Below are 54496 nucleotides of genomic sequence, written 5' to 3' on the forward strand. Positions count from 1 at the left end.
ATTTCTTTCCGGGGCTTTTGTGCCTAACGCAAGGAAACGCTGCACGTTTTGTTTGGAGATTTTAGTTCTGCTCGTGCGTTTCCCGCAAGTTTTCGAAAACGCACGAGTTGGCTTTCAGGGTGCAAAGTTCATTTTTAGCGTTTCCAAAAACTCGCGCTCTGGAAAGTTTCTCTGAAGGTGTTCGATATGCAGATTCATTGCTCGCGCGCCGCTCGCAATTTTTGTGAGTTTTTTAGAAAAACAAAAGAATGTCATTCCGAATTTATTTCGGAATCTCGTTTCCCTGAATTCCGTCAGAAAAATCTTAAGGCTCATAAACGTCTGCATAATCGGAGTCGTTGGCTGTATTTCCAGCGATTGTGACGGAAGTTGTTTTTTCAAGAAGGTTTGTCGTATTCATAAAAATTCCGCCCCCACGACCATAGCTTTCGTTTTCTTCGTTTGTTCCGATTGCCTGGTTTCCTGTTATCTGTGTGTTTCCGTTCAGCACGAGTCTTCGCTTGCTTGAGATTCCGCCGCCTTTAAGGGCCGTGTTATTTTTTATGCTTCCGCCGTTTATTGTTACGCTTCCAGCTGTTGTGCCGCCAGCATAAATTCCGCCTCCGCCGTCAAGGTTCGTTCCGCTAAAGTTAATATTTGCTTTATTTCCTTCGATTGAGCCTGCACTCATTGTGAACGAATCGCTTGAACCGCCTAAGCGTATTCCTCCGCCGTCTTTTAAGCAGCCGTTGTAGCCGATTTTTCCGCCGCTCATTTCGATTACGGTAGAAACGTCGGAATCGTAGTCTTGCGTATAAATTCCGCCGCCGTGATTATTCGCATAGTTGTACATTATTCCGCCAGAAAAAGCCGAGTCCTTTGTGGAATCATTCTTGTAGCCTATGTAAATCTTGCCACCCAGTGAAAATATTCCGCCGCCATGAAGGGCTGCCGAATTTCCGTAATTTGCTTCCGTCGCATTTGTTGACTGATTTTTGTCGCCAACAACGGCAGAATCTGCAAAGAACACTTTTCCGTTATTGTTGTAAATTCCGCCGCCGGAACCGCCAACGTTGTGCCCGCCAACACTTGCGATTAGAGCTTTGTTGCCAGTTATTGCACTGCTTCCTAAAAGGTACAGGTTGCCTTCATTAAAAATTCCTCCACCAAAAGCACCGCTTGTAACGTTGTTGCTTACTTCGCAGTCGGTTAGCGTTACGTTTACGCCGCCTGTAATGTTGATTCCGCCACCATTTACGGAGCAAGCCGTTGCGCCTGTGATTTTTATGTTCGAGAAGTTTATTTTGTGCAGGGGCGTTCCCTGTACTGTAACGACTGATTTTGTAGTGTCGCTTGCGGTAATCGTTTTTGTCTGTCCGTCGTAAGATTCTATGTTGAGAATTACAGAGCTTGAAAGTGTTGATAAATCAATCGTTTCGTTCTGCGCCGTTGATAAGTCCGAAAGCAAGCGGATTGTGTATTCTTGTGCGTCGTTCGAGTTTTTTATTGCTTCCACCGCGCTAGTCAGCGAGTCAAAAGGTTCGCTCTCGCTTCCGCTGCTTGAAGAGCTTCCTGCAGAAGAAACAGAGAGCTCTTTTTCTTTGTACGCCACGTTTTGTTCGTATGAGTCGGATGCCAATCCCGCTGCGTCATAAAAATTGTAGTTCACTGAGAAATTCTTTTTTTCTGACCACTTTACGCCGGTTTTTATGTAGAAAAGTCTTCCTCCGCCCACGCAAGAAATTCCGTTCAAGCCGGTCGGAGCTGAGTCTGTGATTGTCCAGCTTTCTCCCGAAGCCGATTCCATTGAGTTTGAATTTGGATTTACCGAAAACTTGTGGAAAGTTGTGCCGTCGCTCACCGTAAAAAGATTTGTGTCCGTCGCAAAAGACGGCGGTGTTTCAACGCATAAAACAAGTTCCTCGCCGTACATTCCCGATTGTGCGTTGTAGATGGGCTGTGGCGGGGAATTGCAGCTTAGGTTCAGCGTATAAATGTCTTCGATTGCGGCCGTGCCTGTTTCTGACTTTCGGCTCAGAGTTATTTTTGGGGAAATGTCTTTTATTTCAAGACTGTCTGGCTCGGTCAGTATGGAAGCAGGGTAGGTCACGGTTATTTTTCTTGCATCCTCGTCAAAATCAATGTCCGCGTTTATGTCTGAATTTGAAAAAGATACGTTTGCCTCAAGTTCCAGATTCTTTGGGTTGTTCACATAAAAGTAGACTGAATAATCTGCGCCCGTTGGAATGTTTTCGTAGCCGGAAGTGCCTTTTGTGTGTTCGCCAGAAAATTCTACTGAGGAAATTTGAGCTGAATATGCATATCGTGGAAAAAAATCTTCGGGATTATTTATCTCGCTGGAACAAGATATAAAAATGAGATGTGCGAAAAACAATACAAAGAGAGAATACTTAGTAAAAAATCTCAACCTTAAACTCCTTAAGGCCAAAAGAGATTTTTACCAAACAAATTTGTATCAGTCTTTGCTTCTAAAAAAGGACGCAGCGTTCTTAAGCAGGCAGAAATTTTCCAAGCCAAAAACTAATTTTGAGTTGCTTGATAAAAATAACTTTTTTGCCTTATAAATAAACGCCAATTTTTTTTTAGAACTTTATACCAATTAAAATGGCAGGCTCAACCGTGCCATTATGCGTATCGATATTATAGCACGTGTTGCATGAAAGTCCAGCAAAAAATCCTTTAAAAAACAAAAATTTTAAAGAAAATCCTGCGTCAATGGCTAAGCCCGTTGAATTCAAATTGAAGCTTGAATATGAGCCGTATGGTGTTGAAAAATCGTAGACAAAATCCCTAAAGACTTGAACTCCGCCGCCGGCATAAAGTCCAAGCAAAAGAAAATTGATTTTTTTCTGCCATTCAAGATTTGCGTAAAAACTCATAAGCTCGCCTGTGAGCGTGTAGGATTTTATTGTTCGTTCAACTGAATTTTCTACTGGCGAATAATCCGCAATAATGCCAAGCCCGAAGTTGCCGAATTTTGTTCGTAGCGGCAAGAACGAGATTTGCGCCGTGAATGAAGGAAAAATATAGGGTTTTCCAAAAAATTCCTCGTACATCATCGCTTCGGTATATTCTTTTCCAATAATCTGGTAGGGAACGGAAAGTCCCAATGCAACGTCAAGGTTAAATTCAAGCCCAAAATCAGAATCCTGTTTTTCTTCGGATTCATGAATTTCTTCTTTTTCACTTTCTTCCGTAGGCTCGCTGGACTCTGGAAGCTCTTTTTCTTCCTGCGGCAATTCTTCTGGAACTTCGTTTGCCTGTTCTTTTTGCGGAAGTTCTTGTGGAACGGGCGGAGAGATTTTTTCTTCCGGGGCGTTAGTGGCTTTTGAAATCTCTTTTTTTAAACTCAGCGTAAGCCCGCTTTTTTTTGCGTAAAGCCCGCCCGGATTTTTTATGATGATTGTAAGCGGCAAACTTTCCAACGGTTCATCGTTTGTCTGCGATTCCAAAAGAATTTTCCACAGCTTTGTAAAGTCAAAATGAACTTTTATGTTCTCGCCGTTTTCCGAAGCCATTTTTACGGAACCGCTCACCGAGACGTTCGTGTTTTCGTCCTCAAAAATAAGATTCACTTCCGAGTTTTTGAGCAAGTTTTTTCCAAAAATGAAAATTGAATCTGATTTTTTGCCGGAAGTTTTTTGAAAAGAAAAATCAGTTTTTTCAAAATCTAAAATTTCTGGCTGAACGGCTTTGTGAATCGTAAAATTCTGCCAGTTGGATTTTTGCTCCATTTGGCCGAGAATGTTGAACAACGAAATTCTGTAGCGGTAAGAGCCTGACTTTAAGGAAAGTTCGCAAGAATTTTGGTTCAGCTTTTTTGTGAGAATCGTGTTGAATTTTTTGGGTGCAATTTCTTCCTGCACTTCTATAAGATAATACCCTATGTTTTGTACGGCACGCCATTCGAGTTTTTGCGTAAAACGAAAATGCCCGTCCTCTTCGTAAAGGGAATAATGCTTTTTTCCTTCGCTTTGCGTTTGTGCAAAAATATTGAAGGCCAAAGAGAGAAACATGCACAAAAAAAGTTTTATTTTCATTCTTCCCCTATAAACCGTAAAGCTCCCCTGTGTCCGAAAGTTTTATGGAATCCAGTGCCGGCAAATCGATTCTGAATTTTGTCCACGGCGACTGGCTCTTTAAAGTTGTTTTGTTCCGCTCGATTTTTTGAACGGCTTCTACTTGCCAGGTAAAAGTTCCGTTCGAAAGCAATTTTAGGTTCGTAAACTTGTAGTTTGTGGAAGTTCCTGTATTTTTGCTTACAATCTTCTTTTTTCCTTTTCGGATTGTGATTATGTAGTACGAAGCATTTTTTACGGGCTTCCAGCTAAAGGAAATTGCCGAAGTTTTTGCAAGTTCGCTTGCCTTAAAGACTTTGCTCGGCTTTGGCAAAACCAAGACCGGCTTTTCTAGGTTCGGGCGTTTTTTTATGGAAAAAGTCTGCTCGGCACTTTTTAAGTCGTATCCGTCGGAAGTTTTTCCTTCGAGCTTCCAAACATAATTTCCGCTTTCAAGCACGTCGGATTTAATTCCGCTTTCCGCATTTTCCACGGTTTTTATGTCCTGAACTTTTCCGTTTGAAAGAACTTTGCCCAATGTAAATACAAGTTTAATATTATTTTCATCTGTTTGCCAGTTAAAATCAAAAGTTCCTGCGTTGTCGTCGAATATTGTTTCGCTTATAGCTTCGCCGTCCAACGGACTTAAAAGTTCGATTTTTCCGAGTTTCCGAATTTCAATCTTGTTTTTTGAAAGTTCTCCAGAAAATCTTGTAGAAAGTTCTGATTCCTCGGAGTTTGCCTGAACCGTCCAAATGTATTTTCCGGTTTTGAACGAAGACAAGTCCAGGTCAAGTTTGTTTCCTTTTACCGAATTATTTTCGAAAAGAGCCTGGTTTGTGTTTTCTTCCTCAAAAATCTTGAATCGGTAGGAATCTGCGTTTTGTATGCTTTCCCACGAAAAATGCACGTTCTCGCCGTCTTGCACGCCGACTTTAATTTCGCCGTCCTGAACGTATTCGTCCATTTTGCTCTTTGGGGCTTTAAAACTTGACTGAACAAAAAAAGTTCTTGCCTCGGAATATTCGGTTTTTCCTTCGTTTTGCGTGCTGATTCTCCAGTAGTAAGTTCCTTCCGAAAGTTTTTCTAAAAGAATGCACGAAGTTGCGCTTTTTGAGATGCTTGGCAGAAGATTTTTAAAATCATCGCTACTTGAGAATTCGACTTTTGTGAGTTTTTTGTCTGTCGCGTTCGTCTTCCAGGAGAACGTAACGTCCTGCAATCTTGCGGATTCGATTTTGTAATTTTCTGGAGGAAAAATCAACTTTTGGCTAAAGCGCTTTGGGGCGAGGGTAAAACTATTGACTTTTGAATCATCGGAAGTTTTTCCGTGAAGGTTTGTGTAGTAAACTTTCCAAAAAAGAGGCGCGTTTTTTTTCTGATATTTTTGGAGCTGTGACAAATCCACGGTGCAATAGTTTTCGCTGGATTTTATTTTGAATTCACGCGTCATAAATTCCGGGTCGCCTGCAAGTTCAAGCGTATATTCTTTCGCGTCGGAAATGTTTTTCCATGAAAAATTCAAAGTTTTGCTTTCGAATGTTTCTATTTGGCTTTTGTTTGGCGGGTAGAGAAGTTTTACGCTGGCAAGACCGTCTTTTTTCTGAATCGAAAATTCACGCACTTCGCTCTCTGTTTTTTCTGAGGCGATATTGTCGGCGTAAAGCGGAACGATTTTCCAGAACCAATTTCCGTCGGGGATTTTAGGCAATATAATAGAAGAATCTTTCACCAAAATTGAATATTCTGGATTCTGCATGTCTTCTTTGCTAGCGATTTTTAAAAGATACGATGAAGCCCATTTTTGTTCTATCCAGGAGAATTTGATTTTTGATTCATCCGAAAAATATTCTGCCTTGTATTTGTTCGCAGGAACCAAAAGCGTAACGGGCGAGGCTTCTACGATATTTATTTTGCTTTGCGCCGCATATTTTGGTCCCGTTTTTTTTGAGTAGATTCGCCAGTACGTGTTTTTGTGCGGAATGATTTTTTGAGTTTCCGAAAGATTTTCTAGGCTGAACGAAGTGACTTCCGTAAAATTCCGGTCATTCGAAAAATCAAGGATAAGGCTGTCGTCCTCCGTCAAATTCTCAACTTTCCATTTGAACAAAACAGAAATGTCCGCGGAGTCGAGCGAGAGAATTTTTTCGTTCGGGAGCGGGGACGAAACGCTTATAAACGGAATTGACGAGACTTTCTGCAAAAAATCCTTATCGCCTTTTTCAAAAAAGACTGAACGTTTTTCGAACAAATCTTCGATTTTGCCGTCCTCGGTTGCTACGAGCGCATGACCGTCAAGAAGATGCACGTTCGTTACGGCGGTTCTTCCGTCAACCGTGGCGGAGAGCGTGGAACCTGCCTCAACGTCAACGAGTGTGCCGCCAATGCGAACTTTTACGGTGGCTGACGAGGCTTTTACGGTCACTCCGCCGCTTGCCACGTCAACAATGAGCTGTCCGTTCTTGGAAAAAATCTGAATGATTGAATTTTCGTAAAGCTCGATTGAGTCCTCGTCGTTTTCTATCATGCGCACAATCGCTTCCGAAAGCTCTGCCGTGCGGATTGTGTCTCCGTTGTACAGCGGCGAGTTTTGCTTTAGGCGGTCCCAAACTTCGCGTTCTATGAATTTTCGTTGCGCATTTTTGTGCTTAAAAGTGATTGCCGCGATTGGTTTTTCGTCTTTTGTCATAACCTTGTTCAGGTCATAAAAAAATAACGCCAGGTTGCAGGCGCTTCCAAGCAGAAAGAACAAAACTATGAGGACGGATTTTATGGTTTCTTTAGCCCTTGATTTTGTATTTCTTTTCTGATTCATTCGGATTTACCTTTGACCAGTCTGGCTGTGCGATTCCAAGCAGTTTTCTCACGTCCGAAAGCGTTTTTGGTCCGTCCATGCCCAGTTCCGGATTGATTTGTGAGTTTTTGAGATTTACAACCGCATACATGTTTATTGGCTCAGTCTTGCCCTTTACGTTTACGGAAGGCATTTTTTCTACGATAACGTAATCCCTGATTAGATTGTACGTGTTTTCAGTAATGAGGATATCCGTGCCGAACGGCTTGTTCAGTGCCTCCGTTCGGGAAGCGAGATTTACGGCATCTCCGATTACCGTGTATTCCATTCGCTCCTTTGAGCCAATCTGACCCGCAATAACAGGGCCTGTGTTGATTCCGCAGCCGATTTTGATTATCGGTTTTTTGTCTCCTCCGCGTCCCTTGTTGAATTCCATGAGAGCCTTACGCATCATCAAAGCCGCCGTTACGCAGCAGAGCGCGTCTTTTTGAACGCTGCCAGAAGATGCCGGTGCGCCCCAAACGCACATAATCGCGTCGCCAATATATTTGTCTACGATTCCGTTCGTTTTGGTCACGCAGCTTACCATTCTAGTCATGTACTGATTCAAAAATTCAACTACTTCCGACGGAGTGAGTTTTTCAGAAATCGCTGTGAACGAGCGAATATCAGAAAAGAATACCGTGACTTCTTTTGTCTCGCCTCCGAGCGTAAGATTTCCTTTTAAGGCCTTTTCTGCAATATCTTTGTTTATGAATTTTCCAAATGTGTCCTTCAGTCGTTCGCGTTCTGCAAGCCCGTGGCTCATTTTTACAAAGCTCTTTGTAAGAACCGAAATTTCGTCGCGGGTTTTTGAGATTAGCTTTATGTCGTAATTTCCGTTTTCAACTTCTCCCGAAGCTTTTGTGAGCTTTTTTAGCGGAACGGTGATTGATTTTGAGTAAATCCAGATAAAAAGCAGCGCCAGAAAAAACACTGAACCTGCAAAATAGATGTTGCGCTGTGTCATGTTCACGACGTTCTCGTAAATTACCTGCGTGTCGATTGTGGTGATTACGCCAAAGTATTCTTTTCCGTCTTTGTCAGTGAACGAAATCTGCCTTTCGCTGGAATCTGCATCTTCGAGCATTTGTGCAAAAATCGGTGACTTTGAGACGTTTGCTCTCACTTTTGTAAGTTCATCGTTCGGGTGAACAAGAATGTCTCCGCGCATGTTCACGATGTAAGAGACGTTCGTGCTTAAAATCCCGAATGTCTGCGAGAGAGAATCCACGGAAGTAAGAACCACGAGCGTTTGTTTTAAGCCGTTCTCGTGCCAGGGATACAAGAACGCAAGGCTCGGACATTCAAGCACGGGGCGGGGATTTAGGACAAAATTCTCGCCCTCGGCCGATTTTCTTATGAATTCTTCCTCGTCCTGAATAAACAAATGAATTTTTTCGATTGAAAGTTCGTTTTGATTCAGAAATTTCTTGTTCGGAAATTCAATGGCAAAGTCCAATTTTTCGTCCGCAGTTACAAGAAAAATTCCCGCCGTATAGTCATTCTGCTCAAAAAAATAAGCGGAGGCCTGTTGAATTGTGCTTTCGTCATTTCCCACGTTTGAGGCGACGTTCATAAAAAGAAAAGCGTTGGATTTTACCTGCGAAAAAAAACTCTCGGCAGCGGCGGCAGAGCGTCCGTTCACCGTAAAATTGTTGCTTTCGCCTTTTCGCTTAACGTCATAAGTGTCAAAATAATTGACCATATACGTAATGATTCCGAGCGAAATTATTACAATCAGGCCGATTATAAGCATGAGCTTCATGCCGATGGGAAATCTTACTTTGGGAATAGTATTTTTTGCAGCAGCCATAATTAGTCTCTCTTTTTTATTTTAGACTATTTTAATGAATACGTCATTAAAGATTTTTAGAATGTTTGCCGCACCCAAATTCAGCCCAAGAGTGAATTATTAGGTCGAATGTAGAGTTTTTACAAAGCCGTCATTCCGAATTTAGGAAACACGTCTGAAAGTCGGTATATGGCTGTCAAAAAATTGGGTACGAAAGAATGCCTGAGGGAAGAAAAAAAGATGCTGTTTGGGAAAATATGCAAGATATAAAAGACTCTTATGCAATGCTTCCTTATGATGATTTCGCAGCAAAAATTTGTGGTGAATTGCAAGCACGATGTGAAAAGGCGGGAAAGCCTGCTCCTTTTTACGACAGCCAGATTGCCGCCACTGCAATCGCAAACGGTATGGTTTTAATCACCCACAACATCGGAGACTTTGCCACCATATGCGAAAACTCCATGCTAAAAGTTGAAGACTGGTGGGGCTGATACGGAAGACATGACGATGACTCTTTGGGGTGTTGAACAAAATCCACTTCTCTTATAAGATGAATCTAAAATGACATTTTTTGATTTTTTGTCATTTTCAAAACGAATTGTGGTTTGCACAAAGTTTTTACTATATAATAGAAGATACGCTTGTTGCGTCAAGGAGTGATAATTATGGCTAAGAAGTATGCTTTCCTTTTTCCTGGACAGGGTGCTCAGGCACCGGGAATGATTAAGGATGTTGCTGAGAATTCTGCTTCGGCAATGAAAGTTATTGATGATGTTTCAAAACTCATCGATGTTGATATGAAAAAACTCATGTGGGAATCTGATGCTAAGGAACTTAGTCGTTCAGACAACTCACAGATTGCAATTACGACTGCTTCCCTTGCGATTATGGCAGCCCTCAAGGACAAAGGAATTGAGCCTAGCGCAGCAATGGGATTCTCCCTCGGTGAGTTCCCTGCTTTGTATGCCGCAGGAGTTCTCTCGTTTGAATCAGTAATCAAAGTTGTTCGCCAGCGCGGACTCATCATGCAGAAAGTTTGCGAAGAAATCGCCGCAGAGAATGCTGGTCACGCACCTGGAATGAGCGCGATTCTTGGTCTTCCTCCAGAAAAAGTCGTTGAGATTGCAAAAGGAATCAAAGATGCTTACGCCGCAAATATGAACTCAGTTAAGCAGACCGTAATTTCCGGAACTTTTGACGCTCTTGCAGAGGCTGAAAAAGCTGCCACAGAGGCTGGCGCACGCCGTGCAGTTCGTCTTGCTGTTGCAGGTCCGTTCCATTCACCGCTCATGCAGAAAGCCGCTGATGAATTTGAAAAGGTTCTTGCAGACGTAGAGTTCGCAGACCCAAAAATCCACTTGTTCTCAAATGTAACCGGAAAGGCTGTTGAAAAAGGTTCTGAAGCAAAATCAAGCGCAGTTCTTCATTTGACACACCCAGTTCTTTGGACTGACGAGGAAGCCGTTCTTGCAAACATTATTTCTGTTGAGGGCGGACAGATGGAATGGTCTGTTCTTGAGCCAGGACCGGGAAAAGTTCTTTCAGGACTTTGGGGACAGACCGAATTCGGTTCAGGAATGCCGGCTTCTCCGGTAAACACTTGGGAAGTTATTTCTGCACTTTAATCACGGAGAATAAGATGGCACTTTTGGAAAATAAAAAAGCACTTGTTACAGGTTCGTCTCGCGGAATTGGTCGCGGAATCGTAGAAAAATTCTTGAACGAAGGATGCGAAGTTTGGGGACTTTGTTCAAAGCCTAGCGCAGCCAAAGAAGATTTGGAAAAACTTGCAGCAGAAAAGGGCGTAAAGTTTCACGAGATTTATGCTGACGTAGGCAATGCCGAAAACGTTACTGAAGTCGTAAAAGCAGCCCTTGCTGAATCACAGGGATTTGACGTGCTTGTAAACAACGCCGGAATCACTCGCGACGGACTTTCGTTCAGAATGAAGAAAGAGGACTGGGACGACGTTATTAGAATCAACCTTACATCGGCATTCCTTATTAGTCAGATTGTCTCAAACGACATGATTAGAAAGCGAAAAGGTTCTATTATCAACATGTCTTCAATCGTCGGAATCCACGGAAACGGCGGTCAGGTAAACTATGCGGCTTCTAAAGGCGGTCTCATCGCGTACTCAAAATCGCTTGCCGCAGAGGTTGGTGGAAGAGGTGTTCGCGTAAACGTAATTGCACCGGGATTTATTGCTACTGATATGACAAACGTTCTAAAAGAAGATATTAAGAGTGCGATGATTGAGCGTGTTCCTCTAAAACGTGCCGGAACGCCAGAAGACATTGCCAACACTGCATTGTTCCTCGCTTCTGATTTGAGCACCTACATTACGGCTCAGGTAATCGGCGTTGACGGCGGAATGGGCGCATAAATTAAAATACGCTGATTTTATAATGGCAGAATGGTCTTTTTTAAGGGCTGTTCTGCCGTTTTTTTTTGATTCATTCACGTTTTGTAAAATTTAAAAACAAAAAAGCCCTGCCGGAAGAAAATTCCCCGGCAGGGCTTTCAGTTATCTTTTAGTTAAGAAAAACTTATGCTTTGTTCAAGCGGCTTTCGAGGTCGTCGAGAATAGCTGTAAGTTCTTTTGGAAGGTGTGAACCGAATTTTGGATAGTGGTTCTCACGGATATCCTTAACTTCTTTCTTCCATCCTTCAACATCAACTTTTGTGATTTCTGGAAGAGTCTTCTTGTAGTATTCTGGGAGACCTTCTGTGTTGATAGCACCGTCTTTTGGCATGTATCCGATTGGTGTGTCAACGTAGTTGTCTTTTCCGTCACAGCGGTCGAAAATCCAAGCGAGAACGCGTGAGTTGTCGCCGTATCCTGGCCACATGAATCCACCTGGGAGTTCAGCGTTGTTCTCGTCCTTGCGGAACCAGTTAACGTAGAAGATTTTTGGCAAGAGGTTCTTGTCTTTTGCAGCGTTTCCAACGTTGATCCAGTGCTGGAAGTAGTCGCCCATGTTGTATCCACAGAATGGGAGGATAGCGAATGGGTCGCGTCGGATTTTACCAACTTCGTCTGCGTTGATTGTAGAAGCTGCTGTAATCTCTGAACCTACGATAGAGCCGAGGAATACACCGTGCTCCCAAGAACGTGCCTGATGTACGAGAGGTACAGTTGAAGGGCGGCGTCCACCAAAGAGGATTGCAGAAATCGGTACACCCTCTGGATTCTCCCACTCTGGAGCGATACATGGACACTGGTTAGCAGGTGCAGTAAAGCGAGCGTTTGGATGAGCAAATTCCTCACCTTTTGGAGATTTGTCTTTTGGAAGAGCGTCACGTGTCTTGCCTTTCCAATCAACGAGTTTGCCCTTTGCTGGGTAACCAATCTGTTCCCACCAAACGTCTCCGTCCTCAGTAAGAGCACAGTTTGTGAAGATTGTGTTCTTTGAAGCAGAAACGAGAGCGTTCTTGTTAGACTCAGCAGAAGTTCCCGGTGCAACACCGAAGAATCCAGCTTCTGGGTTGATAGCGTAAAGACGTCCGTCTTTTCCGTATTTCATCCAAGCGATATCGTCACCGATTGTCTCAACTTTCCATCCTGGGATTGTTGGGATAAGCATAGCCAAGTTTGTTTTACCACAAGCACTTGGGAAAGCACCTGTTACGTATTTAACTTCGCCCTGTGGGTTTGTGAGCTTCAAGATGAGCATGTGCTCAGCGAGCCATCCCTCTTCGTGAGCGATTACAGAAGCGATTCGGAGAGCGAAACATTTCTTTCCGAGAAGAGCGTTTCCGCCGTATCCTGAACCGTAAGACCAGATGAGGTGCTCTTCTGGGAACTGAGAAATGTATTTCTGTTCAACTGGAGCGCAAGCCCATACCCCGTTGTCTTTCTCGCCGTTGTTGAGTGGCTTACCAACTGAGTGGAGACATGGAACGAAGTTGTCGTCGAGGTACTGCCATACTTTCTCGCCTGCACGAGTCATAATGTGCATGTTGAGTACAACGTATTCTGAGTCTGTCAGTTCAACACCGCACTTAGAGATTGGTGAACCGAGAGGTCCCATGCAGAACGGAATAACGTACATTGTGCGTCCGTGCATACATCCTTTGTAAAGACCTTTCATTGTTGCTTTGAGCTCTACTGGGTCAATCCAGTTGTTTGTTGGACCAGCTGCTTCCTGTGTTTTTGAAGAGATGAATGTTCGTTTCTCTACGCGAGCTACATCTGATGGGTCTGAGCGGAAAAGGTAGCTGTGTGGTTTTTTAGCCAATGGAGTTGCGAGACCTGCGTCTACGCAAACTTTTACGAGGCGATCGTATTCTGCAGTTGAACCGTCGTAGATTACAACGTTGTCTGGTTCACACATTGCTTTGCATTCTTCAATCCAAGCTTTAATCTTGGCATTTTTAATGTCGTTAAGTGTCATTTTGTATCTCCTAAAAAAGATTATGAGTTGATTATATTTCATTTTTTTTTGAAAGACAACGCTAAAGGATTGCCGAAAATCAAATTTCTTTTCTTTGATAAAAAAATGTTAGCATCTTAACTAAATTTTTTTTTTAACGTTCTGTTTATGTGATTTTTTTTCTTGTGGATAAAATAATATTAAGGTTAAATTTAATATATGAAAAAGTTTTTGACTTGTCTTTTTGTGTTGCTAAAAGGGCTTTCTTTGTTTGCCGCAGAGAATCCGAGGCTCCTTACGATTGATGATGCAGTAAAATTGGCTCTTGAAAATAATATATCTATAGAAAGAAATCAGATAACTTTGAGGGGCCTTGAGCGTGCCAAAAATCATTCCTGGAATTCTGTAAGTCCTAGCATTTCGGTCGGGGCTTCGGCTGGAGTTCCTATTGATGCGCTGAGTGATTCTGAATCAAAATATTCTGCAAAAATTGATCTTTCGGCATCTCTTTCCCTTTCTTTGACCGCAAACCTTTACACTTCTGTTCAGACCGCAAAACTCAACTACGAGCTTGGAAAACTTTCTTTTGACGATGCCGTGCGTTCCGTTGAGCTGAGCGTTCGTCAGACTTTTTACGGGCTTTTGTACGAAAAAGAAAACATCAGCGTTCAGGAAAAAAATCTCTCGACGCTTCGTACACAGTACAGTTCGAATGCGTCAAAGTACAATGCAGGCCGGCTGAGCGAGATTGATTTGCTTTCGAGCGAAGTGAGTTATAAAAATCAGATTCCTACGGTTGAGAGCGCGAACACCGCGTATTTGAATGACCTTGCTTCGTTCAAGCAGCTTTTGGGCTTGGAGCAGTCTGCGGAGATTGAGCTTTCGGGAAATTTGGACGAAATGATTCGGCTTGAAGAAATTTCTCTTGATGGAATCGAAATTTCTTCTTCAAAAATCAAGAATCTTGAGAAAAAAATCGAGGCCGGAAAAAATGCTGTGCTTTCGGCAAGATTTTCGGCTTACGCTCCAAGTCTGAATGCCAGCGTAAAATTTAGCGACGGTTCGTGGTACACGGGCTATGACGGTACGGCACCAGACGCAACAAAAAGCACGAGTCTTACTTTGAGCGCTTCAATTCCACTTGACGGAATCCTTCCGTGGAGTTCTAAAAGTGACAGCATTGCCTCGGCAAAGGATTCCCTTGAAGATTACGAGCTTCAGCTAAAAAACGTGCGGACGGACTTGCAGCTTTCTGTGGATTCGGTTCTCCGCTCAATAAAGCAGAGCCAGTCGGCAATAAAGTCAAAGCAGGCGAACGTAAATCTTGCCCAGCGTTCATACAATCTTACATGGAATGCGTACACGCACGGAACGAAGGATTATCTTGCGGTGCAGACTTCTCTCAACTCGCTGTTGTCTGCCCAACTTTCGTTAAAAAACGAGATTTACAATCTTATAAAGTCGATTCTTTCGCTGGAAAATACGATTGGCGTAAAATTTGGTACGTTTTCGGCAAAAAAATAAGAAACTGAATTCAGAATTACACTAGAACAAAAAGGAGATTTATATGCAGAAAAATACCTTTCTTGCCACTGTGGTCGGCCTTGCGGCTGTTATTGCGGTAAGCGGAACGTTTTTATATACGAAATTTTTTGCGGGCGACGGAGAGTCTTCGGGGCCTGGCGGCAAAGGCGGGCGTGGGGGACGCGGTGGTGGCGACACTGTTGTTTCTGTGCGGACGATGGACTTGGCTGTTACGACTCTGCACGGTTATATTTCGACGAATGGCGACATTGAAAGTCAGAATCAGGTGGCAGTTTACCCTGACATTGGCGGAAAAATAGTTTCGTCGAACGTGCTTTTAGGTTCGCCTGTTCGGAAAGGGCAGATTCTTGCCTACGTTGACCCAAGCGAACCTGGTTCATACTATCGTGCGAGTGCGGTTTATTCCCCGATTTCGGGCAGCGTTATTACGACGCCTGTAAAAAATGGGACTAAAGTGACTACTTCCACGGCAATCACGACAATTGGCGATATAAACAACTTGCAGGTCTCGGCGGATGTGCCTGAGAGATACGTGGGAGTTCTAAAAGTTGGCTTAAAGGCAAAAATCTCAGTTGAGGCGTATCCAGACACGACTTTTGACGCGACTGTTTTTCGTGTAAGTCCGGTTGTTGATTCTACGAGCCGAACGAAGAACGTAATCCTTCATTTTGACGAGCGGGATTCAAGAATCAATGCGGGAATGTTTGCGAAGGTGATTTTGTACACCGAGGATTACGAGGGGGCTGTTGTGATGCCTGCGACTTCCGTGGTTCAGAACGGCGACAAATATTATGCTTATGCGGTGAACGATGACAGCACTGTTTCAAAGCGGGAAGTTACTCTCGGAAAGAACGTTGACGGAATGGTTCAGTTGCTTTCGGGCGTTAGTGAGGGGGAAAAAATCGTAATTCAGGGGCAGACTTCTCTTGCTGACGGTTCAAAAATCAAAGACATCGGTGCGCCAAAATCAGATTCATCTGATTCTTCAAATTCTTCTGCCTCTGAGTCTTTTGAATCGGTTGGCGAGAAAAAAGGCGAGCGACGTTCTGATTCTGGAAAATCTGGGAGAAAATAAATGAGCATCAGTAAATCAACTCTGGAACATCCGGTCTTAACGCTGATTGTTTTTGCGCTCTTGGGCGTAATGGGCTTGTTCACTCTGCAGAACGTTGCAATCAGCTTGATGCCTGATGTTGACTCTCCATATCTTTATATTTCAACGACTTACACGAATGCGGGACCTGAATCGGTTGAAAAGTCGGTTACGAAACCGCTTGAAGGTTCTCTTATTTCGGTGAGCGGACTAAAAAATATCACTTCGACTTCGAGCGAAGGTTCTTCTGGAATTTCTCTCGAATTCAACTACGGAACGGATTTGGAAGCAGCCACTAACGACGTGCGGGACAAGATTAGCCGCGTTCAGCGAAGCCTTCCAGACGGGGCGGGTTCGCCTTCCATTATGAAGATGGACTCGAACTCAATGCCGATTATGCGCATTGCTGTGCGCGGAAACCGTTCGAACGACGACTTAAAGCAGATTGCGGAAGACCAGATCGTTGACCTTGTAGAGCAGACTGAGGGCGTTGCCGAGGCAAGCGTTTCGGGCGGACGGGATAAAATCGTGCGCGTTGACATTTCGCGGAACCGGCTCGCGGCTTACGGGCTTACGATGGCGAATGTGTATTCGGCCGTCTCAAAGCAGAATTTGGAGCTTGGCGGCGGAAAAATCACCGAGGGAATCCAGAATTATACTGTTAGGACTACGGGTGAATTTTCGAGCATTGACGAAGTGAACAACACGATTATCACCACCAAAAATGGCTACGTTGTGCGTCTTTGCGATGTTGGGAATGCTTATTTGGGATATGCCGACAAATCGAACGATGTTTTTATTAACGGTGAAGGCGGCGTTTACGTTTCTGTAACGAAGCAGTCAGGAAAAAATACTGTAATTGTTGCAAAGGCGACCCGCGAAAAACTCAAGGAAATTCAGAATCTTATGCCAAGCGACATTACGCTCGACATAATTCAGGACCAGTCAACTTCGATAAACGACACAATCAACACGCTTTTGGAATCGGCTTACACAGGTTTGATTCTTGCGGTTCTGATTCTGTTTTTGTTCTTAAAATCTGGAAAATCCACGATGATTATTGCGATTTCCATTCCGCTTTCAATCATCATCACTTTGCTCTGCATGAATTTTGCGGGAATCACGCTCAATATGATGACGCTTACGGGGCTTATTCTTGGCGTTGGTATGATTGTAGACGCGTCAATCGTTATGATTGAAAATATCTACGTTTACCGAAGTCGTGGCGCTAAGCCTAAAGTTGCGGCAGTGCTCGGTTCGTCGGAGATGATTATGTCGGTCGTTTCTGGAAATCTCACCACGATTTGCGTATTCCTTCCGTTCCTGTTCTTTCTCTCCGACCTTGGAATGATGGGGCAGATGTTCAAGGGAATCATTTTTACGGTCGTTATTGCGCTTGTTTCGTCGCTTTTTGTTGCGATTTTCCTCGTTCCTGTTTTGGCCGGAAAATTCTTTCCGCTCACAAACCGAAACGAAAAGCCAATAAGATTCATTCCGCTGAAAAAATTTTACGAGACGCTTGAAATCCCGCTCACGATTGTGACTCGGTTTTACAGGATTGTTTTGCGCTCCGCGTTGAGGCACAGGCTCGTTACGTGCATCGTGTGCTTTTCGCTTCTTGCGATATCGTTCATTCTGATTCCGACTTTGCGCGTGAACATGATGAACAGCGGACAAGACAGCAGCGTTACCGTGAACGTTACGCTTCCAATCGGAACGGCGCTGGAAGAAACTTCGCAGATTCTAAAGTCGCTTGAAAAAATTGCTTTTGACGAAGTGAAGGGATACAAGACGATTATCACGTCGATTGGTTCGGGACGAGGCTCGCGCTCATCGTACAAAGGTTCTTTGCAGATAAATCTTCCGGCTGAGGACGAAAAACTTGAGGGCGTGGAATACGATACCAGCGATACGATTCAGAAAAAACTCCGTGCGCATTTTGGCGATTTTGCCGGGGCCAGATTCAATTTTAGCCAGGGATTTGCCCGGCAGATGACAGGAAGCAACTTTAAGATAAATGTGCGTTCTGACGATTTGGACGCGGCTCTTGATGTTGCGAACAAAGTGCGTTCCGTAATGGAAAAGATTTCTGACATTGGCGAAGTTTCGATTGACACCGAGGAAGGCTTGCCGGAGATTGAGATTGTGATTGACAGGCAGCGCGCATATTCCTTTGGTGTGGACGTAACCACTGTTGCAAAGGAGATTAGCTACGCGATTAACGGCGTTACCGCCACAACGTACCGTCAGGACGGAAAAGAATACAGCCTTATTCTGATGTATCAGAAGAGCGACAGGCAGACTGTTGCGGATTTGGAGGAGATTTACGTTAACGGTACTGGCGGCAAGGTGAGTGTTGCGAATTTTGCAGAAGTCAAAAAAGGACTCGGCCCGGTTTCTATAAAACGCTCGAATCAGTCTCGAATCGTAAAAGTGACTGCGGACAATACAGGTTCACGAAACGATAACGTGGTTGAAGAAGACATTAAGGCTGGCATTGCCGACTCGTTCATCATTCCTGACGGCGTTACGCTCACTTACGAGGGAACTTGGAAAGACACTCAGGAGCAGGGACACACGTATTTGTTAATCGGAATCATGGCGATTCTTCTCGTATTTGGCGTAATGGCGGGAACTTATGAGAGCTTTAAGGCTCCGTTCATCAATCTTATGACAATTCCCTTCCTTGCGATTGGCGTTGTGTTCATTTATAAGTTTACGGGGCAGGCCTTTAGTATGGTAAGTGCGGTAGGACTTATTATGCTTGTTGGGATTGTCGTTAACAACGGAATCATTTTGGTTGACTACACAAACCTCTTGATTGACAGGGGCGTGCCGATGAAGGAAGCGTGCCTTGAAGCCGGAACGAGCCGACTTCGCCCGGTTCTTATGACGACGCTCACCACGATTTTGGGTATGATTCCAATGTGCTTTGCGACGACAGGTAGCGCGGCGATGGTTCAGCCGATTGGCGTTGCGGTTGTAGGCGGACTTACAAGTTCTACGTTTATTACCCTGTTTTTTATTCCTGTTTTGTACTCGCTCATAATGAAAGAAAAAAAGACTCACAAAAGCCGAATTCGAGTTGCCTTTGATTTGCGTCCTAACGAGCTTGATGAATTGAAAAAAGATTCTTTGGGCACACCGAACGAGTTTACAGATTTTAGCGGAATTTAGGAGAAAATATGTATCGTGCAGAAATAATTGCGAACCAGTCCGTGCAGGATGATATTGTTGAGGTGCTTGAGCAGTACATTCCGAACATTTTGTACACAATCGTTCCGCTCGTGAATGGTCGTGGCTCAAAGGATTACAAACTCGGCACCTCTACTTGGCCGGAGACGAACTTTGTTTTGGTGACGTATATTGAAGACGAGGATAAAGACCGGGTAAAGGCGATAATTGCGGCCGTAAAAGAAAAATTTCCGGACGAAGGAATAAAGCTCTTTTTTGTAAAGGCGGAAGAGTGATGCTTCGACTCCGTTCTGCAAAGGTTTGCATGGAGAGAAGCCGAATGGAACTTGTTTTTTCATAAAAGCAAATTATAATTTTAACAATATGAAAAAGTTCAGCTTCCTTCTTATTTTAATTTTTTTCGTTTTTACGACTTTTGCATTTTCCGAGCCTAAACTTACAAAAATCGGGACTTACAAATGCGGAAAGCAGCCTAAACAAGTGCTTTTTAGCCCGGATTCAAAATACATTGTAATGCCGCTTTTGGACGACAACGGATTCGATGTTTTTAGCGTTGAAGAAAAGAAAATGCTAAAACGCATAAATCCTCCGAATGCGGCGAAAGTGGGCTTTGCCGAGGGACTTTTTATTCCTGAGAAAAATGTTTTTCTTGTCTCGCAAATGACCACCGCAAATCTTTACGAATATTCGTACCCTAAATTCGAACTTTTGCGCACGATTCCTACAAAAGGCGTGTGGTCAAAATTTATCGCTTACAGTGCAGAAAAAAATCTTCTTTGCGTTTCAAATTGGGTCAGTAACGACATTTCTCTGATTGACTATGAATCAGGTAAACTTGTTCGCAAAATTAAAACTGCGGCGGCTCCGCGCGGACTTTATTTTTCCGACAAAGGCGAGAATATTATCGTGCTTTCTTACGAAGGCGGAAAAATTCACAAATTCAACACGCAGACAGGCGCAAAGGTGAGCGAGATTTCTGTTCCTAAGTCTTCTATGCGTCATATCATGGTGAATAAAGATGAATCTAAAGCCTACGTAAGCGACATGTATTATTTTCAGATTTACGAAATTGACTTGGCTTCGTTCAAGATTACGAAAAAAGTAAAGGTTTTTTACAATCCGAACACGATTGACCTGCTGAATGACCGATGGCTTTTTGTTTCAAGCCGGGGACCGAATAACCCGAAGGATTACACGAAGCGAAGCCCGCAGAACGGAAAAATCACGATTATCGATACAAGCGACATGTCAATCGTAAAAACGATTCCTGGCGGAAACCAACCCACCGGGCTTGACCTGAACGCGGAAGGCAACCTTTTGTGCTCATCGAATTTTCAGGACCAGAACATAGAGCTGTACAGCGTTACTGTGGAGTAGGAAGACTGTGCGAAGGTAGTGTTAGCCTTCGCATTTTCTATTATCACTCTTCCGAGAACCAGTTCAAAATTGCAAGTGTACTGCAATTTTTTAGAGGGGCAAAATCTTTTGTATTGCGGGTGACCAAAATCATGCCGTTTGAAATGGCGGCGGAGGCGATTTTTAGGTCTGCGTCGGGCATAGGTGTGCCGTTTTGTTCAAGGCGAACGCGCAAGTCCGTATAAATCCATGCACAATTTTGGTCAAAGGGTAAAACTTCAAAATATGGCAGAATCCGATTCAAAAGAAAATCTTCAAGACTTGCCTTTTTTGCTCCTTCTGGCAAGCGTTTTACGCCGTACAAAGACTCTGCCCATGCTACGACAGAAATCGCGGAAATCCGCTGATTTTTAATGACTTTTTGCACGACGGTCGAATTTGGTTCAGGTTTTGCGAGTTCCGAATAAATATTTGTGTCTAAAAGATAAATCGGTTTCATTTTTAGACTTCCATATCTTGCGCACGACAAAGGTTTTCGATTTTGCGCTCGGATTTAAAAATCTGTTCGATTTCTTCATTTGTAAAAGGTTCATTGATAACAGAATCCTGCGTTGTTGAATGATATTTTTCTTGCCACTCCCGAAAACTTTCAGCAAAAGATGAAGATTGACTCTTTTCTCCGCTGGTGACGCGGGGCATGTCGTTTAGGTCGTTTTGCGTGCGGACGTTGGTAAAGCCGTGCTGAACGAAAAGCTTTGCTGTTTGCGCGGCGTTGTATTCTCCGCTTTCTAGGGCGAGAAAGCCGTTTTGATTCATGTGAGCTGCGGCTTGCGGAATGAGCCTTCGGATTAGGAACAAGCCGTCGTTTGTGCCGCTTGCTTCGCCGTTTTCGTTTACGTCGCCGTCAAGGGCCAAAAGTGGCTCGCTCCGACCGTCGGTCAAAAGCTCCACGGATTCGTCGTGGGGAACGTAAGGCGGGTTCGTCGCGATTATGTCGAATTTTTCGCTCACGTTCTCAAAAAGGTTTGAAAGCAAAAAACGTGCGCTTTCGAGTGATTTTTTTGATAAAAGCCGTTCCGCGTTTTTTCGGGTGATTTTTAACGCGGCTTCGCTTATGTCCACAAAAGTGATTTTAATAGAAGAATTTTGATTTTCTAAAAAGTCTTCCAGCGATTTTAAAATCGAAATTCCCACGCAGCCGGAGCCAGAACACATATCGCACAAAGTCAAATTGCCCGCTTCTGTTTGCGTGAGCTGAGTTTTTATCCGTTCAATCGCCGTTTCGACCAAAATCTCCGTGTCCGGCTTTGGGATAAGAACGTCGGGCGTAACGTAAAAATCATACCCAAAAAATTCCTTGTGCCCCGTGATGTACGCCACCGGAAGCCCAGTCTGCCGATTTTTGACAGCCATGCGAAAATCTGACTCCTGATTTTCCGTAAGCTCAAAATCACGGTTTAAGAGCAAATGCGTTTTGTCGAATCCCGTGAGATGCTGCAAAATCACCTCCGTGTCGAGCTGCGGAGTAGGCGATGAGACGAGTTCATTTTTACCGTAAAGTTTTGCTTGCTTGATTGTCATGGAAGATAATTTAGCATGTTTTTAGCGGAGTGGTAAGGTGCTCGTGGAAATGGAGTTGTTTTTCCTCCTCTTTGTTGTCTTGTCGTTCTCACTTATCTACTGTACTATACACATTATAGGGGATGCTTGCATCTGCGGCGGCTTGCCTCCGATTTCTCATGAATGAAGGAGGCTGTCTGTATGACGTTTTATGAAATTGTAATGCTTGTCATTACACTCATTTCACTGATTATAGACCTGCTCTCTTTCCTGCTCAAATAGGACTAAGAGCAAAAAAAACGCCCATAAATGAAGTGTACCAGACTTCTAGGGCGGTTTTAATCAACTGCTAAACGGAGTCGGTCGCTCATTTGCAAGCGTCCCCGCTTTTTATAAAAACAATGTACACTGCTATTCTTTCTTCGTCAAGTTTTCGTATTTTCTGTATTTTTGCATGTAAGCCTTTTTATATTATTTTCCAAGTTTATTTTTTCAATAAATCCTTCATTATGGCAAAAATATGATTGGCTTGCGTTTGGGGAAGTTGCTTATAAATAGAAAGAAATGTTTCTGAGTTGAAATCTGTTGTGTGGATGTTCTCATTGAAAAAATCGGACGGAGTTATTGAAAGAAAATCACAGATATTGAAAAAAGCTGACATCGAAACAGAACGCTGACAAGTTTCAATTTTGTTGATGTAGGATTCATTTTGACCAAGTGCAAGACTCATTTCTCGTGCTGAAATATTTCGCTCGTTGCGTAAAAAGCGCAGTCGGTCTGCAAAGAAATTTTCTGTCATATTTTGCCCTTAACATTATTATAGGCTAGATTTTTATTGACATATTGCCTTTTAGGGTGCTAGTATTTTCTTTATATAGCCTTATAGGCTATATAAATCTTTTGAAAAAGCCTTTAAGACCTTGAAAGCTAGATAAAAATGAAACGAATCACAACTTTTCTTCTATTAATATCATCCTTTTTGATTTCTGCTTTTTCTGCATTTGCGGAAGATTTTCTTAATAATCCATCATATATCGTTCAAACTGGCTACGGTGCGACAAAAGAATCTGCTGAAAAAGCCGCTTTGTCTGCGATTTCAAAATTCTTCCAGATGAGTATTGAAGTAAAAGCTGAGGAACGAACGACAGTCACAAGTGCCGGCGCAAACAGCACAATGACCGAAGAAGTTTTTGTCAATTCTCAGACTGAACTTTTTGCGGTTCATTATACGAAGCCAAGGTTTGACAAAAAGCAAAAACAATACGAAGTGACGGCCTACATTGACCGTGAGGAAGCGTGGCGGATTTATGAGCCGAAAATTGAGGATTCCGTGCAGAGTTTTGAGCAATTTTATTCGAATGCAATTTCTCAATCGGACAACCTTTCTAAAATCATCGGACTTTCGAGGGCTTCAAAAGAAGCAAAACAAAGCGAAATTATTAAAAAACTAGATTTTGCAATGATTTTGAATCCTGACCGTGCTGAAAAATATGGTGGAACTCGTAACAAAATCTCTGACATTGAGGCTGCAATCCGAAAAATAGCAAAAAGTTCTTCTGTTTCTGTAAAAGTTTCTTCGGATTACGAGGATCGGGTTTCAAAATCAGTCAAAGAAATTTTCTCAAAAGTTGGAATAAAAATTCTGAACGAAAACGCAGAATATCTTTGTTCTGTAGAAATCTCTGAGAACACACAAACTCTCCCTGCTGGAACATTCTTCACGCCATCTTTTGCGATTCAAATTGAAAAGGCTGGCGAAGTGATTTATTCGGTAAGCAGGCAGCTTAAAAAAATCGGGGCAAAGAACGAAGCTGTTGCAAAACAACGGGCTTTTTCTGCAGTTGCAGAAGAGATTCAAAAATCTTTACAAAGTGAACTAGCCTTGTAACGGCATAAAATATTTTGGAGGAAAATATGAAAAAAATTTTGATTGGATTTGCTGCGATTGCGGTACTTATGGCGACAAGCTGCGGAAGCACAAGCGGCGTGAGTTCAAATGCAAGTATAAAGCCTGCGTCAAACTCTGGCGTAACTGTTGCTGGAAAAGAGACTGTCGTTGTTGACTGGGACGGACGAACTCTTGGAACAGAAGCGACCCCGGCTTGGCTTGCTCCTGCCGTTCGAGGTGACTTTTCTGCATATATTGCTGCTTTCAAAAAGAAGGACGGCGATGTCTTCCGTCGTTCAACTGGAACTGGTGCCGATGTTCGTTCTGCAACAATGCGAGCGGATATGGCTTATGCTCGCACGATTGCACGAGAACTTCAGCAATCAGTCAATGTTTATGCGGCAGAACAGGCTCGCTCTGGCAATTTGAGTGATGCAACCCGACAGGCGATTGAGGAAGTCACAAAAACTCAGTCAAATGCAGAGATAACAGGACATCAGAAAGCAACAGAATATTGGCAGCAGGTTGTTGAAGTTGACCCGGTTTCTGGCGAGAAGAAATCAAGTTATATCGTCTATCAGATTTATCAGATTCCTGCAAATACTTGGGCACAAACTACGGCAAAATATGTCAAACAAGTTTTGGGTGGCGTTGCAGACGAGCTCAGCCCTGAACAAGATTTTGTAAAAGGTTTGGTAAGCGAAATGATGCATGATGCCCGATTCCCGACTGTTATGAGTCAGGAAGAAGCAAAACAGAAAGCTGAAATCAATAAACAGATGGCTGATGTTCAGGCTTCACTTGCACCGGCACAGCAGAAAGCCGCCGCAGAGCAGGAACTTGCAAAAATCATGCAGAACGCAAAGACAGAACGCACAAAAATTGCAGCTGATGCCAGCGTAAAAAAGACGGAAGCTGTAGCAGATGCAACAAAAGCAGCTTACCTTTCTGGCAGCCCTGTTTACCAGTCTGCAGCAACTGTAACTGGTGCAGACAAAGAATGGGCTGATGCCGAGGCTCTTGCAGCATCAATTTTGTTCAACTAGGAGAATTAAATGAAAAAAATCATCGTCACATTATTTTCTGTGATGATGATTTTTTTGTCTTCATGTGGCTCAACTGCGGAAGTAAGTAATGTGGCCCAGACGACAGAAAAGTCATCATCGGTAAAAGAAATAAAATCAGAAAAAGATTTATACAAAGGTGCAGGCCTTGTAATTGCCGTCACCGCTCCCGAAGTACGCAACGGCGGAAAAGGCGAAAGCTGGATGCCACAGTTTTTTCAGGATTCAATCACGGGAAATCTTGCGAAATATTCAAAAATGACCGTTCTTGACCGTGCCAACGAAGATTTGACAAAGGCTGAGCAAGAACTTGGTGAGACTGGCTTTTACACCGAAGAAAATGCTGTTCAGCTCGGTCAGATGACTAACGCACAGTATGCAGTCTTTGGTTCAATCACGGCACTTTCGTCTTCGTATGAACTGAACTTCCGTGCGATAGACATCACAACGAATGAAATCAAGGCAGCTTATAACGACAGGGCTGGCTCAAAAGAAATTGAAGATGGAACAACTGTTCGTGCAATTATCACAGAATTGCTCGACGGTCTTGGAATTGGATTGTCTGAAAAAGAAAAAGCCCAGCTTGCTAAAACCGATAAAAAATCCTTGAACGCAACAAAATCCCTCGCAAAAGGTGCTGCCGCAGAAAAAGCAGACAATCTGATTGAAGCACTTGCATTCTATGCGGAAGCACAGAAAGATTCATCAACAAGCAAGGAAGCTCGTATTTCTATGAGTAAGATGCTTGACGGTAGTTTTTCAGGCAGTGACATAAGCGACTTGAAGGCAAAAGCTAAGTATGGTGAAGAGCAGAAGGAAAAATGGGAAAAAATACTCAAAGATTTGGCAGGATATGTTGCTAAAAATAACGTGATACTAGTCTATGATTTTTCTAACATAAAAACAGAACTTTCAAGCGACAATAAAAGCGTAAAACTTACTGGATTGCCCGGTGCAAAGTTGGTGTTCAACCGTCATACTGTACTTGTAGCGAAACAAGTTATGACTGAATGGGAAAAAACGAAGACAAACAAAGCGAATGAATACTGGACTCGAACTGTCAACACAAACAATCTAAGGTCAATTTCCAAAAACGTTTGGGAAGGTTTTTATTATATTTCAGGCGGCGATGGTACTTTAGAGTATGGCTTGTATGACAATACAGATTATCGAATAAAGAAAGGTGAAATTCGACTTTATACAGGAAACAATGCGGATTTCAATGTAAAACCCCAGAATCGCTATTTTGATGAAACGCAATTTCAGCCGATTGAGATGACCGTAAATTTATCTGATTTACCAGATGACTCAACATTCGAATTCCGACCAATACAATGGGAATATGGTTCTTTGGGCAATGTTACTTTTATGACACTTGAAGAATACAACGAGTGGGCAAAAGACCAGTAACACAAAATCTGCCGTGCATTTTTGCATGGCGGGTGTCGGAGCGAGTTAATTTTTGTGTGTGGAGAAAAAATGTATGACAGAAACGAAAAGAAAGATAACTTGTCCTTATTGTAATGCAAAACTTGAAGTCGTAGAATGCACAGGAGTGGGAAATAGAATGACAGATTTCCCTGAGATTTTATACTGTAAAAGCTGTGGAAAAGAGATTGGCAAAACTACTGCAGAAGAATTTCAAGTTTTGTATGATACTCCTATGGCTTAGGGATTGTAGCACCGCCGTCAGGCGTTGCGAAGCGAACTGTGTGAGCGTAGCAATGGAGCGATAGCGGAAGTGCGGAAAGCCCGACCGTCAGCCGCATGGCAGACGGTAAGCCCCACCTACAATTCCTCCAGAATAAAGGGCAGCATCCAAACCGGCTTGAAGAGCAAATTATCCTCCTGAGCGACATCTTTCTGCGACAGTAAAAAAGCGTGTGAGATAAACTTCGCATATTTCTGGCTGAATGCATCTATTGATTCGTGTGTTTTTCTTGAAGAAGATTTTACCTCGAACGGAACTATTTTTTTGCCTGACTGAATCAGGAAATCAACTTCATAAGAATGGGTGCTTTCTTCTTTGTTCCAGGTGTGATAATAAAGCTCCCGGCCTGTTGCCCTCATTATCTGGGCGACCATGTTTTCGTACAGATAGCCCAGGTCGGCGGGAAGTTTGTCTCCAAGCAGTTTGCTGTAAATATTCTCTCCTGTTTTCGGCTCCGAATCGAACAGCATTGTCGTGAACAAGCCGACATCCGATAGGTACAATTTGAATGTATCTTCATCTTTTGTGAGGGAAAGCGTAATGCTGGGATTCAATGTGTTGTAACATGGAATGACGGTTTTTGAATCAAGCAAATCCGAGAGTCGTTCCAGATCTTTTGCGACTTTTCGTTTTTGTGTTGCCTGCGAAATGACATATCTTTTTTTGTGTGTTGCCAGCTGACTTGGAATTGACTTGTACATTTTCCCAATCAGGCCTGATGAATCTATCTTTTTGAAATCATCGACATAGAGATTTATGATTTCTCTTTTTACTGAATCAATCTGAGAAAAGTTTTTGCCGTCAACATAGGCTTTTACGGCCTGGGGCATTCCTCCGACAGCCATGTATGTGCGGAAATCTTTCATAAGTTTGCGGTTCGTGCCATTGCCGACTTCTTCGTTAAGGTTGTACAAGTCTCTTAAAGTGTTATATGTGTCATTTCCTGTCGCCCACATAAATTCTTCATAATCCATAGGATAGACTGGGATTTTATGTTCTTCCGACGGAATGACTATATCCTTTACATTTTTCTTTATGCTGATTAGCGAGCCTGTTTCTATGTAATCATATCTTCCGTCTAAAACCAGATATTTTATTGCCTGGCGAACTTTCGGGTAAAGCTGAATTTCGTCAAAAATGATGACAGATTCTCTCTTGTATAAAGTGACTCCGCTGACTGTTTGTAATCGCAAAAAAAAACGGTCGAGGCTTGCGATATCTTTGAAAACATCTTCGACTTCTGTTGTGATATTGGCAAAATCGATTTTTATATAGGAACGATAATTTGATTTTGCGAATTCTTCTGCAATGGTAGATTTTCCAACGCGCCTTGCACCTTCAAGAATAGCCGCATAGTTTGGAGCAAGGTTTTCTTTCCAGTTTTTGAGAGCATCCTCTGCTTTTCGCCTGAACATTCTAGCCTCCATTTAGTGCAGTTATTTCAAAATTTTTTACACAAAATAGTGCAGCTTTTTCAAAATTATTTTATGTAAATAGTGCAGTTTTTTCAAGATTTAAAAAGCAAAATAGTGCAGTTATTTCAATATTTTAATGCTCTATGCTCCCCTAGCTTTTTATGCTATAACTTCTCCCCCCATAAAAAGGACTATTAAAATTGAAAAATCACTGTCCCCTTTCCTCATACAAAAACAGCCCCGACACATATGTGTCAGGGCTGCCTTCATAGCGACAAATTAATTATCCAGTGCCTTGAATTCCTCTTCCTTAGCGTAAACGTTCAACGCGTCGAGCATTTCGTCCATGTTTCCCATCATAAAGCTTGGGAGGTTGTGGAGCGAAAGGTTGATTCGGTGGTCTGTTACGCGGTCCTGCGGGTAGTTGTAGGTGCGGATTTTTTCAGAACGGTCACCGTTTCCGACCATGCTCTTTCGGGCAGAAGAACGCTCTGCGTCAAGTTTTGACTGCTCAAAGTCGAACAATCGCGCACGCAAAACTTCCCATGCCTTTTCTTTGTTCTTAATCTGAGATTTCTGGTCCTGTTGGATTACGACGATTCCCGTTGGAATGTGGGTGAGTCGAACCGCAGAGTCCGTGGTGTTTACACACTGTCCGCCAGGTCCGCCAGCGCGCATTACGTCTACGCGAACGTCTCCCGGATTGATTTTAACGTCTGCTTCCTCGGCTTCAGGCAAGACTGCAACCGTAACTGTAGAAGTCTGCAAGCGTCCCTGAGACTCTGTTGCAGGAACTCGCTGAACGCGGTGAACGCCACTTTCCCAGCGGAGCGTTCCGTAAACGAATTTTCCCTGAATCTGTGTGACGATTTTGTTGAATCCTCCGACCTCTGTTTCCTGAGCTTCGACGTTCTCGTATTTCCAGCCCTTGCGCTCGCAAAGGTGAATGTACATTTCCCACATGTCGCGCACGAAAAGGCTCGCCTCGTCTCCACCCGCTGCCGAGCGGATTTCAAGGATGATGTTCTTTTCGTCGAGCGGATCCGGCGGAATGAGCTTGAGCTTCATCTGTTCTTCAAGCTGCGGAACTTTTTCTTCAAGTTCTTTAAGCTCCTCGCGAGCCATTTCCTTCATTTCTGGGTCGTCTTCGGCCGTAATCATCATTTTTGCGTCTTCAATTCCCTGAAGGCATTTTCGGTATTCGTTTCCAACTTCAAGGACGGTTGTAAGAAATCCGTGTTCGCGCATAACGTCCTTGTATTTTTTCTGGTCTTTTACGAGATTTGGATCCTGAACCAACTCACTTACTTCAATAAAACGCTTGTCAAGTTCATCAAGCTTTTTGATTAAGTCCATTTAATTCCTCAAAAACTACAAAAATTTTCAAGCATAAATAATATAGAAAATCAACTGATTCTGCTAGTATGGGAACGTTAAATAAATTTTCTGCTTTCGACTTCGTTCAACTATCTTTTTTGTGAAAAGTCTTCTCTACCGACAGCACTGATTTTTTAATCTGCTTGTAATAATGCTGAAATCCCTGCAGTGCTAAAATTTGTGTTTATAACTGTCGGTTGAATCATTTGAACAATATTAGTAATATAGTAGAGTTTAGAATCTGAATAGAATTGCGGGGACTGTCACGTTTAAGGCATAATATTGGATTTTGGGGCGGTTCTTCAAAGAAAGAAAAAAAATCTCTTGGCGAGAGTATCTTATATAAAGGGATATTTATGGAAGCATCTACATTAAAATTCAAACCGGCGGTAATGCCAATTAGAATCGGTATTGACGTTGGTTCTACAACCGTAAAAGTTGTTTGTCTTGACGAGAATGACAAGATGATTTACGGAGATTATCAGCGACACCGTGCTGATATTCGAAACACAATTATTACAGTTGTTACAAAAGCACTTGAAGAGGTTGAGAAAACTTGTTCCCTCGGTGCTGACCACCCTGTTTCTGTAAAAGTGACTGGTTCAGGCGGTCTTTCGGTTTCTCAGTGGCTTAACATTCCTTTTATTCAGGAAGTTGTTGCGGCAACAACAGCCGTTAAAAAAATAATTCCACAGACTGACGTTGTAATCGAGCTTGGCGGTGAAGATGCCAAAATCACGTATTTTACCGGTGGTGTTGAGCAGCGAATGAACGGAACTTGTGCCGGCGGTACTGGTGCGTTCATAGACCAAATGGCAGCCCTTCTTGAAACTGATGCGCCAGGTCTTAATGAGCTTGCACGCACTTATAAGCAGATTTATCCGATTGCGGCACGGTGCGGTGTTTTTGCGAAGACAGACGTTCAGCCACTCATCAACGAGGGGGCTAGGCGAGAGGATATTGCGGCTTCGATTTTTCAGGCTGTAGTTAACCAGACAATTTCGGGTCTTGCCTGCGGTAAGCCGATTCGCGGTAACGTGGCGTTCTTGGGCGGACCTCTTCACTTTTTGGAGCAGCTTCGCCAGCGTTTTGTTGAGACTTTAAAGCTTTCCCCTGAGGCTACGATTGTTCCTGAAAATTCCCAGCTTTTCGTTGCGGCGGGTTCGGCTTATTCTGCGGACAAAGTTGCAAAACCGCTTTCTGGCGAGGCTCCAAAAGAATTCAAGACGATTAAGGAATTCAAAGAAAGCCTTACGCATCTTGAAGGGGCTGAGCTTAACGAGGTTCAGCGTCTGGAACCATTGTTCAAGGACGAGGCTGATTTGCAGGCGTTCCGGGAGCGTCATGCAAAAGACACTGCAAAACGCGGTGATTTAAAGTCTACACACGGGCCTGTTTTCCTCGGTCTCGATGCAGGTTCTACGACGACTAAGGCTGTTCTTATCAATAAGCAGGGCGAAATCCTCTGGGATTTCTACGACGTGAATGGCGGAAGTCCTGTTGATTTGGCCGTTCGTGTTCTTAAAGATTTGTACAAGATTCTTCCGAGCGACGTTTATATTGCACGTGCGGTTTCTACGGGCTATGGCGAGGCACTCTTTCAGGCGGCTTTAGGCGTTGATGCCGGTGAAGTTGAGACAATCACTCACTATCGTGCGGCTGAGTTCTTTGTTCCGGGCGTAGAGTTCCTTTTGGACATTGGCGGTCAGGACATGAAGTGCCTCCGAATGAAGGACGGTGCAATCACTTCGATTCAGCTCAATGAAGCCTGTTCGGCAGGTTGTGGTTCATTCCTCGCGAACTTCGCGAATTCAATGAATCTCGACATAAAAGAATTCTCTAAAAAGGCACTTCTTGCTAAAAAGCCTGTTGATTTGGGGTCACGCTGTACAGTATTTATGAACAGCCGCGTAAAGCAGGCTCAGAAAGAAGGCGCGACAATCGATGATATTTCGGCAGGACTTTCTTATTCCGTAATCAAAAATGCGCTCTTTAAAGTTATAAAACTTCGTCGTGCGTCAGAAATCGGTTCAAAAGTCGTTGTTCAGGGCGGTACGTTCTACAACGACGCGGTTCTTCGCGCCTTCGAAAAAATTGCTGGCGTTGACGTATTCCGCCCGGACGTTGCAGGTCTTATGGGTGCTTACGGTTCGGCTCTCATCGCTTACGACCAGTGGTGCGACCTTACGGCTCCAAAGCCTGGTCAGGAGAAGGGCTGGATTCCTCCGAAGATTGTGTCAAATATTGCGACACTCGAACAACTTGAAACGTTCAAGGTTGAGCTTGAGCTTACGCGCTGCGGTGGCTGCCAGAACAACTGTCTTCTTACGATAAACACGTTCCGCACGGCTGGAATTAACGGCGGTGAGGGCGAGGTTCGTCAGTTCATAACCGGAAACCGCTGTGAGAAAGGTCTTGAGCGTCACTCACTCAAAAATCAGAATGCTGATTCCGCTGCAAAAGTGGTTGACGGAAGCAACAAGAAAAATACTGGTGTCGAGAGCACTGGCTTTGAGATTCCTAACTTGTTCGACTGGAAGTACAAGCGTCTCTTTACGCATTACGTTCCTTTGAGACCGGAGGAAGCTCCTAACGGTTCTGTTGGAATCCCTCGCGTTCTCAACATGTACGAGAATTACCCGATGTGGTTCACGATTTTTACGAAGCTCGGATTCCAGGTAAAACTCAGTCCTCGTTCAAGCCACATGATTTACGAGCGGGGAATGGAGTCGATTCCGTCTGAGTCGGTCTGCTACCCTGCAAAGATTTCTCACGGTCATATTGAGTCTCTTATCAAAATGGGATGCAAATTCATTTTCTATCCGTGTATTCCTTATGAGAAGATTGAGGATAAGGGAGCTGGAAACCATTACAATTGCCCTGTCGTAACTTCGTACCCGGAAGTCCTCAAACACAATTTGGACAACATCACTGAGAACGACTCGCTTGATTTTATGAATCCGTTCCTCCCGATTTATGATTTGCCACGTCTTCGTGAGCGATTCTATGAGGAAATTCACAAGCACTTCCCGAAGATTGCGAAAGACAAGGTTTTTGAGGCGGTTGATGCGGGCTGGCGTGAGCAGGAGCAGTTCAAGTTCGACGTTCAGCAGAAGGCGGAGGAAGCTCTTGAAGAGCTTGTAATCACTGGCGGAAACGGTATCGTTCTTGCAGGTCGTCCTTATCACCTTGACCCTGAGATTAACCACGGAATCCCAGAGATGATTCACGGGCTTGGAATTGCCGTCTTTACGGAAGATTCAGTAGCTCATCTTGGTTCTGTTGAGCGCCCTCTCCGAATCATTGACCAGTGGACTTACCATAACCGACTTTATCGTGCGGCAAACTTTGTATCTGGAATGCCTAATTTGGAGCTTGTTCAGCTCACCTCGTTCGGGTGCGGTCTTGATGCCGTAACTGCCGATCAGGTTGACGAGATTATGAAGTCTAAGAGCCGAATGTACACGCTCATAAAGATTGACGAAGGTTCTAACCTCGGTGCGGTCCGAATCCGAATCCGCTCGCTGATTGCCGCTGTAAAGGCTCGAATGCGAAATCCGAAGAAAGTCACTCGAAAGAGCGCGGCTTACCAGCGTGTTGTGTTTACGGAAGAAATGAAGCACGAATACACGATTCTCGCTCCGCAGATGAGTCCGATTCACTTCCGTCTTTTGCAGAAGGCTTTCCAGTATTCGGGCTACAACTTTGTTGTTCTTGACGCGCTTGACCCTAAAGCCGTTGACACTGGACTTAAATTCGTTAACAACGATGCCTGCTACCCGTCTATTTTGGTTACGGGGCAGATGATTGAGGCCTTGCAGTCCGGCAAGTACGATTTGAACAAAGTTGCGCTGATGATTACTCAGACCGGTGGCGGTTGCCGTGCGACAAACTACATTGGATTTATTCGCCGTGCGTTGAACGATGCGGGGTGGGGACATATTCCTGTAATCTCTCTGAACGCGCTTGGATTGGAGAAGAATCCTGGATTCACCTTTACGCCGGGAATGGTTCACAAGGCGATGATGTCTGCCTTCATTGGCGATTTGCTCATGCGCGTGCTTTACCGTGTTCGTCCTTACGAAGCAAAACCGGGCAGCGCGGACGCACTTTATGAAAAGTGGAATGCTCGTGCAGAGGAGATGCTGAAGTCAAATTCAATCTTCAAGTACAAGAAATTGATTAAGGGGATTATCCGCGACTTTGACAGACTTCCGATTCTTCCTGTTAAGAAGCCTCGCGTGGGTGTTGTCGGTGAGATTCTCGTAAAATTCCATCCGACTGCGAACAACAACATCGTTAAGGTTATTGAGGCTGAGGGCGCGGAATGCGTAATGCCAGACTTGATGGACTTCCTTTTCTACACGTTCTCGGACGGTACTTTCAGATACAAGGAACTTGCTTTCCCTAAATCTGAGGACAGAAACGGAAAGATTGCGGTTTGGGCACTTGAATTGTACAGAACGTACATGAAGAAATGTTTGCGAAAGAGCCGCCGTTTTGAAGCTCCGAATTCAATTTGGGATATGATGAAGAGCGTTGACGGACTTATTCAGCTTGGAAATATTTCTGGTGAAGGTTGGTTCCTAACCGCGGAAATGGTTGAGCTTATCAAAGAAGGTGTTCCTTCAATCGCTTGTATTCAGCCGTTTGCCTGCTTGCCGAACCACATTACCGGAAAGGGTATGATTAAGGCTTTGCGCAAAAAGTATCCGGGCTCGAACATCAGTGCGATTGACTATGACCCAGGTGCCTCTGAAGTTAATCAGCTTAACCGCTTAAAGCTTCTTTTGAGTAACGCTCCAATCGGAAAGAACCCTGATGAGCTTCCGAACGGAAAAATCTGGACTCCAAAAGGCGAGGTTGAGCCAACAATTCAGTATGCGGCTGGCGCAACGCTCATTGACGATGACCCTGTAGATGCAAAGAACGTTGTTCCTGCAACAACGGCTTTGTAAAAGTCTAAGTAAAACGAAATAAACAAAAAAAGGTGATTTTGACAGAGCCAATAGCTCGGAGCCGTCAAAATCACCTTTCTGAGTTCGGTCATTTTGCCATTCAAAATGACCGATTTTTTTTTAAACTTAAACTAAGAAGCAATGGAATTTTCGTTAGAAAACTCCGGGGAAGCGCTAAACTGGAATTTTAAGTTTCAAAGTTAAATTTGAAGCGCTTCCGTGTTACGCTTTAAGAACTTCCTTTATGGCCTTTAAAAGTTCATCGTATTCTGTAAAAGTCGGAATGTTCGGGTAATCAGCCTTGATTTTGTCGGTTGTGCGGAACAAAAATCCGGCTTTGCTTGCCTGAATCATACCGAGGTCGTTGTAGCTGTCGCCGAATGCGATTGTCTCGTAGCCGATTGACTGCAACGCCTTTACGGTCGTAAGTTTTGACTGCGGGCAGCGCATTTTGTGGCGGACGATAAATCCCTTTTCATCAACTTCGAGCGAATTGCAGAAAATCGTCGGCATTCCCATTTTTTTGATGAGCGGTGAAGCGAATTCTTCAAAAGTGTCGCTCAAAATGATTGTCTGGCTCATGGAGCGAAGCTCGTCCAAAAATTCTTTTGCGCCCGGCAGCGGGTCTATTTTTGCAATCGTGTTCTGAATGTCTTTGAGAGTAAGACCGTGTTCTTTCAAAATCCCGATTCTCCACTGCATCAATTTGTCATAATCCGGCTCGTCGCGGGTTGTGCGTTTTAGCTCAGAAATTCCCGAAACTTTAGAAAACTCAATCCAAATCTCAGGTGCAACAACACCTTCCATGTCCAAACAAGTTACAAACATTTTTTTCTCCTGATTAAAAGATTGCTTTACTATAGCTTTAAAGCGGCTTTTAGGGGAGTGCATAAAAGTAGACAGGTAAGGGCGGGGTGTGCAGAAAAATACACGGTAAATTCTTAAATTAATATTAATGTATGATTTTTTATACAGTTTGAAATTTTTTTCAAAAATCCTTGAAATTTCTTTTTTTTGTGTTATACAAAATAACGATTTTGTAAGTCTAAATAATATAATGTTTTATCATTTCTTTCTGAAAAAATGTTGAAAATTTTATTAAAAAAAACTCAAAAAATAAAAAGTTGGCACGTATATTGCTAATAGATATTCAGATAAAAAGTAGTATAAAAAAAAATAAAGGTTTTTGGTCATTTCCAAGAAGTTTAATTTCTGAAAAATGACTTAAAAATCAGCATTGCTTATTTGGAGACTATAAAAATGGATTTGTACGAAAACTACTTGAAGGAAATTAGAGGGTATTCGCTTTTGACTCAGGCTCAGGAATCTGAACTTGCCGAACAAATTCAGCACGGAAATCAGATGGCATTGGATCGGCTTATAAAAGCCAATTTGCGTCTGGTGGTTAGTGTGGCAAAAAAATTCACCATGTCTTATAAGTTTTCTGTAATGGATTTGATTCAGGAAGGAAATCTTGGATTGATGGCTGCCGCACAGAAATTTTCAGCTTCATTTAATACAAAATTTTCTACCTATGCGTACACTTGGATTTTTCAGTATATGCTTCGGTTCGTTCACAACAAAACATCGATAATCGAACTTCCGCACCGAAAAGAAGAAATATTACGCACCGCCAAAAACGGAAAGGTTACTTTTATGCAAAAATATGGTTTTGAGCCGTCTGTTGAGGAACTTGCCGAATATCTTGGCGTTAACGAGTTTGAGCTTCGGGACGTGCTTTCGTATTCGTATTCGTTCACTTCGATTGATGTTGAGTGTTCCGATGACAACGGAGAAACCTTCGGCGACCTTTTGCCGGACATGAGATACAATCCAGAATCAAATTATTTGATTGATGAGGAGAAAAAATCTGTTGAAACGATGCTCGGCTCGCTTCCTGAAAAAGAGCGTATCGTAATCAACGAAAGGTTCAATTTTGATTGCAATCAGCATGTGCCGACTTTGCGAGAATTGAGTTCTTCTCTTGGCGTTTCGGCTGAAACCGTTCGCCAAATGGAATTAAGGGCATTAAAGCGACTTCGAAAATCTTTCGTCGCATAGAAACAGAGAGAGTTTCTAAAAATATCAGCTTTTAAGTCCTGCGGTAACGTTAATCCCCTTGCGTTACCGCTTTTTTTTGTCGAAAATAAAAAATAGACTATGGCTACTAAAAAAATATCAGGACAAAATGAATCAAAAAAAACTCCCTCAAAATCTTCTGCAGGGACTTCTAAAAAAACTTCAAGAACCGTCGGCACAAAATCCCGCGCCACAAAAAAAAGAAAACCTAAAGCTCCTAAAATAAAACTTTCCATGAAAAAAGTCGTAATGCTTTCCGGGGCGATTTGCTTCCTTTGTATTATGAGCATTGCGATGAGCGTGATTTTTAACAATCGGGAAGAATCGGCTCGCAGTGAAGTTGTTGAAATGAACTCAGAAAAGCCGAAAGTCGGTTTTGTGGATTCAAAAAAAAGATGATTTAAAATCGGAAAATTCAGAAATCGTGGAGCGAAAAAAAGACGAAGCGATTTTGGAATCTTTAAAAAATCAGGAACTTGAGGATTTAAGAATCGCTCAGGCTGAAATGCAAAAGGCTGAGATTCAGAAAATTGAAGAGAAAAAAAGGCAGGAACTTTTGGAGCAAGAATCAAAATGGAAAGAAGAAAATCTTGCGCTCCGAAATGAATACGAACGGCTTTTGCGTGAAAATTCGGCTCTTCAGAATGAGAACGGAAAACTTAAAAATGAGAGTTCCCGTGAGTCCGACAAATTTTCTTCTGAAAATCAAAAACTTGCGCAAGAAAATGCTCGGTTAAAAAAACAAATGAGCGAGATGCAGAACGAAATCGGTGCCGAAAGCGAAAAACTTTTGAACGACAACGAAAGTTTAAAGCGTCAGATTGCTTCGCTAAAAAACGAGAACGGAAAATTAAAGACAGAAAGTTCCCGTGAATCTAGCAAGGTTTCTAGCGAAAATCAAAAACTCTTGCAAGAAAACGAACGGCTCAAAAAGCAGATGGAGTCACTTAAAAATCAAAAATCGGCAGCTTCAAGCACAAAAAACGAAAATAGAGCTGAGCCTAAAAAGCAAGTTGCTTCCTTGACGCACCCAAAACAGGATGCGGCGCAGAATCAGCTTGCAAAGAGCAGGTTTGACATTCCGCCTGCAAAAAATGGGGCTACAATCGTGTTCGTGATTGACGACGCGGGGCGAAGTGCCGCTAACACTAAAAAATACACGGATTTGCCGTTCCCGATTACGATTGCAGTTCTTCCAAAATTGCCGCAGACCCGTCAGTGTGCGGACGTAATCCGAAAGTCCGGCAAGGAGATGATTCTTCATCAGCCAATGCAGTCTCAAAAGCTTAGCCTGGATCCTGGACCGGGGGCGATACGCGGCGAAATGTCGAGTGCGGAAATCATTCAGATTTTGAACGAGAATCTTGAAGAGCTTGGAAGCGGGGTTAAAGGTCTTAACAACCACGAAGGTTCGTTAATTACTGCTGACGAACTTAGAATCGGCACTGTTCTTGACGTTTGCCGCGAAAAGGGCATTTATTTTCTTGATTCGCGCACTACCGCGGAAACAAAGGCTCCGAGTGCCGCTGCTGCAAGGGGAATGAGAATCTATGAGAAAGCTGGCCCGTACATTGATAACGAAATTAGTCGGGAAAAAATGCTTGAGAGAATTTATGAAACTTTGAACTACGCAAACCGGCGCGGAAGTGCTATAGTAATCGGACACGTGGATAAGAGCGTAAATATTCTTCCGGATTTGCTAAACGAAATGTATCCGTATTTGAAAGCGGCCGGATATAAATTTGCGACTCCGAGCACGCTTCGCTAAGATGAGGTGTTTTTATGAAAGTTTTAGGTATAGAAAGTTCCTGCGACGAAACGGCTTGTGCCATTGTTGAGGACGGAAAGAAAATTATAAGTAACGTTGTTGCAACGCAGATTCCTTTTCATCAGATTTTTAAGGGCGTTGTTCCGGAGATTGCAAGCCGCAAACATGCCGAGTGGATTTTGCCGGTCGTGCGGCAGGCTCTAAAAGAGGCTGATATGACTCTTGCCGACGTTGACGCGATTGCGGCTACGAATCGGCCCGGTCTTATGGGAAGTCTTTTGGTTGGTCTTACGTTCGGAAAAACACTCGCGTGGTCGCTGAACAAACCTTTTATCGCAATAAATCACATGCTTGGTCACATGTATGCGGCTCACCTTGAGAATGATATTGAATATCCTTACCTGGGACTTCTAGTTTCTGGCGGACACTCGATTATTGCGAAAGTGAATGGTTTTGATGACCTTGAAGTTCTCGGAACGACAATTGACGATTCTGTTGGAGAGGCTTTTGATAAAGTTTCTAAATTTTACGGATTGGGCTATCCAGGAGGCGTGGTGATTGACCGTCTGGCTCAGAACGGGGATCCAAAGTCATTCAGTTTTCCTGTTCCAAAACTTGACAAGGGCGATGACCACCGCTACGACGTGTCTTTTAGCGGATTAAAGACTGCCGTAATTCATCAGGCCGACATGTTCCTTAAAAAAGGCTACGAGAAGACCAACGAAAATATTTGTGCGGCATTCCAGGAAACTGCATGTAAAACGATTTTGAGCAGGCTTTTCCGTGCTGTTGAAGACACTGGGCTTACGACAGTCGTTGCGGGCGGCGGAGTTGCCGCAAATTCAAGACTTAGGGCAATGCTTGCAGAGCATAAAGAACTTAATTGTATCTTCCCGCCGTTAAAATTGTGCGGCGACAATGGAGCGATGATTGCGGGCGTGGCTTACCATTTCTTGAAACGCGGTGACAGAAGTCCGATTGATGTAACGGCGCAGGCAAGAATTCCGCAGTTTAAACGCGGGCTTGCAAATCTCGAAGCTTTTGGGCGCAGGTAGATTTGTAGTAGCGTTCTTTGTCTTCGTACATGAGTTTGTCGGCTCTGGAAACGGCTTTTTCGATTTTGCGTTCAGTTTGTACGTCACCCGAAAGCCATACAGAGCCGATGGAAAGATTCATTTTGCAGTCTTTTTTTATTAGAGATTGGGCAATTTTTAATTCATCAACTTTTTTTAAGAATTGCTTTGCATCTTGATTTTTGCAGAAAATTACGAACTCGTCGCCGCCGATTCGGTAGATTGTTGAATTCTTGTTTTTTCCGAACACACTTTTTAGAACATTCGCAGTGTTCAAAATCAGTTCATCACCTTTTTCGTGTCCAAAGTTGTCGTTCGTGAATTTTAGTCCGTTTATGTCGGTAAAGATTATGCCTAGCTCGTTTGTGGTGGATTCAAGATTTTTTACTTCTTCAATGTATGCGTGCCTGTTCAATAGGCCTGTCAGCCTGTCGGAATAGCTCAGCTCGTAAAGTTGGTTCATGTACTTTCGCCTTCGAATGTCGTTCAGTGCAAAAGTCGCCACCGATTTTAAAAGAATTGTGGAATCCCGGTTTTGCTTAGGATTGTCCACTCCCAAAAATCCCACAAGTCCCGTTGGTTCGTAAAATGGAACTTCAAAAGTCGATTCAATTTTTAGATGCGTAAGTATTTTATACTCTTCTGTGTAGCTTGGAAGTTCATCAGCGACTGAATTTATGTGAACTTCGCCTTTTTCCTCAAAAAGTTTGAGCCAGTAGTTCATTGTTGAGATGGGAAGATTTTGCCTTTGAGATTTTCTGGTTTGTATGTTTTCATTGCACCATTCGTAGGTCGAGCTGGCAAATGTTAAATTTTCGTTGAATTCAAAAATATAGGCCCTGTCGGCGTCGTGGTATTCTGCAACAATGCGTAATAGATTATGAATAGCTTTTTCTGTATCACTGTTTTCATACAGCATATTGATGCAGAGTAGTAGAGTGGAATTAATTTTTCTGAGGTTCGCGATTTCTTGCTCAATTGTCGGCAAGTCTTCAACCTTTGTCGTCTCCATAAAGAATATTTTAACATAGAATTTAAGAAATGACATTTTTTTCTGAACATATATTTAATTTTATGCTATAGTTTTGCTATTAAAATTCTGTCTTTAAAAATGGAGATTCGTATGCGTAATCTAAAAGATTTGACTTATGGAATTGTTGGTCTTGGAATTATGGGTGGGTCGATTGCCAAGGCGATTCGTCAGAACATTTTGTGCCGAAGCGATGCTTCCGGAAAAATCCTTGCCTGCAACAGAAGCACTGCGTGTCTTATTCAGGCCCGTGCGGACGGCGTTGTTGATGAGACTTTTACGACTGAGCGCGTGCAGGAAATGCTCCCAAAATGCGATTTGCTTTACGTATGCCTTTATCCCCATGCGACCCTCGATTTTTTGAAGGAGAACAAGCAATTTTTTAAGAGCGGCGCGATTGTTACGGACATTTCCGGCGTAAAAGGAATTTTTGAAAAGGAACTTCCGTCGATTTTGCGTGATGACGTTGATTTTATAATCGGACATCCAATGGCGGGCGGTGAGAAAGAAGGATACGTGAATTCCAAAGCGGAATTTTTTATAAACCACAACTATATTCTTTGCGAACAGAGTTTTAACAAAAAAGAGAATCTTGATTTAATGCGTGATTTTATTGCCGAAATAGGTTTTTCAAGAATCACCGAAACTTCCTGCGACACTCACGACTACAAAATCGGTTTTACGAGCCAACTTTGCCACGTTATTGCGAGCGCGCTGGTCGAAAGCGCCCAGGACCCAGAAATTACGGCATTCGGAGGAGGTTCGTTCGAAGATTTGACGAGAATCGCGATGATTAACGCGCCTCTTTGGACAGAACTTTTTATTTCGAACAAAGAAAAACTCGTGGAGCATATCGAAAATTTTGAAAAGCAGATGGACATTTTTAAGCGTGCAATCCGCGACAAGGACAGTGAGACTCTAAAAGCGATTCTTGAGGACACGCGAGAAAAGCGATTGCAGATGGGCAGCATAAGAACTGTTCGCAAATAGTTCGTGTTTTATTTTGCTGAACTAATGGACTGTTATCATTCAAAATGTTAAAATGACTCGTTATGAACAAAGATGAAATCTTGGACAAGGCTATTCGCCGTGTGCCTGACTTTCCGAAGCCTGGCATTTTATTTTTTGATGTTACTAGCATTTTTACAAATCCGCCGGCTTTCAAGCACTGCATTGACCGCATGGTCGAGATTTATTCAGCAAAAAAGCCTGATGCAATTGCGGCTGTTGAGTCACGCGGATTTTTGTTCGCTGCGCCGCTGGCAGAAAAACTTGGTATTCCGCTTGTTTTGATTCGTAAAAAAGGAAAGCTCCCTGGAGACGTTTACAGCGCAAGTTATTCGCTCGAATATGGTGAGGCTACAATTGAAGCTCACAAAACCGACATTGAGAAAGGTAAAAATTACCTTGTTATTGACGACCTTATCGCAACTGGCGGTACTCTCAATGCCAGCCGCAACCTGATTGAGCAAGGTGGCGCGCACGTAATGGAATTCTTCGGCGTAATCGGAATCCCGGAATTGAACTACACTGACGCACTTGCCCCGATTCCTGTAACGACTTTGGTTGATTTGTCGGAAAAATAATTTGGCATGCCGAACTGAAAATTGCTTTTGCAAAACCGGAGCTTTTTGCTCCGGTTTTTTTTGCGCTCCCGCATTTTTAAGATAAGCCCATTAAAAACTAAAAAACATTTTGCGTCATGTTGAATTTATTTCAGCATCTTGCTCATCGAATTTGCATTGAAGCTTGTAGGTGTAAAAATTGTCTGCCGTAACGTAAAAACGGTACGGCATCTTTGTTAGCAAATAAATAGTAGATTCTGAGACAAGCTCAGAATGACAGTTTGCTTAATCTAATCGAAGAATAACTGTATCAATTTTTGAGTCCATTATTTGTTGAATTGTTTTAGGAGTATTTAAACCTGTGCTAAAATCTCGTTCAAAACGTAAAGTGAATTTTTCGCCGATTGGAAGATTTTTTAATGCCTCAAAGTCGTTTGTTTTTGAAGACAGAGATAGCGTGCTAGACAATTCAAACGGTATTTGGAATTGGTCTTCGTCATAAAAGTTTATTGTTCCGCGCAGGTAGTTAAAATTTGCTTTTTTTATAAAATCAATTGTCATTACGAGTTGAAGTTCTTTTGACCGTAATGTGTAATTTCCTGCTACAAGTTCAACTGCATTTGCCTTGTCACCAATCACTTTTATTTGTGAACTGTTTATCGTTTGCTTCTGCACTGTTTGCAATGGAGCTTTTGCATCTAAAGGACTTCCGCTTTGTGCGAAAATTGCTGATGCCATAAAAATAAGGAAAATTGCAATAAAAAATCTTTTCATAAAATCCTCCGATAATGACTGTGCTTAACTGATTTGCCTTGATTATAACACGAATGGCGAATGATGACATTCTGAAAAAAAAGTTCAAATTGTAAGGAAGTTTTTTTTATTCCTGAAAATAGCTTTTTATTGCACGGTAAATGTTTCCAAAGTTAAAATTCACTGTCAAACCGAAGAAAAAGCCTTGGTCAACAAGGTGTTCGCAGTCTTTGGGTAAATCTACTGAGTACAAAAGTTTTTTATAACCCGTAAATGCTTCTAAACCGATGTACTTGTTCAGCGGCTGCTTCCATCCTGCCTGGGCTTGCAGAAATATCGCAGTTTTTTTGCTGTTTTCTTCACTAAAATCATCTCCTGTAAGCTGAATAAATTCCGTGGAACTTCCTCCGCCAAAATAAAAATATTTGTTCAGCCCAAGTCCAAAAGGGTAGCAATAAAGATTCATGCTGACTGTTTCCGTTGTATAAACGGCATCTCCAGATTCCGAGAAAAGCGCAGAATGGCTAAAACCTCCGTTAATCGAAAAAAATCTGGTAAACAAATATTCACCTTTTATTCCAAACCCAAAACCGTTGTGTTTTATTGCATCGCTCATAACGCCAAAATCAAAGGAAATATCTGTGTTCTTTATTTCTGGTTCGGCAGTTTTTTCAGAATAAAAATTTTCCATCTCCTGACTGTTAGAATCTGAATCTGAAAGCGAAAAAATAGGTTGTAGTTGCAAAATTAATGGAGTAAATAAAAAAAGTGATTTAAAAAAAGTCATTTGAAAAAAAATACAGGCACGGCAAAACCAACTTAAAAACTGAAAGCCGATTTCCCGTGCCCATAATTATGCATTACGAATTATTTATTGAGTCGTGGAGCTTAGTTCCGCGAGCGCTTATGCTCTCTTCAAGTGGATAGCGAAGCCGCCAACTTCTTTGTCGAGGTAAACAACCTTGAGTGGAGAAGCGCCTTCTTTTCCCATCCATTTTTCTGTTCCAGCAACTGGATTGAATCCGTATGGTTTAAGATAAGCGAGTGCGCGCTCTACGTTGTTGCAAACCATAGAGATGTGACCGTGAGTTCCGCGTCCGTTCTCTTTCATAATCTCAACCTGCTCTGAAGCGAAGATTGAAGAGTTTCCGAATTTTGAAGCGAAACCGAAAAGCTCGAACTGTGCTGCGATTTCTTTTGCCTCAGCTTCGTTCTTTGCGTTGATTCCCATGTGATCGATGTGGAAGTTGTGCATTGCTTTTACAGCGTCTTTACAAATCTGAGTGATTTCGTCCCATTTGCATCCTTCGATGAGTGGTTTTTTAACCATCCAGGTTCCGCCCATACAGAGAATGTTCTTGCGTTTTGCGTACTCGCCAACGTTCTCAGTTGTAACGCCACCTGTTGGCATGAAAGTACACTGTGGGAAAGGTCCGCCGAAGTCGTCAATGATTTTGTATCCGCCCTTGCGCTCTGCAGGGAACAGTTTGAGGTGTGTAACGCCCTTGTTGATACAAGCTGTGATTTCAGAAGGATTTGAGATTCCTGGCATTGTTGGAACGTTGTTCTTCAAGCACCAGTCAACTACGTCTGGGTTGTATCCTGGGCTAACGATGAATTTAGCACCAGCTTTTACAGCTTTTTCTGCCTGCTCAACGTTCAAAACAGTTCCAGCTCCAACGAGCATATTTGGCTCTGCTTTAATCATTGCTTCAATAGCTTCAGCCGCGCAAGCTGTGCGGAATGTAACCTCAGAAGCCGGAAGTCCGCCCTTTACGAGAGCGTGTGCCAAGTCTGCTGCTTTTGAAGCATCTTCGATTGCGACAACAGGAATAATACCGATGTCACGGAATGTGTCATAAATGTCTGCCATTTTTAAGACTCCTAAAAAATATGCTTAATAAAAAACTTTCCCAGTTTTTAAACGCTTTTTAATATATTCTTTTTTGTGTGCATTGTAAATGTTCGATTTTTGGACACAAAATAACGAAATCTGCATAAAAGCGTATTTTTTTCTTACCTAATTTACTATAAAAAAACTGCGACAGTTTTGCCGCAGTCTCAAGTGATTTTTGGCTATTTACTGATTCTCAGCTTTTCCCACAATTCGTAGTATTTTGCCAAAGTTTCGCCAATGTCCATCTTCAATTCGCAGTTGTCCATCTGGCTAGCCTCGTAGAGAGGTGTCGTCGTCATGTACTGCTGAGCCTCAAGGTTCACGTAGCAAGGAAAGTTGAAAAAGTCTAGGAATTTCGCATAGTTTTCTGGTCGGTGGATAAAGTTGATGAATTCTGTTGCGAGTTCGGCATTTTTCGAATCCTTTAAGATGCACATGCTGTCAACGTAGCAAGCTCCGCCTTCCTGTGGAATAAAAAAGTCAATCGTGTCTTTCCATTCAGCTTCTGGAACTTCTCCGTAAACAACTTCCGCATATCCGTGGCAGAGCCAGAGGTCTCCGCGGGCAAAGTCTTTTCCGAATCCCTCTGCATCGAATTTTACGATGTTCGGGAGCCATTCGTTTTTAATCATATCAACTGCCGTGTTAATCTCAGCCTCGTTCAAAGTTGAAACGCTGTAACCGTTGTGAGCGAGCGCGTCACCGATTACTTCGCGGTAGTCGTCCATCATGCTCGCGTGACCTTTGAACTGTGGGTCTGCAAAAATCGCCCATGAGCGGTCGTAATTTCCGTTAGGAACCTTTTTCTTGTTAACAGCGATTCCGGCCGCGCCAAAATAGTACGGAACCGCATAAGTCATATCCGGGTCGTAAGTTGTTTTTTCAAGAATTTTCGGGTTGATTTTGCTTCGGTTCGTGAATTTTTCCTGCACGATTGGCTGGAGCATTCCTTTTGCCATCATAATAGAAACGTAGTCCTGTGAAGGCACAACGATGTCAAAACTTTTTGCCCCGCCGTTGTTGAGCTTGTTGAACATGGTTTCATTTGAATCATATTCCGTTACGATAACCTTACAGTCGAATTCTTTTTCAAATGCTTCTACAACGTCCGTTGGTGTGTAGTAAGTCCAAGTGTAAAGATTCAAAGTTTTTTTGTTGTCGCAAGAAACAAAACCGAGTCCTGCAATAAGACCTGCTAAGGCAAGTACAATTTTTGCTGTGATTTTCATAAAATTTTCCTCTATTAAAATAAATTAAAAAAATTGTGTCCCTGTTTGCAATCGAAATCCTCAGGTGGCTGAGCGAAGTCAATGCATTATTTTGCAGCTGCAAAACTTTTTAAACTCTTTCTGAGAACAATCGCAAGAAGCAGAATAAAAAGAATCAAAATGAATGAAAGTGAATTGATTACCGGGCTTACACCGTGCCTAATCATGTTGTAAACCGAAATAGGCAACGTCTCGATGTTTCCGTTTACGAGCGAGGTGATTACGAAATCTTCGATAGACATTGTAACGCTCATCATAAATCCGGAGATGATTCCTGGGGCAATTGCCGGGAGAATCACGTGGAGTAAAGTCTGCTTTTCGTTCGCGCCCAAATCGTAGGCAGCTTCGATTATCGAATAGTCAAATTCGTCAACGCGCGAGCTTACCATAAGATAAACGAATGGAAGACAGAACGTTGTGTGCGCGATTATAATCGTCGTAATTCCGAGATTCATGTGGATTCCGCTCAAGAAAATCAAAAGCGAAACACCCATAATTACTTCCGGGAGAACCATCGGCAAAAAGCTGATTGACTGAATGTAGTTCTTTCCGAAGAATTTGTACCAGCTGATTCCGATTGCGGCAAGGCTTCCGAGAACCGTAGAAATCAACGCGGAGGCGAGTGCCACGATTCCGCTGTACAAAAGCGATTTCCAGAGTTTTCCGGATTTTAAGAAAAGTTCTTCATACCACCGGAACGAGAAGCCTGTAAATTGCGAGCCTTCAGAGCTGTTGAACGAGTAGAAGACGATTACAAACAGCGGAATAAAAAGAAAAGCGAGTCCGAGCGCAAAAACAGCCTTTGAAAAACTGAATACAGGAGCACGTTTTTTCCAGTCACGTTTTGCATGTCGGTTTCCTTCATTTTTGTTCAGCGGGTTACGCTTTAAAAGTGCGAGTATTACAGAAACTAAAAAATCCATATTCTATCCCTTTTGCTAATCTTTCTTCATTTTCTTCAGTTTTGCTTCGTTTTTGTCTGAAGAAATCATGTAGAGAATCGCCGCCATACTCAAAACCGTAAGAGCCACGCTGAATGACGATGCTAAAGGCAGATTCCTTGCTTTTTGAATCTGGTCCATGATTATGTTTCCGAGCATGTAGCTTTCTGTTGAGCCGACGAGCTGCGGAACGGTGTAGTTTCCGAAAATCGGAATGAACGTAAAAATCAGTGCGCTGATGATTCCAGATTTGATTCCGGGAATCATTATGCGGTAGATTGAGCCGAGTTTTGTCGCGCCCAAGTCCCGTGCCGCTTCAAGCAACGTAAAGTCGAATCGGTCAACCGACGTAAAAATCGGAAGAATTGCGTAAGGCAAGTACATGTATACACTTACGAGGATTACCGCGAATTTTGTGTACATAAACTGATTCGGAGTAAAAACTGCATCAGAATTTCCCGTTACAAAAAAGCAGATTTTGGCAAAAAATCCGCAGACCGTGTTCAAGAGTCCGTCTTCGCCGAGAATCGACATCCACGCAAAAATGCGGATGAGCGAGTTTGTGAGGAACGGAACGATTACCAGAATCAAAAGAATCGTCTGGTGACGGCTTCGTGCAATTGCGTAGCCACAAGGAAGCGCAATCGCAATGGTGATGAGCGTTGAAACGACAGTCATCCACAGTGTTCGCCAAAAAATAAATCCGTATGCCGCCGAAAACATCTGCTTGTATGCGTCGAGCGAGAACTGATGCACTACGCCGCCGAACATATCTCTTTTCATAAAAGAATACGCCACGATGATTACCAGCGGAACTACAAAGAAAATCGAGAACCAAAGTCCCATTGGCCAACCGTAAAACGGTCCGGGATTTGCTTTCTTGAATTTTCTTGAGTATGCTTTTGAGGCTATTTTTAGCGACAAATCTTTTTTTGCTTCTCTTGAATTTTCGAGGGAAGCTGAATCTTTTTCATTTTCTTTCATTAAACTCTTCCTAATGTGTGGGGCTTATTTGTCAATGTCTTCGACGATATATCCGTCTTCCGCAGACCATGAGATATAAACCGTGTCCTTCCACTGAATTTCAGGACCGTCGTCAAGATAATTCTGGTGTTGCTTGAAAACTTTTACGATTGTGCCAGTCTTTTCGAGCTTTACGTAGAATTTTGACTGGAATCCTGTGTAGACAGGTTCCTCTACGACACCTTTGAACACGTTGATGTCTTTTCTGCCGTTCACGTTAGGTTCTTCGAGTGTAATTCTGATTTTTTCAGGGCGAACTGTGAACGCAACTTTCTGACCTTCGTCTGTGTGCTCGTAATCCGTTACGAGGATATTTTTGTCTTCTTCTTTTGTTGCCTGAGTGTCGTCTTTGAGCTGAGCCTGAATGCCGAGCGTAGGAACGTTGAGAGTTACCATGTGCTCAATGTCGGCTTTTCCGGCAACTTTGTATTCCTCGCATTTTACGACAGTCGCTTCAAAAAGGTTCGTCTCGCCAATGAACTGGGCTACGAATTGAGTCGCAGGACTTTCGTAAATTTCGTAAGGGGTTCCGATTTGCAGAACGTTTCCGTGATTCATAACGGCGATTCTGTCCGAAACTGCAAGTGCCTCGCTCTGGTCGTGAGTTACAAAAATGAACGTAACGCCGATTTTGTCATGGAGCCGGTCAAGTTCTACGAGAAGATTTGAGCGCAATTTTGCGTCCAGCGCCGAAAGCGGTTCGTCAAGGAGAAGAACTTTCGGCTCGTTTATGAGCGCACGTGCAATAGCCACACGCTGACGCTGTCCGCCTGAGAGCTGATTCGGTTTTTTGTAAATGTGGTCGTCAAGTTCCACAAGGTGAATGTATTTTCTTACTTGCTCGTCAACTGTCTTGTTGTCAACTTTTTTTAGTCGGAGAGAGAATGCGACATTTTCGTAAACTGAAAGATGCGGAAAAAGCGCATAATTTTGGAAGACTGTGTTCGAAAAACGTTTGTTCGGCGGAAGCTCCGTAACGTTCTTGTCGTCAAAAAAAAGTTCTCCTTCATCAGGAAATTCGAATCCGGCGATGATTCGGAGGAGCGTAGTTTTTCCGCATCCCGACGGACCCAGCAGCGTGAAAAATTCACCTGGTTTAATCGTAAAATTAACGTCATTAAGCGCAACAAAGTCATCGAAACGCTTGTTAATGTGATCGATAGTGACCTGACTTCCTTTCAATTCTTGTAACCTCTAAAAAATAATGACCACTTGTGGTGGTTTTATCGCATGAAATTTCTGATTTCGCATGATTTTATAAATTGATTTTTATACAGGAATTTGTCAAGCAAGATAGAGCAGAAAATTGATTTTTTTAAGAGAAGTTATGTGAATCACCCTATACAAAATGCGTGCGAACCATAAATAATATTTTATCGCAAAATATAGAAATCGGGCATCTCAAATACTTAAAATTTGGATATTTTTTTTTGTAGATGCCTGCGAGTTTTTTTCTATATTTTGTAGACTGAGCATAAAAAATCTCCGATAATCTACGGACTGATTTTAAAATTTAAAATTAATGAGGAAGATTATGTTTGCTATTTTGTGCGGACTCGTTCTGATGGCCTTTACGGTATTTGCGTGGATGGCTGACGGACTCAACTGGTCTAAAGAAATAATTTCATTCTTAAAAGGGGCTTCGCCTGTGATTGCGGCTTTTGTAGGCTTAATCGCCATATTTATTGGAGTCGCTGACATAAAAGACAAGCGGGAGGCGAAGCGGGAAGAAGAAGAAGCTCGCCGTGCCGAAGAAATTTCAAAAAATTAAATTCGTGGCGAGTTAACTGTAAATTCATTGACCATAAACTCAAAAAGATTTATATTATTAGTCCCCGTATATGCGCAGACGAATGCTCATCGTCTGTGGTTATGCTTCTGGAGATGCAGACCAGAAGGCATAAAGACTTTTTATTATAAGGTATATATACATGAAAACTATCTTCGTTAAAGATTACGAACAGAAACGTGACTGGTACATCATCGATGCTGCCGGAAAACCTCTTGGACGTGTTGCAGTTTTGGCAGCAACTCTTCTTCGTGGAAAGAACAAACCAACTTACACTCCTAACCAGGAGATGGGTGACTATGTTGTTATCATCAACGCTGAGAAAGTTGAGGTTACTGGTAACAAACATGAGGATAAGCTCTATCGTCACTACACAGGATTTGTACGCGGTCTCCGCACTTTCACATTCGACAAGCTTATCGAGCGTCATCCGACAGATCCTTTGACACGCACAATCAATGGAATGTTGCCTAATGGTCGTCTTGGTCGCAGACTTATGGGTAACCTTAAAGTATATGCTGGTGCTGAGCATCCTCACGCATCACAGAACCCAAAAGTAATTGAGTTGTAATAGGAGTCGATCATGGCAGTAAAAAACATTGCAATCGGTACAGGAAGAAGAAAAACATCTGTTGCTCGCGTATTTGTTCGTGAAGGCTCAGGAAAAATCGTTGTAAACGGAAAAGACGTAGCTGAGTATTTCCCAACAGAATCTCAGGTTCGTACAGTTCACCAGCCATTGTTGGTAACTAACTACGTTAACAAATATGATATCTTGATTAACGTTCAGGGTGGCGGATTGAAAGGTCAGGCTGCAGCTTGCTTGCACGGACTTTCACGCGCTTTGCTCCAGATTGATCCAGATACACGCGCTTCTTTGAAGGCTAACGGATTCCTTACTCGCGACAGCCGCATGGTTGAGCGAAAGAAGTACGGTCAGCGTGGTGCTCGCCGACGCTTCCAGTTCAGCAAACGTTAGTTTTTGCTTCGTTCTTTTCGGGATTGTGTATGCAGTCTCGAAAATTTGCGAGAATGTACACCGGTTTTTGCCGGTGTTTTTTTTTGGGGTGCGCGGATTTGGAAAATCAATTTGAAATCAAAAATCAAAGTTTGGCTGACGAAGAACTCTCCGAGTTGGAGATTTGTCGCGTAAATCAACTTTCGTCGATTGTAACGGATAATCCCGTGCTGGAAGTGGCTTTTACGAACGGTTCGGTTTTTTTATGCGTCCGGGCTATCTTGCGATTGTGCCGGCTGAAAAAATCCGCGTGGGCGAAACTTTTGAAGGCGAAGGTGTGACCGATTTGATTAATGCGGGCTTTGCTTACATGGCGGAGCGTAAGGCTGCGGATTGTCTTGCTCGGAGTGAGCAGTGCCGTACATCCCTTGAGCAAAAACTGTATCAGAAAGGATTTGAAAAATCTGCTGTGCGTCTGGCGTTGGATTATCTTGAAAAGCGTCATTTTTTGGATGATTCACGTTATGCCTCTCGTTGGCTCAGAAATCATTCAATCGGAAAATTTCATGGTCGGAGCAGGTTGCTTCGGGAGCTTTTGGGGCGCGGAATTTCGAAGAGGACTGCCGACTCCGCAATAAATGATTTTTTTATGGAGAATGATGAGTTTGAATTGTGCGGTAAAGCGTACAATAAAGGTGTGAGTATGAAAAAGTCAAATGAGAAACTGTTAAAATATCTTTTAGATTGCGGTTTTTCATATAAAATGGCGCAAAATACAATAAAAAATAATTCAGAAATTAAAAATTACTAGTGATTTTTTTAAAGAAAAACTCTAAAATCTATAAAATCTTTAATTCACAAAAAAATCTCTAAGGCTTTCTTAAAATTAAGACTTGTTTTTTTGGGAAATGCCATAAAAACTTACTTTAAGGATTGTTTTGATGACTGCAAATGAAACTAAACCGGTCGTTTACTCGGCTCTTGAGGTTGCAAATATATGTGGTGTCGTTAATCAGACGGCAATAAATTGGATTCGGAACGGATACTTAAAAGCTTTTAAAACTCCTGGAGGTCAATTTAGGGTTTATCCTGACGATTTGGCAGAATTCATGGAAGGCCGCGATATGGCTGTTCCTGAGGCTGTTGCCGCTTGCTGTACGCGAAGGCGTTATGGTTCGCGAAGTCTTCTTATTGTTGATGATGACAAGGGATTGAACACGGTTGTGGCAAAATATATGCAAAAGCAGCTTTCTGGGATCGAAGTCTTGCAGGCTTTTGACGGATTTGAGGCTGGTTCTCAGATGGCTGAGAGAAAACCTTCTTGCCTTATTTTGGATTTGGATTTGCCAGGAATTGACGGTTTTGAGCTTTGTAAAAAGATTAACGAAAATAAGAATTTCGGAAGCCCTGCTATAATCGTTGTGACGGCTCTTGAAAATCAGGAAGTTGAGGCTCAGGTAAGAAGCTTGGGCGTAAAGCAATTCTTTAGAAAGCCTTTGAACCTTGCAGATTTGGTTCAGGTGGTAGAAGAATCTGTTTAGTAGGTCTGGTGGCTCTGTAATTTTCTACCCCAAAGTTGCGAGCGATGCGTGAGCAACAAAACTGCCTCTCCGATTTGCCGCTTAGCTTGTCGTGGCAAATCGGAAACTGTTGTAAGTTATCCCACCAGAGCAAGAGTTTTCGTTAGAAAACTCTTGGGAAACGCAAAAGTGAACTCTAATTCCTGAAATCCCCTCTCCGCGTTTCCGTAAACGCACAAGCCAAACTACCACCCCAAAAGTTGCGAGCGGGGCGCGAGCAACAAAACTGCCTCTCCAAGTTGCCGCCGTGCTTGTCGCGGCAACTTGGAAGCCACGGCAAGACCCACCCACCAGAGCAAGAGTTTTCGTTAGAAAACTCTTGGGAAACGCACAAGTGAACTCTAATTCCTAAAATCCACTTTCCGCGTTTTCATTAATCCTTAACAAAATCCTTTCGGTATGGGTTAAAGATGTCTAGGAGAACTCCTGCTTCGAGGCAAGTGCAACCGTGGATTACGTCGTTCATTTTTAGCATTGTGTCGCCTTTTTGAACGATTTTTTTTACGCCGTCAATTTCGAATTCAAATTTTCCGCTTACAATGTAAGTGATTTGTGTGTGCGGATGATGGTGCAACGCTCCGATTGCACCTTTTTCGAAAGTGTTTTCAACACACATCAAATCGTCGCTATAGGCGAGAACTCTTCTTGTAACACCATTTCCTGCATCTACGCTTTCAACGTCGGAATGAAAGACCCATCTTTCGTTTTTCATAAAATCTCCTGTGTTTTTTATTTGGCATTTTTTTAGGCTGCCTTTATTATTCAAAAATAGATTCCGATAAAATTATGTAGTATGAAAAGAATTTTTACGAGTACTTTTTTATTAAGCCTGTCGATTTTTTTTCTTTCAACTGTCAATGCCGCTTCTCCAACGACAGCCAAGGCACTTGCGCAGGAATCCTTAAAAAAATCATCGGTAAATGAATCCATAAAATATATTCAGAATAACATTTCCTCGCTTTCTGCCCCTGCCGAAAAACGTTCGGCTTACGCATTTTTGGGAAGCGTTCAGGAACAGATGGGCCTGTTTTGTGACGCTGAAAAATCCTACGCCGCCGCTGCTGCAATTTCCGCTTCGGATGCCGAGGGAATGACAAAAAAAAGTTACGGAGCAGCTCGTGATTGACGCTGTGCGCTGTGCGTTGAGTCTTGGTGACTATAATTCGGCGGAAAGCTATTTAAAAAGTGCCGTAAAAGATTCCAAGGATGAAAAAATAATTGCTTACGTAAAACTTTATACGGAATGGGCAAAACTTTGCCGTGCGGAAAACGAAAAAGAGCTTCGTCCCGTGGTGGAGACTTTAAAATCTTTTGTCGGTTCAGACAAAATGAAATCTGTGGAGCCTTCCGTGCTTTTGACTTTGTATCATCTTACGGGCGAAAATTCATATTCGCGTTCGCTCAAAAATAAATATCCTTCGAGCATGGAATATGCCGTTGTGAGCGGCTCTGTTCAGCAACTTCCGCTCCCGTTCTGGTATTTTGTGCCGCGTTCGACCGACAATTTTTTTGACTCGCTTCCAGAAAATCAGGATTCAAAAACCGTAAAAACGGCGAATGAGTCAAAAAATGACAAAAATCAAAACTCGGATACGAGAAAAGTTCTTCGCCAGCAGCTCGGACTTTTTAAGGTTGAAAAAAATGCGAAAAAACTTGAGGAAAAGTTAAAAAGCTGCGGATTTAATGCTAGAATCATTACTGATACACGGGCTGACAAACTTTCGTATTATTCAGTGGTCGTTGATGAGGACAAAAATGGCACGATGGGGAAAAAACTCAACGATGCCGGTTTTGCATGTTCGCCTGTAATGGAGTGATTTATGGCTGATGATAGACTTTCCGTGATGAGCGCGTTCAGCGCGTTTCAAAAGAAATTTTCTCGTTTTACGAAAGCTGAGGAAGGTGAGCGGCTTGCTCCTGTTCGAAAGGACAAGGTTTTGCAGCAGGAGATTTCTGACCGTGAGGAACGGTACGAGAATGCAGTTTCGAATTCATACAGAATCTATAAATCTCCGTTCGAAGCTTTGGGACGTAATTCAAGTCGTGCAAAAGCGATTGACGATGATGAGCAGAGTCTTTTGAAGGCTTATGATTTGTACAAGGCGATTCTTGAGCTGAATGAAAAAAAAGGTGATTCCCATACTTTTGTGGCAAAGTACGAGATTGAAAATTTGATTAGCCAAAAAGACACTTACACACGGGGCGGTCAGATGGTCTATCTTCAGTGCTGGTTTATGTTCGAGCAAGGAGTTACGGATTTTGTTCCCGTTCTCGAAGAAGTTAAGCCCGGAAAATTTCAGTTGCGATTTGTTGAAGGCGAGTCTTTTAGGTTCCCGCAGACCGTTCTTGAGCAAGTAGAGATGATAAAAAGAATCTACTATCAGGGATAGATTCTTTTTACAAACGCGGCTACAGGGGGCAGCATTTGCAAGTTGACTAAAAGGCCCTGCTTGCCGCCTCGTTTTGTGAACACCTGCAAGAAGACCCACCAAAGCGCGAGTTTTTCGTAAGAAAAACTTGCGGGAAACGTCCGAGGAAAGATTTTAAT

The 54496-nt window shown here is 42.9% G+C and carries 47 protein-coding genes; 27 read left to right on the plus strand and 20 right to left on the minus strand.

What is annotated here, in order from left to right:
• Positions 1-304: 304 nt before the first annotated feature.
• The 4 genes from JI65_RS07385 to JI65_RS07400 form a co-directional block, all read right to left on the minus strand.
• Positions 305-2407: an autotransporter outer membrane beta-barrel domain-containing protein gene (locus tag JI65_RS07385; protein ID WP_191014739.1), complete on the minus strand. Its 2103-nt coding sequence runs from the start codon at positions 2405-2407 to the stop codon at positions 305-307.
• Between the two features lie 175 nt (positions 2408-2582).
• Positions 2583-4040 carry a hypothetical protein gene (locus JI65_RS07390; RefSeq protein ID WP_191014740.1) on the minus strand — a complete coding sequence of 486 codons (1458 nt, stop codon included), beginning with the start codon at positions 4038-4040 and terminating at the stop codon, positions 2583-2585.
• Positions 4041-4047: 7 nt separating this feature from the next.
• Positions 4048-6873 (minus strand): FecR family protein, encoded by a 2826-nt coding sequence (locus tag JI65_RS07395; RefSeq protein WP_191014741.1) that lies wholly within the window; start codon positions 6871-6873, stop codon positions 4048-4050.
• Positions 6839-8707, minus strand: coding sequence for an adenylate/guanylate cyclase domain-containing protein (locus JI65_RS07400; protein ID WP_191014742.1), 1869 nt, complete (start codon positions 8705-8707; stop codon positions 6839-6841). Before JI65_RS07400 ends, JI65_RS07395 begins: the two co-directional genes overlap by 35 nt.
• Before the next feature lie 197 nt (positions 8708-8904).
• Between JI65_RS07400 and JI65_RS07405 the strand changes: the two genes are divergently transcribed.
• The 3 genes from JI65_RS07405 (at position 8905) to fabG (ending at position 11072) form a co-directional block, all read left to right on the plus strand.
• Positions 8905-9177, plus strand: a complete 273-nt coding sequence (locus JI65_RS07405) for a PIN domain-containing protein (protein WP_191014743.1) — start codon at positions 8905-8907, stop codon at positions 9175-9177.
• A 174-nt stretch (positions 9178-9351) separates the two neighbouring features.
• Positions 9352-10311, plus strand: a complete 960-nt coding sequence (locus tag JI65_RS07410; protein ID WP_191014744.1) for an ACP S-malonyltransferase — start codon at positions 9352-9354, stop codon at positions 10309-10311.
• 14 nt (positions 10312-10325) lie between these two features.
• Positions 10326-11072, plus strand: a complete 747-nt coding sequence (gene fabG, locus JI65_RS07415; protein WP_191014745.1) for a 3-oxoacyl-[acyl-carrier-protein] reductase — start codon at positions 10326-10328, stop codon at positions 11070-11072.
• Positions 11073-11235: 163 nt separating this feature from the next.
• Here fabG and JI65_RS07420 read toward each other — a convergent pair whose 3' ends face one another.
• Positions 11236-13083 (minus strand): phosphoenolpyruvate carboxykinase (GTP), encoded by a 1848-nt coding sequence (locus tag JI65_RS07420; RefSeq protein WP_191014746.1) that lies wholly within the window; start codon positions 13081-13083, stop codon positions 11236-11238.
• Between the two features lie 198 nt (positions 13084-13281).
• Here JI65_RS07420 and JI65_RS07425 point away from each other — a divergent pair, with 198 nt between their 5' ends.
• The 5 genes from JI65_RS07425 to JI65_RS07445 all read left to right on the plus strand — a co-directional run bounded on the left by JI65_RS07425 (position 13282) and on the right by JI65_RS07445 (position 20272).
• Entirely contained in the window at positions 13282-14586 is a 1305-nt protein-coding gene (locus JI65_RS07425; RefSeq protein ID WP_191014747.1) for a TolC family protein, read from the plus strand.
• A 43-nt stretch (positions 14587-14629) separates the two neighbouring features.
• Positions 14630-15682: an efflux RND transporter periplasmic adaptor subunit gene (locus JI65_RS07430; protein ID WP_242457192.1), complete on the plus strand. Its 1053-nt coding sequence runs from the start codon at positions 14630-14632 to the stop codon at positions 15680-15682.
• Positions 15683-18877: an efflux RND transporter permease subunit gene (locus JI65_RS07435; RefSeq protein ID WP_191014748.1), complete on the plus strand. Its 3195-nt coding sequence runs from the start codon at positions 15683-15685 to the stop codon at positions 18875-18877.
• 8 nt (positions 18878-18885) lie between these two features.
• Positions 18886-19170, plus strand: coding sequence for a PG0541 family transporter-associated protein (locus tag JI65_RS07440; protein WP_191014749.1), 285 nt, complete (start codon positions 18886-18888; stop codon positions 19168-19170).
• A gap of 88 nt (positions 19171-19258) precedes the next feature.
• Positions 19259-20272, plus strand: a complete 1014-nt coding sequence (locus JI65_RS07445) for a YncE family protein (protein ID WP_191014750.1) — start codon at positions 19259-19261, stop codon at positions 20270-20272.
• 43 nt (positions 20273-20315) lie between these two features.
• Here the strand turns inward: JI65_RS07445 and JI65_RS07450 are convergent, their stop codons facing one another.
• The 3 genes from JI65_RS07450 to JI65_RS07460 all read right to left on the minus strand — a co-directional run bounded on the left by JI65_RS07450 (position 20316) and on the right by JI65_RS07460 (position 22610).
• Entirely contained in the window at positions 20316-20750 is a 435-nt protein-coding gene (locus tag JI65_RS07450) for a PIN domain-containing protein (protein ID WP_191014751.1), read from the minus strand.
• 2 nt (positions 20751-20752) lie between these two features.
• Positions 20753-21832, minus strand: coding sequence for a peptide chain release factor N(5)-glutamine methyltransferase (prmC, locus tag JI65_RS07455; protein ID WP_191014752.1), 1080 nt, complete (start codon positions 21830-21832; stop codon positions 20753-20755).
• A gap of 463 nt (positions 21833-22295) precedes the next feature.
• Positions 22296-22610: a helix-turn-helix domain-containing protein gene (locus JI65_RS07460; protein WP_191014753.1), complete on the minus strand. Its 315-nt coding sequence runs from the start codon at positions 22608-22610 to the stop codon at positions 22296-22298.
• A 138-nt stretch (positions 22611-22748) separates the two neighbouring features.
• On the opposite strand from JI65_RS07460, the gene JI65_RS07465 reads away from it, so the two are divergent.
• The 4 genes from JI65_RS07465 to JI65_RS07480 all read left to right on the plus strand — a co-directional run bounded on the left by JI65_RS07465 (position 22749) and on the right by JI65_RS07480 (position 26435).
• On the plus strand, positions 22749-23699 hold the full coding sequence (locus JI65_RS07465; RefSeq protein WP_191014754.1) for a hypothetical protein: 951 nt from the start codon (positions 22749-22751) through the stop codon (positions 23697-23699).
• A 26-nt stretch (positions 23700-23725) separates the two neighbouring features.
• Positions 23726-24745 carry a hypothetical protein gene (locus JI65_RS07470; RefSeq protein ID WP_191014755.1) on the plus strand — a complete coding sequence of 340 codons (1020 nt, stop codon included), beginning with the start codon at positions 23726-23728 and terminating at the stop codon, positions 24743-24745.
• A 9-nt stretch (positions 24746-24754) separates the two neighbouring features.
• Positions 24755-26173 carry a CsgG/HfaB family protein gene (locus JI65_RS07475; protein ID WP_191014756.1) on the plus strand — a complete coding sequence of 473 codons (1419 nt, stop codon included), beginning with the start codon at positions 24755-24757 and terminating at the stop codon, positions 26171-26173.
• 73 nt (positions 26174-26246) lie between these two features.
• Positions 26247-26435: a hypothetical protein gene (locus JI65_RS07480; RefSeq protein WP_191014757.1), complete on the plus strand. Its 189-nt coding sequence runs from the start codon at positions 26247-26249 to the stop codon at positions 26433-26435.
• Positions 26436-26551: 116 nt separating this feature from the next.
• Here JI65_RS07480 and JI65_RS07485 read toward each other — a convergent pair whose 3' ends face one another.
• Together JI65_RS07485 and prfA are read right to left on the minus strand one after the other, a co-directional pair.
• On the minus strand, positions 26552-27889 hold the full coding sequence (locus JI65_RS07485; protein WP_191014758.1) for an ATP-binding protein: 1338 nt from the start codon (positions 27887-27889) through the stop codon (positions 26552-26554).
• A 279-nt stretch (positions 27890-28168) separates the two neighbouring features.
• Positions 28169-29245 (minus strand): peptide chain release factor 1, encoded by a 1077-nt coding sequence (prfA, locus tag JI65_RS07490; protein WP_191014759.1) that lies wholly within the window; start codon positions 29243-29245, stop codon positions 28169-28171.
• 377 nt (positions 29246-29622) lie between these two features.
• Between prfA and JI65_RS07495 the strand changes: the two genes are divergently transcribed.
• Positions 29623-34224: a 2-hydroxyacyl-CoA dehydratase gene (locus tag JI65_RS07495; RefSeq protein WP_191014760.1), complete on the plus strand. Its 4602-nt coding sequence runs from the start codon at positions 29623-29625 to the stop codon at positions 34222-34224.
• A gap of 222 nt (positions 34225-34446) precedes the next feature.
• On the opposite strand, the gene thrH is transcribed toward JI65_RS07495, so the two are convergent.
• Positions 34447-35052, minus strand: coding sequence for a bifunctional phosphoserine phosphatase/homoserine phosphotransferase ThrH (gene thrH, locus JI65_RS07500; protein ID WP_191014761.1), 606 nt, complete (start codon positions 35050-35052; stop codon positions 34447-34449).
• A gap of 432 nt (positions 35053-35484) precedes the next feature.
• On the opposite strand from thrH, the gene JI65_RS07505 reads away from it, so the two are divergent.
• From JI65_RS07505 to tsaD, 4 genes are all read left to right on the plus strand, one after another.
• Positions 35485-36285: a sigma-70 family RNA polymerase sigma factor gene (locus JI65_RS07505; RefSeq protein WP_191014762.1), complete on the plus strand. Its 801-nt coding sequence runs from the start codon at positions 35485-35487 to the stop codon at positions 36283-36285.
• 99 nt (positions 36286-36384) lie between these two features.
• Positions 36385-36702 (plus strand): hypothetical protein, encoded by a 318-nt coding sequence (locus JI65_RS07510; RefSeq protein WP_191014763.1) that lies wholly within the window; start codon positions 36385-36387, stop codon positions 36700-36702.
• The gene (locus JI65_RS07515; protein WP_191014764.1) at positions 36680-38071 is read left to right on the plus strand and encodes a divergent polysaccharide deacetylase family protein; all 1392 of its coding nucleotides are present in this window, start codon (positions 36680-36682) and stop codon (positions 38069-38071) included. Before JI65_RS07510 ends, JI65_RS07515 begins: the two co-directional genes overlap by 23 nt.
• 14 nt (positions 38072-38085) lie before the next feature.
• On the plus strand, positions 38086-39126 hold the full coding sequence (gene tsaD / locus JI65_RS07520; RefSeq protein WP_191014765.1) for a tRNA (adenosine(37)-N6)-threonylcarbamoyltransferase complex transferase subunit TsaD: 1041 nt from the start codon (positions 38086-38088) through the stop codon (positions 39124-39126).
• Here the strand turns inward: tsaD and JI65_RS07525 are convergent.
• Complete coding sequence (locus JI65_RS07525; protein ID WP_191014766.1) at positions 39083-40192, minus strand: sensor domain-containing diguanylate cyclase; 1110 nt, start codon at positions 40190-40192, stop codon at positions 39083-39085. The genes tsaD and JI65_RS07525 overlap by 44 nt on opposite strands.
• Positions 40193-40267: 75 nt before the next feature.
• Between JI65_RS07525 and JI65_RS07530 the strand changes: the two genes are divergently transcribed.
• Together JI65_RS07530 and JI65_RS07535 are read left to right on the plus strand one after the other, a co-directional pair.
• The gene (locus JI65_RS07530) at positions 40268-41164 is read left to right on the plus strand and encodes a prephenate dehydrogenase (protein WP_191014767.1); all 897 of its coding nucleotides are present in this window, start codon (positions 40268-40270) and stop codon (positions 41162-41164) included.
• 62 nt (positions 41165-41226) lie between these two features.
• Positions 41227-41760, plus strand: coding sequence for an adenine phosphoribosyltransferase (locus JI65_RS07535; RefSeq protein ID WP_191014768.1), 534 nt, complete (start codon positions 41227-41229; stop codon positions 41758-41760).
• 264 nt (positions 41761-42024) lie between these two features.
• Here JI65_RS07535 and JI65_RS07540 read toward each other — a convergent pair whose 3' ends face one another.
• From JI65_RS07540 to JI65_RS07570, 7 genes are all read right to left on the minus strand, one after another.
• A complete protein-coding gene (locus tag JI65_RS07540; protein ID WP_191014769.1) occupies positions 42025-42513 on the minus strand; it encodes a hypothetical protein in 489 nt (162 codons plus the stop codon).
• A gap of 106 nt (positions 42514-42619) precedes the next feature.
• Positions 42620-43183: a porin family protein gene (locus tag JI65_RS07545; protein ID WP_191014770.1), complete on the minus strand. Its 564-nt coding sequence runs from the start codon at positions 43181-43183 to the stop codon at positions 42620-42622.
• Positions 43184-43396: 213 nt separating this feature from the next.
• Positions 43397-44365, minus strand: coding sequence for a bifunctional 4-hydroxy-2-oxoglutarate aldolase/2-dehydro-3-deoxy-phosphogluconate aldolase (eda, locus tag JI65_RS07550; RefSeq protein WP_191014771.1), 969 nt, complete (start codon positions 44363-44365; stop codon positions 43397-43399).
• A gap of 203 nt (positions 44366-44568) precedes the next feature.
• A complete protein-coding gene (locus JI65_RS07555; RefSeq protein ID WP_191014772.1) occupies positions 44569-45618 on the minus strand; it encodes an extracellular solute-binding protein in 1050 nt (349 codons plus the stop codon).
• An 86-nt stretch (positions 45619-45704) separates the two neighbouring features.
• Entirely contained in the window at positions 45705-46580 is an 876-nt protein-coding gene (locus tag JI65_RS07560; RefSeq protein WP_191014773.1) for an ABC transporter permease, read from the minus strand.
• Positions 46581-46595: 15 nt separating this feature from the next.
• Positions 46596-47582 (minus strand): ABC transporter permease, encoded by a 987-nt coding sequence (locus tag JI65_RS07565; RefSeq protein ID WP_191014774.1) that lies wholly within the window; start codon positions 47580-47582, stop codon positions 46596-46598.
• Between the two features lie 24 nt (positions 47583-47606).
• Positions 47607-48803: an ABC transporter ATP-binding protein gene (locus tag JI65_RS07570; protein ID WP_191014775.1), complete on the minus strand. Its 1197-nt coding sequence runs from the start codon at positions 48801-48803 to the stop codon at positions 47607-47609.
• Between the two features lie 352 nt (positions 48804-49155).
• On the opposite strand from JI65_RS07570, the gene JI65_RS07575 reads away from it, so the two are divergent.
• The 5 genes from JI65_RS07575 (at position 49156) to JI65_RS07595 (ending at position 51909) form a co-directional block, all read left to right on the plus strand.
• Positions 49156-49392, plus strand: coding sequence for a hypothetical protein (locus tag JI65_RS07575; protein ID WP_191014776.1), 237 nt, complete (start codon positions 49156-49158; stop codon positions 49390-49392).
• 160 nt (positions 49393-49552) lie between these two features.
• Positions 49553-49981 (plus strand): 50S ribosomal protein L13, encoded by a 429-nt coding sequence (gene rplM / locus JI65_RS07580; RefSeq protein ID WP_191014777.1) that lies wholly within the window; start codon positions 49553-49555, stop codon positions 49979-49981.
• 12 nt (positions 49982-49993) lie between these two features.
• On the plus strand, positions 49994-50389 hold the full coding sequence (gene rpsI / locus JI65_RS07585) for a 30S ribosomal protein S9 (RefSeq protein ID WP_191014778.1): 396 nt from the start codon (positions 49994-49996) through the stop codon (positions 50387-50389).
• A gap of 244 nt (positions 50390-50633) precedes the next feature.
• Positions 50634-51179, plus strand: a complete 546-nt coding sequence (locus tag JI65_RS07590; RefSeq protein ID WP_191014779.1) for a regulatory protein RecX — start codon at positions 50634-50636, stop codon at positions 51177-51179.
• 130 nt (positions 51180-51309) lie between these two features.
• Positions 51310-51909 (plus strand): response regulator, encoded by a 600-nt coding sequence (locus JI65_RS07595; RefSeq protein WP_191014780.1) that lies wholly within the window; start codon positions 51310-51312, stop codon positions 51907-51909.
• Between the two features lie 412 nt (positions 51910-52321).
• Here JI65_RS07595 and JI65_RS07600 read toward each other — a convergent pair whose 3' ends face one another.
• A complete protein-coding gene (locus tag JI65_RS07600) occupies positions 52322-52660 on the minus strand; it encodes a cupin domain-containing protein (RefSeq protein WP_191014781.1) in 339 nt (112 codons plus the stop codon).
• 81 nt (positions 52661-52741) lie between these two features.
• Here JI65_RS07600 and JI65_RS07605 point away from each other — a divergent pair, with 81 nt between their 5' ends.
• Genes JI65_RS07605 through JI65_RS07615 form a run of 3 tightly spaced genes read left to right on the plus strand, consistent with a single transcriptional unit; the run spans position 52742 to position 54338 of the window.
• Complete coding sequence (locus tag JI65_RS07605; protein ID WP_191014783.1) at positions 52742-53074, plus strand: hypothetical protein; 333 nt, start codon at positions 52742-52744, stop codon at positions 53072-53074.
• Positions 53067-53765 carry an SPOR domain-containing protein gene (locus JI65_RS07610; protein WP_191014785.1) on the plus strand — a complete coding sequence of 233 codons (699 nt, stop codon included), beginning with the start codon at positions 53067-53069 and terminating at the stop codon, positions 53763-53765. Before JI65_RS07605 ends, JI65_RS07610 begins: the two co-directional genes overlap by 8 nt.
• 3 nt (positions 53766-53768) lie before the next feature.
• Positions 53769-54338: a hypothetical protein gene (locus JI65_RS07615; protein WP_191014787.1), complete on the plus strand. Its 570-nt coding sequence runs from the start codon at positions 53769-53771 to the stop codon at positions 54336-54338.
• Positions 54339-54496: the final 158 nt, after the last annotated feature.

The organism is Treponema zioleckii (assembly GCF_014737315.1).
GTDB lineage: Bacteria > Spirochaetota > Spirochaetia > Treponematales > Treponemataceae > Treponema_D > Treponema_D zioleckii.

Coding starts and splice junctions, on each gene's coding strand:
- JI65_RS07450 (WP_191014751.1), bottom strand. CDS start 20,750: ATGAAACCGATTTATCTTTTAGACACAAATATTTATTCGGAACTCGCA.
- JI65_RS07615 (WP_191014787.1), top strand. CDS start 53,769: ATGGCTGATGATAGACTTTCCGTGATGAGCGCGTTCAGCGCGTTTCAA.
- JI65_RS07390 (WP_191014740.1), bottom strand. CDS start 4,040: ATGAAAATAAAACTTTTTTTGTGCATGTTTCTCTCTTTGGCCTTCAAT.
- JI65_RS07400 (WP_191014742.1), bottom strand. CDS start 8,707: ATGGCTGCTGCAAAAAATACTATTCCCAAAGTAAGATTTCCCATCGGC.
- JI65_RS07395 (WP_191014741.1), bottom strand. CDS start 6,873: ATGAATCAGAAAAGAAATACAAAATCAAGGGCTAAAGAAACCATAAAA.
- JI65_RS07530 (WP_191014767.1), top strand. CDS start 40,268: ATGCGTAATCTAAAAGATTTGACTTATGGAATTGTTGGTCTTGGAATT.
- tsaD (WP_191014765.1), top strand. CDS start 38,086: ATGAAAGTTTTAGGTATAGAAAGTTCCTGCGACGAAACGGCTTGTGCC.
- JI65_RS07420 (WP_191014746.1), bottom strand. CDS start 13,083: ATGACACTTAACGACATTAAAAATGCCAAGATTAAAGCTTGGATTGAA.
- rplM (WP_191014777.1), top strand. CDS start 49,553: ATGAAAACTATCTTCGTTAAAGATTACGAACAGAAACGTGACTGGTAC.
- JI65_RS07430 (WP_242457192.1), top strand. CDS start 14,630: ATGCAGAAAAATACCTTTCTTGCCACTGTGGTCGGCCTTGCGGCTGTT.
- JI65_RS07540 (WP_191014769.1), bottom strand. CDS start 42,513: ATGAAAAGATTTTTTATTGCAATTTTCCTTATTTTTATGGCATCAGCA.
- JI65_RS07525 (WP_191014766.1), bottom strand. CDS start 40,192: ATGTCATTTCTTAAATTCTATGTTAAAATATTCTTTATGGAGACGACA.
- eda (WP_191014771.1), bottom strand. CDS start 44,365: ATGGCAGACATTTATGACACATTCCGTGACATCGGTATTATTCCTGTT.
- JI65_RS07425 (WP_191014747.1), top strand. CDS start 13,282: ATGAAAAAGTTTTTGACTTGTCTTTTTGTGTTGCTAAAAGGGCTTTCT.
- JI65_RS07510 (WP_191014763.1), top strand. CDS start 36,385: ATGGCTACTAAAAAAATATCAGGACAAAATGAATCAAAAAAAACTCCC.
- JI65_RS07495 (WP_191014760.1), top strand. CDS start 29,623: ATGGAAGCATCTACATTAAAATTCAAACCGGCGGTAATGCCAATTAGA.
- JI65_RS07480 (WP_191014757.1), top strand. CDS start 26,247: ATGACAGAAACGAAAAGAAAGATAACTTGTCCTTATTGTAATGCAAAA.
- JI65_RS07435 (WP_191014748.1), top strand. CDS start 15,683: ATGAGCATCAGTAAATCAACTCTGGAACATCCGGTCTTAACGCTGATT.
- JI65_RS07445 (WP_191014750.1), top strand. CDS start 19,259: ATGAAAAAGTTCAGCTTCCTTCTTATTTTAATTTTTTTCGTTTTTACG.
- JI65_RS07505 (WP_191014762.1), top strand. CDS start 35,485: ATGGATTTGTACGAAAACTACTTGAAGGAAATTAGAGGGTATTCGCTT.
- JI65_RS07600 (WP_191014781.1), bottom strand. CDS start 52,660: ATGAAAAACGAAAGATGGGTCTTTCATTCCGACGTTGAAAGCGTAGAT.
- JI65_RS07595 (WP_191014780.1), top strand. CDS start 51,310: ATGACTGCAAATGAAACTAAACCGGTCGTTTACTCGGCTCTTGAGGTT.
- thrH (WP_191014761.1), bottom strand. CDS start 35,052: ATGTTTGTAACTTGTTTGGACATGGAAGGTGTTGTTGCACCTGAGATT.
- JI65_RS07590 (WP_191014779.1), top strand. CDS start 50,634: ATGCGTCCGGGCTATCTTGCGATTGTGCCGGCTGAAAAAATCCGCGTG.
- JI65_RS07460 (WP_191014753.1), bottom strand. CDS start 22,610: ATGACAGAAAATTTCTTTGCAGACCGACTGCGCTTTTTACGCAACGAG.
- fabG (WP_191014745.1), top strand. CDS start 10,326: ATGGCACTTTTGGAAAATAAAAAAGCACTTGTTACAGGTTCGTCTCGC.
- JI65_RS07405 (WP_191014743.1), top strand. CDS start 8,905: ATGCCTGAGGGAAGAAAAAAAGATGCTGTTTGGGAAAATATGCAAGAT.
- JI65_RS07560 (WP_191014773.1), bottom strand. CDS start 46,580: ATGGATTTTTTAGTTTCTGTAATACTCGCACTTTTAAAGCGTAACCCG.
- rpsI (WP_191014778.1), top strand. CDS start 49,994: ATGGCAGTAAAAAACATTGCAATCGGTACAGGAAGAAGAAAAACATCT.
- JI65_RS07485 (WP_191014758.1), bottom strand. CDS start 27,889: ATGTTCAGGCGAAAAGCAGAGGATGCTCTCAAAAACTGGAAAGAAAAC.
- JI65_RS07535 (WP_191014768.1), top strand. CDS start 41,227: ATGAACAAAGATGAAATCTTGGACAAGGCTATTCGCCGTGTGCCTGAC.
- JI65_RS07565 (WP_191014774.1), bottom strand. CDS start 47,582: ATGAAAGAAAATGAAAAAGATTCAGCTTCCCTCGAAAATTCAAGAGAA.
- JI65_RS07605 (WP_191014783.1), top strand. CDS start 52,742: ATGAAAAGAATTTTTACGAGTACTTTTTTATTAAGCCTGTCGATTTTT.
- JI65_RS07475 (WP_191014756.1), top strand. CDS start 24,755: ATGAAAAAAATCATCGTCACATTATTTTCTGTGATGATGATTTTTTTG.
- prmC (WP_191014752.1), bottom strand. CDS start 21,832: ATGACAATCAAGCAAGCAAAACTTTACGGTAAAAATGAACTCGTCTCA.
- JI65_RS07575 (WP_191014776.1), top strand. CDS start 49,156: ATGTTTGCTATTTTGTGCGGACTCGTTCTGATGGCCTTTACGGTATTT.
- JI65_RS07470 (WP_191014755.1), top strand. CDS start 23,726: ATGAAAAAAATTTTGATTGGATTTGCTGCGATTGCGGTACTTATGGCG.
- JI65_RS07440 (WP_191014749.1), top strand. CDS start 18,886: ATGTATCGTGCAGAAATAATTGCGAACCAGTCCGTGCAGGATGATATT.
- JI65_RS07555 (WP_191014772.1), bottom strand. CDS start 45,618: ATGAAAATCACAGCAAAAATTGTACTTGCCTTAGCAGGTCTTATTGCA.
- JI65_RS07465 (WP_191014754.1), top strand. CDS start 22,749: ATGAAACGAATCACAACTTTTCTTCTATTAATATCATCCTTTTTGATT.
- prfA (WP_191014759.1), bottom strand. CDS start 29,245: ATGGACTTAATCAAAAAGCTTGATGAACTTGACAAGCGTTTTATTGAA.
- JI65_RS07410 (WP_191014744.1), top strand. CDS start 9,352: ATGGCTAAGAAGTATGCTTTCCTTTTTCCTGGACAGGGTGCTCAGGCA.
- JI65_RS07545 (WP_191014770.1), bottom strand. CDS start 43,183: ATGGAAAATTTTTATTCTGAAAAAACTGCCGAACCAGAAATAAAGAAC.